Origin of the sequence: Acinetobacter sp. 243_ASPC (genome assembly GCF_001054715.1) — a bacterium.
Taxonomy (GTDB): Bacteria; Pseudomonadota; Gammaproteobacteria; order Pseudomonadales; family Moraxellaceae; genus Acinetobacter; species Acinetobacter soli.
In genome coordinates this window covers 1-57,671 of the sequence record NZ_JVOR01000037.1, presented here as the reverse complement: position 1 = coordinate 57,671, position 57,671 = coordinate 1, and the positions used below count along the sequence as shown (strand labels likewise).

At 42.3% G+C, this 57,671-nt stretch carries 49 protein-coding genes (1 of these 49 running past the window's edge); 19 read left to right on the top strand and 30 right to left on the bottom strand.

Annotation, left to right across the window (positions count from 1 at the left end; translation table 11 throughout):
* From ADA42_RS03715 to ADA42_RS03705, 3 genes are all read right to left on the bottom strand, one after another.
* A protein-coding gene (locus tag ADA42_RS03715; RefSeq protein ID WP_048763637.1) for an urease subunit beta crosses the window boundary here: on the bottom strand, window positions 1-186 show its 5' portion. 129 nt of this gene lie to the left of the window's left edge; only the first 186 of its 315 coding nucleotides appear in the window; it begins with the start codon at window positions 184-186; its stop codon lies beyond the left edge, outside the window.
* A 19-nt stretch (window positions 187-205) separates the two neighbouring features.
* Entirely contained in the window at window positions 206-508 is a 303-nt protein-coding gene (gene ureA, locus ADA42_RS03710) for an urease subunit gamma (protein ID WP_048763636.1), read from the bottom strand.
* Between the two features lie 112 nt (window positions 509-620).
* Window positions 621-1,496: an urease accessory protein UreD gene (locus ADA42_RS03705; RefSeq protein WP_048763635.1), complete on the bottom strand. Its 876-nt coding sequence runs from the start codon at window positions 1,494-1,496 to the stop codon at window positions 621-623.
* A 291-nt stretch (window positions 1,497-1,787) separates the two neighbouring features.
* On the opposite strand from ADA42_RS03705, the gene ADA42_RS03700 reads away from it, so the two are divergent.
* Window positions 1,788-2,114 (top strand): hypothetical protein, encoded by a 327-nt coding sequence (locus ADA42_RS03700; RefSeq protein WP_004936107.1) that lies wholly within the window; start codon window positions 1,788-1,790, stop codon window positions 2,112-2,114.
* A 111-nt stretch (window positions 2,115-2,225) separates the two neighbouring features.
* Window positions 2,226-2,711, top strand: a complete 486-nt coding sequence (locus tag ADA42_RS03695) for a copper resistance protein NlpE (RefSeq protein WP_004936106.1) — start codon at window positions 2,226-2,228, stop codon at window positions 2,709-2,711.
* Between the two features lie 51 nt (window positions 2,712-2,762).
* Here ADA42_RS03695 and ADA42_RS03690 read toward each other — a convergent pair whose 3' ends face one another.
* The gene (locus ADA42_RS03690; RefSeq protein ID WP_004936104.1) at window positions 2,763-4,367 is read right to left on the bottom strand and encodes an isocitrate lyase; all 1,605 of its coding nucleotides are present in this window, start codon (window positions 4,365-4,367) and stop codon (window positions 2,763-2,765) included.
* A gap of 594 nt (window positions 4,368-4,961) precedes the next feature.
* Between ADA42_RS03690 and ADA42_RS03685 the strand changes: the two genes are divergently transcribed.
* Window positions 4,962-5,951, top strand: a complete 990-nt coding sequence (locus ADA42_RS03685) for a LysR family transcriptional regulator (RefSeq protein ID WP_004936102.1) — start codon at window positions 4,962-4,964, stop codon at window positions 5,949-5,951.
* A gap of 121 nt (window positions 5,952-6,072) precedes the next feature.
* Window positions 6,073-7,395 (top strand): hemolysin family protein, encoded by a 1,323-nt coding sequence (locus ADA42_RS03680; RefSeq protein WP_004936099.1) that lies wholly within the window; start codon window positions 6,073-6,075, stop codon window positions 7,393-7,395.
* A gap of 137 nt (window positions 7,396-7,532) precedes the next feature.
* Here the strand turns inward: ADA42_RS03680 and ADA42_RS03675 are convergent, their stop codons facing one another.
* Window positions 7,533-8,033 (bottom strand): hypothetical protein, encoded by a 501-nt coding sequence (locus ADA42_RS03675; protein ID WP_048763633.1) that lies wholly within the window; start codon window positions 8,031-8,033, stop codon window positions 7,533-7,535.
* A 560-nt stretch (window positions 8,034-8,593) separates the two neighbouring features.
* Here ADA42_RS03675 and ADA42_RS03670 point away from each other — a divergent pair.
* Window positions 8,594-9,934: a CitMHS family transporter gene (locus ADA42_RS03670; RefSeq protein WP_004936090.1), complete on the top strand. Its 1,341-nt coding sequence runs from the start codon at window positions 8,594-8,596 to the stop codon at window positions 9,932-9,934.
* A gap of 59 nt (window positions 9,935-9,993) precedes the next feature.
* On the opposite strand, the gene cysN is transcribed toward ADA42_RS03670, so the two are convergent.
* Both cysN and cysD read right to left on the bottom strand, forming a co-directional pair.
* A complete protein-coding gene (gene cysN, locus ADA42_RS03665; RefSeq protein ID WP_048763631.1) occupies window positions 9,994-11,607 on the bottom strand; it encodes a sulfate adenylyltransferase subunit CysN in 1,614 nt (537 codons plus the stop codon).
* 44 nt (window positions 11,608-11,651) lie between these two features.
* Window positions 11,652-12,560: a sulfate adenylyltransferase subunit CysD gene (gene cysD / locus ADA42_RS03660; protein ID WP_004936081.1), complete on the bottom strand. Its 909-nt coding sequence runs from the start codon at window positions 12,558-12,560 to the stop codon at window positions 11,652-11,654.
* Window positions 12,561-13,157: 597 nt separating this feature from the next.
* Here cysD and ADA42_RS03655 point away from each other — a divergent pair.
* Complete coding sequence (locus tag ADA42_RS03655; RefSeq protein WP_048763628.1) at window positions 13,158-13,844, top strand: superoxide dismutase; 687 nt, start codon at window positions 13,158-13,160, stop codon at window positions 13,842-13,844.
* Window positions 13,845-13,901: 57 nt separating this feature from the next.
* Here the strand turns inward: ADA42_RS03655 and lysS are convergent, their stop codons facing one another.
* The gene (gene lysS / locus ADA42_RS03650) at window positions 13,902-15,434 is read right to left on the bottom strand and encodes a lysine--tRNA ligase (RefSeq protein WP_004936075.1); all 1,533 of its coding nucleotides are present in this window, start codon (window positions 15,432-15,434) and stop codon (window positions 13,902-13,904) included.
* 255 nt (window positions 15,435-15,689) lie between these two features.
* Here lysS and ADA42_RS03645 point away from each other — a divergent pair, with 255 nt between their 5' ends.
* The 5 genes from ADA42_RS03645 to oxyR all read left to right on the top strand — a co-directional run bounded on the left by ADA42_RS03645 (window position 15,690) and on the right by oxyR (window position 19,812).
* The gene (locus ADA42_RS03645; protein ID WP_004936072.1) at window positions 15,690-16,202 is read left to right on the top strand and encodes a YqiA/YcfP family alpha/beta fold hydrolase; all 513 of its coding nucleotides are present in this window, start codon (window positions 15,690-15,692) and stop codon (window positions 16,200-16,202) included.
* A 272-nt stretch (window positions 16,203-16,474) separates the two neighbouring features.
* Entirely contained in the window at window positions 16,475-16,639 is a 165-nt protein-coding gene (gene rubA / locus ADA42_RS03640; RefSeq protein WP_004946157.1) for a rubredoxin RubA, read from the top strand.
* A gap of 78 nt (window positions 16,640-16,717) precedes the next feature.
* Window positions 16,718-17,899, top strand: a complete 1,182-nt coding sequence (gene rubB, locus ADA42_RS03635; protein ID WP_025095237.1) for a rubredoxin reductase RubB — start codon at window positions 16,718-16,720, stop codon at window positions 17,897-17,899.
* Window positions 17,900-17,951: 52 nt separating this feature from the next.
* Window positions 17,952-18,890 carry an esterase EstB gene (gene estB, locus ADA42_RS03630; protein ID WP_025095236.1) on the top strand — a complete coding sequence of 313 codons (939 nt, stop codon included), beginning with the start codon at window positions 17,952-17,954 and terminating at the stop codon, window positions 18,888-18,890.
* A 13-nt stretch (window positions 18,891-18,903) separates the two neighbouring features.
* A complete protein-coding gene (gene oxyR, locus ADA42_RS03625; RefSeq protein WP_004936057.1) occupies window positions 18,904-19,812 on the top strand; it encodes a LysR family transcriptional regulator OxyR in 909 nt (302 codons plus the stop codon).
* 62 nt (window positions 19,813-19,874) lie between these two features.
* Here oxyR and ppk1 read toward each other — a convergent pair whose 3' ends face one another.
* Window positions 19,875-21,950, bottom strand: a complete 2,076-nt coding sequence (gene ppk1 / locus ADA42_RS03620) for a polyphosphate kinase 1 (protein ID WP_004936054.1) — start codon at window positions 21,948-21,950, stop codon at window positions 19,875-19,877.
* A 117-nt stretch (window positions 21,951-22,067) separates the two neighbouring features.
* The gene (mtgA, locus tag ADA42_RS03615; protein ID WP_004936051.1) at window positions 22,068-22,742 is read right to left on the bottom strand and encodes a monofunctional biosynthetic peptidoglycan transglycosylase; all 675 of its coding nucleotides are present in this window, start codon (window positions 22,740-22,742) and stop codon (window positions 22,068-22,070) included.
* Window positions 22,743-22,823: 81 nt separating this feature from the next.
* Between mtgA and ADA42_RS03610 the strand changes: the two genes are divergently transcribed.
* Window positions 22,824-23,636, top strand: a complete 813-nt coding sequence (locus ADA42_RS03610; protein ID WP_048763625.1) for a rhomboid family intramembrane serine protease — start codon at window positions 22,824-22,826, stop codon at window positions 23,634-23,636.
* Between the two features lie 14 nt (window positions 23,637-23,650).
* On the opposite strand, the gene ADA42_RS03605 is transcribed toward ADA42_RS03610, so the two are convergent.
* A complete protein-coding gene (locus tag ADA42_RS03605; RefSeq protein ID WP_048763623.1) occupies window positions 23,651-26,128 on the bottom strand; it encodes an ABC transporter permease in 2,478 nt (825 codons plus the stop codon).
* Window positions 26,125-26,829 carry an ABC transporter ATP-binding protein gene (locus ADA42_RS03600; RefSeq protein ID WP_048763622.1) on the bottom strand — a complete coding sequence of 235 codons (705 nt, stop codon included), beginning with the start codon at window positions 26,827-26,829 and terminating at the stop codon, window positions 26,125-26,127. Before ADA42_RS03600 ends, ADA42_RS03605 begins: the two co-directional genes overlap by 4 nt.
* A gap of 48 nt (window positions 26,830-26,877) precedes the next feature.
* On the opposite strand from ADA42_RS03600, the gene ADA42_RS03595 reads away from it, so the two are divergent.
* A complete protein-coding gene (locus ADA42_RS03595) occupies window positions 26,878-27,507 on the top strand; it encodes an arylesterase (protein ID WP_171249911.1) in 630 nt (209 codons plus the stop codon).
* A gap of 38 nt (window positions 27,508-27,545) precedes the next feature.
* Here ADA42_RS03595 and ADA42_RS03590 read toward each other — a convergent pair whose 3' ends face one another.
* Window positions 27,546-28,160 (bottom strand): carbonic anhydrase, encoded by a 615-nt coding sequence (locus ADA42_RS03590; protein ID WP_004946131.1) that lies wholly within the window; start codon window positions 28,158-28,160, stop codon window positions 27,546-27,548.
* 277 nt (window positions 28,161-28,437) lie between these two features.
* Between ADA42_RS03590 and ADA42_RS03585 the strand changes: the two genes are divergently transcribed.
* Window positions 28,438-29,439: a hypothetical protein gene (locus ADA42_RS03585; protein WP_048763618.1), complete on the top strand. Its 1,002-nt coding sequence runs from the start codon at window positions 28,438-28,440 to the stop codon at window positions 29,437-29,439.
* 28 nt (window positions 29,440-29,467) lie between these two features.
* Here ADA42_RS03585 and ADA42_RS03580 read toward each other — a convergent pair whose 3' ends face one another.
* Window positions 29,468-31,657, bottom strand: a complete 2,190-nt coding sequence (locus ADA42_RS03580; RefSeq protein ID WP_048763617.1) for a TonB-dependent siderophore receptor — start codon at window positions 31,655-31,657, stop codon at window positions 29,468-29,470.
* A 166-nt stretch (window positions 31,658-31,823) separates the two neighbouring features.
* Entirely contained in the window at window positions 31,824-32,462 is a 639-nt protein-coding gene (gene nfuA, locus ADA42_RS03575; protein ID WP_004936028.1) for a Fe-S biogenesis protein NfuA, read from the bottom strand.
* Window positions 32,463-32,617: 155 nt separating this feature from the next.
* Here nfuA and ADA42_RS03570 point away from each other — a divergent pair, with 155 nt between their 5' ends.
* Both ADA42_RS03570 and ADA42_RS03565 read left to right on the top strand, forming a co-directional pair.
* Complete coding sequence (locus ADA42_RS03570) at window positions 32,618-33,235, top strand: rhomboid family intramembrane serine protease (protein WP_039910033.1); 618 nt, start codon at window positions 32,618-32,620, stop codon at window positions 33,233-33,235.
* Between the two features lie 231 nt (window positions 33,236-33,466).
* The gene (locus tag ADA42_RS03565; protein ID WP_048763615.1) at window positions 33,467-35,005 is read left to right on the top strand and encodes a hypothetical protein; all 1,539 of its coding nucleotides are present in this window, start codon (window positions 33,467-33,469) and stop codon (window positions 35,003-35,005) included.
* Window positions 35,006-35,036: 31 nt separating this feature from the next.
* Here the strand turns inward: ADA42_RS03565 and ADA42_RS03560 are convergent, their stop codons facing one another.
* A complete protein-coding gene (locus tag ADA42_RS03560) occupies window positions 35,037-36,362 on the bottom strand; it encodes a D-serine ammonia-lyase (RefSeq protein ID WP_048763613.1) in 1,326 nt (441 codons plus the stop codon).
* 122 nt (window positions 36,363-36,484) lie between these two features.
* The gene (locus ADA42_RS03555; protein WP_004936016.1) at window positions 36,485-38,113 is read right to left on the bottom strand and encodes an inorganic phosphate transporter; all 1,629 of its coding nucleotides are present in this window, start codon (window positions 38,111-38,113) and stop codon (window positions 36,485-36,487) included.
* A 444-nt stretch (window positions 38,114-38,557) separates the two neighbouring features.
* On the opposite strand from ADA42_RS03555, the gene metH reads away from it, so the two are divergent.
* Complete coding sequence (metH, locus tag ADA42_RS03550) at window positions 38,558-42,244, top strand: methionine synthase (protein WP_048763612.1); 3,687 nt, start codon at window positions 38,558-38,560, stop codon at window positions 42,242-42,244.
* A 37-nt stretch (window positions 42,245-42,281) separates the two neighbouring features.
* On the opposite strand, the gene ADA42_RS03545 is transcribed toward metH, so the two are convergent.
* Both ADA42_RS03545 and ADA42_RS03540 read right to left on the bottom strand, forming a co-directional pair.
* Window positions 42,282-42,578 (bottom strand): cold shock domain-containing protein, encoded by a 297-nt coding sequence (locus ADA42_RS03545; RefSeq protein WP_004936009.1) that lies wholly within the window; start codon window positions 42,576-42,578, stop codon window positions 42,282-42,284.
* A gap of 161 nt (window positions 42,579-42,739) precedes the next feature.
* Window positions 42,740-44,794, bottom strand: a complete 2,055-nt coding sequence (locus tag ADA42_RS03540; protein WP_048763665.1) for a TonB-dependent siderophore receptor — start codon at window positions 44,792-44,794, stop codon at window positions 42,740-42,742.
* Window positions 44,795-45,129: 335 nt separating this feature from the next.
* Here ADA42_RS03540 and ADA42_RS03535 point away from each other — a divergent pair, with 335 nt between their 5' ends.
* Window positions 45,130-46,278, top strand: coding sequence for an aldose epimerase family protein (locus ADA42_RS03535; protein WP_048763609.1), 1,149 nt, complete (start codon window positions 45,130-45,132; stop codon window positions 46,276-46,278).
* Window positions 46,279-46,338: 60 nt separating this feature from the next.
* On the opposite strand, the gene ADA42_RS03530 is transcribed toward ADA42_RS03535, so the two are convergent.
* Complete coding sequence (locus ADA42_RS03530) at window positions 46,339-47,553, bottom strand: MFS transporter (RefSeq protein WP_048763607.1); 1,215 nt, start codon at window positions 47,551-47,553, stop codon at window positions 46,339-46,341.
* Between the two features lie 103 nt (window positions 47,554-47,656).
* Here ADA42_RS03530 and ADA42_RS03525 point away from each other — a divergent pair, with 103 nt between their 5' ends.
* Window positions 47,657-48,463, top strand: a complete 807-nt coding sequence (locus ADA42_RS03525; protein WP_048763606.1) for an AraC family transcriptional regulator — start codon at window positions 47,657-47,659, stop codon at window positions 48,461-48,463.
* Here ADA42_RS03525 and def read toward each other — a convergent pair.
* The 10 genes from def to ADA42_RS03475 all read right to left on the bottom strand — a co-directional run bounded on the left by def (window position 48,431) and on the right by ADA42_RS03475 (window position 57,364).
* Entirely contained in the window at window positions 48,431-48,922 is a 492-nt protein-coding gene (gene def / locus ADA42_RS03520) for a peptide deformylase (protein ID WP_004935993.1), read from the bottom strand. The genes ADA42_RS03525 and def overlap by 33 nt on opposite strands.
* Window positions 48,922-49,773: a Cof-type HAD-IIB family hydrolase gene (locus ADA42_RS03515; protein ID WP_048763604.1), complete on the bottom strand. Its 852-nt coding sequence runs from the start codon at window positions 49,771-49,773 to the stop codon at window positions 48,922-48,924. Before ADA42_RS03515 ends, def begins: the two co-directional genes overlap by 1 nt.
* A gap of 253 nt (window positions 49,774-50,026) precedes the next feature.
* The gene (locus tag ADA42_RS03510) at window positions 50,027-50,311 is read right to left on the bottom strand and encodes a hypothetical protein (protein WP_004935989.1); all 285 of its coding nucleotides are present in this window, start codon (window positions 50,309-50,311) and stop codon (window positions 50,027-50,029) included.
* Window positions 50,308-50,886 carry a nicotinamide riboside transporter PnuC gene (gene pnuC, locus ADA42_RS03505; RefSeq protein ID WP_048763602.1) on the bottom strand — a complete coding sequence of 193 codons (579 nt, stop codon included), beginning with the start codon at window positions 50,884-50,886 and terminating at the stop codon, window positions 50,308-50,310. Before pnuC ends, ADA42_RS03510 begins: the two co-directional genes overlap by 4 nt.
* Before the next feature lie 64 nt (window positions 50,887-50,950).
* A complete protein-coding gene (locus tag ADA42_RS03500; protein WP_048763601.1) occupies window positions 50,951-52,087 on the bottom strand; it encodes an acyltransferase family protein in 1,137 nt (378 codons plus the stop codon).
* A 173-nt stretch (window positions 52,088-52,260) separates the two neighbouring features.
* Window positions 52,261-52,674: a poly-beta-1,6-N-acetyl-D-glucosamine biosynthesis protein PgaD gene (pgaD, locus tag ADA42_RS03495; protein ID WP_004935979.1), complete on the bottom strand. Its 414-nt coding sequence runs from the start codon at window positions 52,672-52,674 to the stop codon at window positions 52,261-52,263.
* 22 nt (window positions 52,675-52,696) lie between these two features.
* Window positions 52,697-53,965, bottom strand: coding sequence for a poly-beta-1,6-N-acetyl-D-glucosamine synthase (pgaC, locus tag ADA42_RS03490; RefSeq protein WP_004935977.1), 1,269 nt, complete (start codon window positions 53,963-53,965; stop codon window positions 52,697-52,699).
* Between the two features lie 12 nt (window positions 53,966-53,977).
* On the bottom strand, window positions 53,978-56,053 hold the full coding sequence (gene pgaB / locus ADA42_RS03485; protein WP_048763599.1) for a poly-beta-1,6-N-acetyl-D-glucosamine N-deacetylase PgaB: 2,076 nt from the start codon (window positions 56,051-56,053) through the stop codon (window positions 53,978-53,980).
* A 392-nt stretch (window positions 56,054-56,445) separates the two neighbouring features.
* Window positions 56,446-56,781, bottom strand: coding sequence for an FKBP-type peptidyl-prolyl cis-trans isomerase (locus ADA42_RS03480; protein ID WP_004935971.1), 336 nt, complete (start codon window positions 56,779-56,781; stop codon window positions 56,446-56,448).
* A gap of 52 nt (window positions 56,782-56,833) precedes the next feature.
* Complete coding sequence (locus tag ADA42_RS03475; protein WP_004935969.1) at window positions 56,834-57,364, bottom strand: YaeQ family protein; 531 nt, start codon at window positions 57,362-57,364, stop codon at window positions 56,834-56,836.
* Window positions 57,365-57,671: the final 307 nt, after the last annotated feature.

The window sequence follows — 57,671 nt, the reverse complement described above, 5'->3', positions numbered from 1 at the left end:
ATTTAGACGATAGCCTCTGGCTTGTTCACGATCAAACTCAAGTGCATCATTGGCTTCTGCAAAATGAAAATGTGATCCGACCTGAATAGGACGGTCGCCAGTATTGTCAACACTGATTTTGAGCGTTAGTCGGCCGACATTGAGTTCAATAATACTATCGGGAGTGAGCACTTCTCCAGGAATCATGATGTTCTCCTCTGAATGATTAAACAATGGGTTGATGAACCGTCACAAGTTTTGAACCATCTGGAAAAGTCGCCTCGACCTGTACCTCAGCAATCATTTCGGCCACGCCATCCATCACATCATTTTTACTGAGTAAGGTAGTGCCGTAATGCATCAATTCTGCAACGCTCATTCCATCACGCGCACCTTCTAACAGTGCTGCCGAAATAAATGCGACTGCTTCAGGATAATTTAACTTTAAACCACGTGCCTTACGACGCTCAGCGATCAAACCTGCAGTAAAAATCAACATCTTGTCTTTTTCGGTTGGATTCAGTTCCATTTCGATATACCTAGTTTCATTAAGTGTCTTTAAAGCAAAATATGTGCACACATGTGGCATTGAAGCTTTGTTTATTTATCTTTTGATTAACAAACTCACTACTCGCCTACAATTAAGTGCGCCAAATTCGCGGAAATTCTTCATCTAGATTGAGCCAGTAACGACGCAATCGAGCGCGTATGGCAGCAAATGCATCATGACATTGCCGAACATCATCACCTAAATAACGGGCACAGAGCACATCATCGAGTAGCGTCAGTGTCACTGGTGCATCCATACGCATGATCAATTCTCGAATAAGCTCAACATGCTGCTCAAGATCGACTTTAGCGCGATGTGTTTCAGGTGCAACCGCCCACATACTGGCCATTACGGCGTGTCCGTTCATGCCTAAACATGATCGTAACCAGCGATCATTTCCTGTAAAGCGCAGTGTGTCGGCAACCAGTAGTTTCTGATCACGATATAACGTAAATATATTGCGATAAGCACCGTCAGAAAATGTCTCCGCGCGAGCCTGACGCCCAAGAACCAGCATATCCCACCCAATAAAACTGGCGGCTTGATCAAGATGAATGGTGGTTTCCGACTGCGCATTTGCACCATCGTAGAGCATGGCTTCCTGAGGAAGCCATTCTAAAATCGAACGTCCTCGTGCATTTAAATAAATATGTTGCGCAGCTGGTTTACCATTGGTGCGATACCATTTTCCAGCTCCTGGAGTCGTCACAACTGCATGTGCGCCTTCTTCTGTATATATCTGAAAAGTTAAATGATCTCCCCCCGCAATACCTGCCGGTGGATGCACCAATATTGCATGACATACACCCGTTTTTTCAGGCCATAGCATTTTTTGCACCCGAACAGGTCCGTGATGCTTTCTATGCTTCATAATGGTGCGCTCACCATCATCATGAAAGCCTAATTCGAGTTGGGCATACCACAAAGCTTTGGATCTTTGGATGTGAAAGTCCTGTGGCTGATTCATGCTGTTCCTTTATGCGACATGTTCTACTGGTCTGATCAGTTAAGCAATTTTTGCACCAAGAATTGGCAATTTTTTGAAAGTCTTGCTTAAACGTTTATTTTACATACATTTCAATAGCATAATTTTTGGTACTTTTCTTGTGTTATTTTTTTCAATCAAGTGATTGAGATGATTTTGTGATATTGATTAGCCAAAATTTAGTCAATTTTCACAAATAATGACAAGGTTTTAGCGCCACAATACCGATAGAATAGCGGGCTTAACGACCACCCTAACCTAATTGTTCTGATAATGAAAACCCTGACAATATTAATAAGTTGTGCCGCACTCTCTGGTTGTGTAATCGGAAGCTCAAATGAAGTGAAACGTGCTGAAAAATTGCTGCAAAATTTCGAGTGTAAAAATCTCGAAACCACCGAAATTCCGCACAGTTCGATCAACAGCTTTCATCAGCAATCTCTAGCAACCAGTAAAGCCAAGGCCACAAGCTATGTTGAACAATTTAAATCGGGCGATGCAACATTTAAAATGCCACTCGATGAAGCCGTACAACAACAATTACAACGTTATAAAGCAGCCTGTCAGGCATTGGGTGGTATTAATCCTGAGTTGAAATAAACTGATACTTATGAGGGAATGTTCTACCTAATCTTACATTTCAATTATTTAACTGGCTTGATTTTTTTTATAGGCTGGGCATCCATTAAATAAATAATGATTGGGTAAAACATGAAAAAATCGTTATTGGCGCTTGCATTGACCAGTTTGGTTTTAGCCGCTTGTTCAAAATCTGAAAATAAAACAGATGCTGCTACCGCTGAACAGCATAGTCAAGCCGCATCTGAGGTTAAACACGACCAGCATCAAGCCCATGATATGACGCATACTGCTGAAAATTCACTGGATTGGTCGGGTGATTATCAAGGTAAATTGCCGTGTGCCGACTGCGAAGGCATTCAAACTGAGCTTCAGTTAAACGACGACAAAACCTATGTACTTAAAGAAACGTATTTAGGTAAAGGCGATGGTAAACCGTTTGAAACCAAAGGAAGCTTTACATTTGACTCAAAAAATCCATCGATGATTGTATTAGATCAGAAGTCTGAACAGCGTAAATTCTTTATTGGTGAAAATACGGCAACAGCACTTGATCTGGAAGGCAACAAAATTGACGGTAGTTTGGCTGAATATTATGTTTTAAAAAAGAAAAGTTAAATTTGCATCAAAAAACCCTGCGATTGCAGGGTTTTTTCTTTCTTTACTCAATTAGTGAGCAGAGAACTGATTCATTGTATTTTTGCTTGCATCACCAGCTTTAAGTGCTTGCTCACCAGAGAAGATCTCTTTGTGGTCATCACCGATGTCAGAACCTGCCATTGCTTGGTGTTTCACACATGCAATACCGCCACGGATTTCTTTACGCTGAACACCCGCAACATAAGCCAACATACCTTCTTCACCAAAGTAGCCTTTTGCCAACTCATGTGTAGACAATGCAGCAGTGTGGTAAGTCGGTAGTGTAATCAAGTGATGGAATACACCCGCTTCACGTGCAGCATCTGCTTGGAAGGTACGGATTTTTTCGTCTGCATCCGCAGCCAATTCCGTGTTGTCATATTCAGCGCTCATCAACTTAGCACGATCGTAGGCAGAAACGTCTTTGCCTTCAGCAGCCCAACGGTCATAAGATTGCTGACGGAAGTTCAGTGTCCAGTTGAATGATGGACTATTGTTATAGACCAGTTTTGCATTTGGAACCACTTCTTTCACACGATTCACCATGTGTGCAATTTCAGCTACGTTTGGTGTTGGTGTTTCAATCCACAGCATGTCTGCACCATTTTGCAAGCTGGTGACACAGTCAAGTACCACGCGGTCGATTTGTGTGCCTTCGCGGAACTGATACAAGCCAGATGCCAAACGTTTAGGACGATGCAACTTACCATCACGCTTGATTAGGATCTCATCATCACTTGCTTCAGCAATATCGATTTCTTGTGTATCAAGGTAGCTGATGTATTGAGATGCCAAGTCGCCTTTTTCTTTCGACACTGGAATTTTTTGAGTCAAATCCGCGCCTTCAGAGTCAGTACGCGCAACAATCACACCCTCATCGATTCCAAGCTCAATAAATGCAAAACGTACTGCATTGATTTTTGCAAGGAAATCTTCATGTGGAACAGTTACTTTACCTGCTTGGTGACCACACTGTTTTGCGTCAGAAACTTGGTTTTCGATTTGGATCGCACATGCACCCGCTTCGATCATTTTTTTAGTCAAAAGGTAAGTTGCTTCTTCATTACCGAAGCCAGCATCAATGTCGGCAATGATTGGCACAACGTGCGTTTCGAAGTTGTCAATTTGCGCTTCAATTTCTTTGGCTTTGGCTGTATCACCTGCTGCTTCAGCTTTTTGTAATGCACGGAACAAATCGTTCAGTTCTTTAGCATCTGCTTGACGCAAGAAGGTATAGATTTCTTCGATCAATGCAGGAACAGAGGTTTTTTCATGCATAGATTGGTCAGGAAGTGGACCAAATTCAGAACGAAGTGCAGCAACCATCCAGCCTGATAGATAAATATAACGCTTAGATGTCGTGCCAAAATATTTTTTGTTGGCAATCATTTTTTGTTGTGCAATAAAACCATGCCAGCAACCCAAAGACTGAGTATATTTGCTAGTGTCCGCATCGTATTCAGCCATGTCTTGACGCATGATGGACGCTGTATACTTGGCAATGTCTAAACCTGTACGGAAACGGTTTTGAACAATCATACGAGCTGCATCTTCTGCACGGATTGCATTCCACGTGCCACCTAATTTGTCCTTAACGGTACGAACGTGCTCTAAAGCTGATTGATATGTAGTCATGATATTGCCCTATAATCATTTTGGGTTGATCGAAGTTCCAGTTCAAAATCAGATTAAATTATTTGACTAGATTTTGTACTGTTCTTCGCTATGAATACAGCTTAGTAGTTGCAAAAAAATTAATCCAATATTCTAAGCTAATTTTCGGTATTTATTTAAAAAATACATAGATAAAAGTCGTAATATAATTAAAATACCACACGCTAAGCTTTTGTTATTTAATAAATAAAAATAATCATTAAGCTGATTTAAAATGACGCTATCGTGTTAATTTTGATATTAGACTTAAGTCGACTCCGCTATTTTAGATCAAATAAAAACCAAATTATCGATCAAAATTGCCAGTGCGATTGCATTTTTTATCAGATATAATTGCTGCACGTAGTAGATGCAACTGATCAATTTTTGTATTTTACTCATCATCATTATGTACTTGTCATTGAATCTGTACCGCGATGGTTCATGTTTTTATTGATGACTCGAAATTTCTGCTTTTATTCGATATGGTCTTTTTTGTGTTTACGTTGACACAAATCAAATGAACTGTGGCATAATCAAATATAATTTTCTTTTTTTATTCTCGGTATTTTTTTTATGAATCTAGAGCGAGTTGACCTCAATCTATTAATTTATCTTGATGTACTACTTCGCGAAAAGAACGTTACTCGTGCAGCTGAACAATTGGGTGTTACCCAACCTGCCATGAGTAATATTCTACGCCGTTTACGCAATTTATTTAATGATCCGTTGTTAATTCGTTCATCTGAAGGTATGACACCCACCGAGCGCGCGCTCGAACTTCAGCCACGTATTCGCGATGCCTTATCTGATTTGTCGATGATTCTGGAACCGAGAACAGAGTTTCGCCCTTATACAAGCAGTCGCGTGTTTCGTGTCATGACCTCTGACTACGCCGAAGCAACGCTCATCCCGCGCTTGGTCAAAGCATTACGTTCAGAAGCACCGAATGTGGTGTTAGACTTTCTCACACCAAGTGACGTTTCATATCGTGACATGGAGCAAGGTAAAGTCGATCTTGCGATTAACCGTTTCAATGAAATTCCACAAAGTTTTCATCAGGTTCTGGTTTGGCGTGACAGTTTTAGCTGCTTATTAAATGACAAGCACCCTGCTGTTCAGCACTTAAATCTAAAAAGCTATCTCGATGCGCAACATATCTGGGTATCGAAAACCGGTATGGGCGTGGGATTTGGTGTCAACCCAGACAAGCAAGCGGGCTTAGGCTGGATTGATCAGGCACTTGAACGGATTGGACAAAAACGTAAAATTTCAGTGTTTACCCGTCATTATCAGATGCCTGCATTATTGGCGCAAAATGTGGATCTGATTGCGACCCTTCCAACACGAATGGCGCGTTTGCAAGCACAAAATCCGCGTCTTGTGATAAAAGATCCACCGTTTTATATTCCAGAGTTTGAATTAAAAATGGCATGGTGTCCGTTATTACATCATCATCCTGCACACCGCTGGTTACGCCAACTGATTCTTTTTGTTGCTCGACAAATGATCGAAGAAGAAAATCGTGAATTTATCACCAATAACTCACAGTTTTCTCATTACTAATTGAAATTTTTCTTAAATTCTTCTTTTTTCACGCTTATACTAATTTAAAACAGAGGTAGTCTGACTACCTCACTATTTTTTATCTAAGTTTTCGCAAAATAACCAATACAACAGGTGAACTGTGAGTCTCTTTCAAAATGCCATCATCATCATGATGCTGATTGTTGCGGCTGGTTTTTTATCACTCACTGAAATTGCGCTAGCGGGCGCGCGCAAAGTCAAGCTGAAAATCCTGGCCGAATCTGGTGATGAACGCGCCCAAAAGGTGTTGGATTTGCAGGCGCAATCTGCAGATTTCTTTGCCGCATCGCAAATAGGCTTAAATGCTGTTGCGATACTCGGGGGTATTTTAGGTGAGGCCGCATTTCGGCCATTTTTTGTTGAACTGATTGATCGCGTCTACGACGGCCCTTGGACCGAAACCATTGGCTTTAGCTTATCGTTTACCTTTGTTACCTCGTTATTTATTTTATTTGCCGACCTCATGCCAAAGCGCTTGGCCATGATTGCACCTGAAAAAATCGCGGTTAGTGTCATTGAACCTATTCAGATCTTTATTAAAGTCTGCAAGCCCTTGGCGTGGCTGATTAATGCGATCGCGAATATGTTGTTTCGTTTATTTAAGGTCAATACCATTCGTGATGACAACATTACCTTCGATGACATTTCAGCAGTCATGGAAGCTGGTGCGCAGGCTGGTGTATTACAAAAACAAGAGCATCATTTTATTGAGAATGTTTTTGAGCTAGAAGAACGAACGGTTCCTTCGAGCATGACCACACGTGAAAACATTGTGTATTTTACACTCGATGAGACCGATGAAAGCATTCGTCAAAAACTGGCTGAGTATCCGTATTCGAAGTTTTTGGTGTGTAATGCACATATCGATCAGGTGATTGGTTATGTAGATGCCAAAGATATTTTGGTGCGGATTTTGAAAAATCAATCTTTGATTCAACTCAAAGAAAATACCATCCGAACCGTTTTAACCATTCCCGATACACTCACCCTTTCTGAGGTACTTGATCGATTCCGATCGACCAAGGAAAAATTTGCGGTCGTTATCAATGAATACGCTTGGGTTGTTGGTGTCATTACCCTCAGTGATATCATGATTACTGTGATGGGTGATTGGGTCACTCCAATGGATGAAGAGCTACAAATTATTAAGCGCGATAATAATTCTTGGCTTATAGACGGTGGTACACCAATTGAAGATCTTAAACATGCGCTTGAGATCGATGAAATGCCTGACGAAGAAAACTATGAAACACTGGCAGGTTTTATGATGTATCAATTACGCAAAATCCCTCGCCCTGCCGATACAGTTGAATTTTCAGGATTCAAATTTGAGGTGGTCGATGTGGATCACTATAAAATTGACCAGTTGCTGGTCACGCGCATTCTTGAAAAACCAGAAGAGCATATTTTACTCGATCACTAATCTGGTTGCTAAGAAATCAAAAATGCCTCTTAAGTGAGGCATTTTTTATAATTCAAAGCGATCGCTCGTAATCTAGATGAATGTACCTGAATGTTTAATAAAGTAGACACATTTCTCTAGATGTAGCAATTAAGCAATTAAGCAATTAATGCATCGATCAGTGCCTGGTAATGAATCTGAATATCTTCAGCCAAAATTTTATATGCATTATCAAACTGAACCATTGGCCAGCCTTGTTTCCAAAATGGGAAAATATCGTGTAAATCTTTGGTCACAATACTGTCTTCACGCGTAATTGCTTGAGCAATTTGCGCCAAGACTTGTGCTGTTTGTGCACCATCTACGGCCATATAATCGATGCCACGTGCTTTTAAAATACGAATACGATCTTTTTTATACCGAATTTTTTTTGCTTGTGTAGAATTTAGGCCCAGTGCTAACGTTACAGCTTCTACAAATTTTTCTTCAAAGTTTTGATTTAAAGCCACAATTGCCTGTTTGTGTGCCTCTTGTCGCCCTGCCTTGCCCCCGTTACGAATAATCTCTTTCGCTTCGATATCTAGCTCGTCTTTTTTCATCGACTGTAAAATATCTAAAATTTCGATATCGCTTAAAGATTCATGAGACTGTTCTGTCATGGGAGTCCTTGGGAAAAATGAAAGATATATTGTCTCATAAAAGTCACTCTAAAACAGAATAAAACGAAAGGAAAAGCACAGTGTTTATTACGCCACTTTGTATATTCAACGCGCTTTTCAACGTCATATTTCACGTTGAAATATGAAAAATTCATCAATAGATTATGCGGCGTAGTGTATCGTTTTGAAATTTTTATATTTATCTTTGGTCAGAATATATCTTTTAAGCTCTCAAGTGATTTCTCTTAATGATTTTAATCTATATCAGTGTACACGCGAGAAGTTGCAATGTTTTTGTTCAAAAAATGAAATAAGATGGATAAGCAGAATCATTCGAAATAATCAATGTTTTTGATCCTTTTACACAGATTCAGATATAAAACCGCACCAGTTGAGTGCAAAAATAATTTTAAAAATTACAGACTTATATTTTTTTTAAGACTTTAGTCGCATAGACACATTCTGCAATTGTACTTTTAAGAAAAATTAATGAATATACGCAGGTTCTAAAATTTTGAACAATTATATAAGTATTATTTTTTGGGCTAAGGATTGCGCACATGCTTACTTTTTTAGGTATCAGCATGATCATGTGTTTTATGTACTTGATCATGACAAAACGCCTCAGTGCAATGGTTGCACTTATTCTCATTCCTGTTTTGTTCGCACTCATCGGTTGGGGGCTGGGCTTTCATTTTGATAGTTTAAGCCACATTGAAATTACCAAATTAGGCGAAACCATGCTAGATGGTATCAAGAAACTCGCACCCACTGGTGTGATGTTACTTTTTGCCATCATGTATTTTGCATTGATGATCGATTCAGGTTTGTTTGACCCTTCAATCAAGTGGATTCTCAAAAAAGTAAAGGGCGATCCGCTTAAAATCACGCTTGGTACTGTTTTTCTGACCTTGACCGTTTCTCTAGATGGTGATGGATCGACCACCTATATGATTTGTGTTGCGGCCATGATGCCTCTTTATAAACGTATTGGCATGAATCCACTGGTAATGACGTGCTTAATGCTGCTTTGTAGTGGTGTGATGAATCTTACACCATGGGGCGGCCCAACAGCACGTGCTGCCAGTGCCTTGCAAGTCGATGCAAGTGCTGTCTTTATTCCAATGATCCCATCGATGGTCATAGCAGCAGCATGGTTATTTGCATTGGCCTATATGTATGGCAAATATGAACGTAAACGTTTGGGTGTAATTGAAATGGGTGATATCAGTCACGCAGACAATCTGACCATTTCAAAAGACCCAGAAGCACAGCGTCCACATCTTCGCTGGTTTAACGGAATTTTAACGATAGTTTTAATGGCAGCATTGGTCAAAGGCATTTTACCTATGGCTATTCTGTTCATGCTTGGTTTCTGTATTGCGCTTGTGGTCAACTATCCTGATCTTCAAATGCAGAAAAAACGTATCGCGATGCACGCAGATAGCGTATTGGCGGTTGTCGGGGTAATTTTTGCAGCAGGTGTTTTTACCGGTATTTTAACTGGTACAGGCATGGTTGAAGCAATGTCTAAAGGCTTCGTTGCTATTATTCCAGACAGCATGGGGCCTTATATGGCACCGATTACAGCCGTACTCAGTATGCCATTAACCTTCTTTATGTCTAACGATGCCTTCTATTTTGGTGTTCTTCCAATTTTGGCAGAGGCTGCAGGCCACTACGGCATTACGCCAGTTGAAATTGCACGTGCATCAATTGTTGGACAACCAATCCACTTACTTTCTCCGCTGGTTCCGTCTACCTATCTTCTTTGTGGTCTGGCTGCAGTTGAGTTTGCAGATCATCAGAAATTCACTTTGAAATGGGCATTTGTGACTTGCTGTGTACTTTTAGGTAGTGCTTTGGTATTTGGTGTATTTCCACTGGTGAGTCTGGTTTAATTTGATCTGGCTCCATAAAAAAACCTCCTGATCAGGAGGTTTTTTTTATGCGTTTTAAATTACAAACGAACTCGCTCAACCACTTGGTCAACGACTTCATCAAGTGAGGTTGCACTAACATCAGTGTCGATGGCGTCACTGACATTTGTCAATACAATAACACCCGTTTCACGTAACAAGCCAATCTGCTCAGCCGTTAAATCAGGCTTGGCAATTGCCACCACACCTTGTTGAATCAGCAAGCTTTCAAGCGCCTGAGATTGCGAAAGTACAGAAGCATCAATGCCGATCACAGCAGGCTTTTGCCCTAAACGCGCAGCTCGGTCTTCGGCAGTCACTGGTGTACTGTGTGCAGTCCACTCGACCGCTGCTTCGACCATACCCGCACCTACGGTGACGTTACTTAATCGGTCGATAAAAATAAACGAACCGGTATAACGCGAGTCTTGGTAACGATCAAACACTACAGCCGCATCGAACTCGACTGTTACATCGGCAATCCCGTTCAGTTCAAGCTCATCGACCTGAGAGTGCTCAAGAGTATTCACATTCACACGATAATTAATCGCGGTGACTTTTGCAGGAACGGTTTGCGTACCAATTTTTACATTGTATAACTTACCTTTCACCAGTGGATGTTCATTCATCCATACCAGTGACGCGCGCACGCTACGTGAAATAAGTGGCTGTTCGCCTGCGCGAACCAACACATTACCACGTGAAATATCGATTTCATCGTTGAGTGTTAATGTGACCGCCTGACCAGCAAAAGCTCTGTCGAGGTTACCATCAAAGGTCACAATTTCTTTGACACTGGATTTTTTACCCGATGGCAAAGCAACAATTTCATCGCCTACATTAATTTCGCCTAACGCGATAGTACCAGCAAAGCCACGGAAATCGAGGTTTGGACGGTTCACATATTGCACTGGGAAACGGAACTCGTGCTTGTTCGACTCACGCTTGATTTCGACCGATTCAAGAATGCTCATCAAGGTTTGGCCGTTGTACCACGGTGTGCTGGCCGATGGGTTAACCACATTATCGCCGTTTAATGCCGAGATCGGAACAAACTGGATATTTTCAGGACGACGATTGCCAAGCTGATTGACGAAAGCATCGTATTCCACCTGAATTTCATTGAAGCGTGCTTCAGAAAACTCAACCAAATCCATTTTATTGATAGCCACAATAATATTGCGAATCCCCAAAAGGCTTGCAATAAAACTATGACGACGTGTCTGGGTTTGTACACCATAACGCGCATCAATCAAGATAATCGCAAGATCGGCTGTCGATGCACCTGTTGCCATGTTACGTGTATATTGCTCGTGCCCTGGGGTATCTGCAATGATGAACTTACGTTTTTCTGTCGAGAAATAACGGTACGCGACATCAATGGTAATTCCCTGCTCACGCTCGGCCTGCAAACCATCTACAAGCAAAGCCAAATCTGGCGCATCACCGGTGGTTCCCACTTTCTTACTGTCGCGGGTTACTGCTTGTAATTGATCTTCATAGATCAATTTTGAATCGTAAAGCAAACGGCCAATGAGGGTACTTTTACCATCATCGACGTTACCGCAGGTTAAAAAACGCAATAAATCTTTTTGTTCGTGTTGCTTTAAATAAGCCAGAATATCTTGGCTAATAAGATCTGATTGATGAGACATTGCTCAAACTCCACACATTCTGAAATCTAGTTGCTTAGCAACGCTTAGAAATAACCTTCCTGCTTTTTCTTTTCCATCGAGCCGGCTTCATCATGATCGATCATACGACCCTGACGCTCCGAACTGGTGGCCAAAAGCATCTCTTGGATAATCTCAGGCAATGTGTCTGCCTCAGACTCAACCGCGCCTGTAAGCGGGTAACAACCCAGCGTACGGAAACGCACTGATTTCATTTGCGGAACTTCACCTTCTTTCAGACGCATACGTTCATCGTCTACCATAATCAGTGTGCCACTGCGTTCAACCACAGGACGAACTGCCGAGAAATAAAGTGGCACGATGTCGATATTTTCGAGGTAAATATATTGCCAGATGTCTAGCTCAGTCCAGTTCGATAACGGGAACACACGAATACTTTCGCCCTTGTTCACTTTACCGTTGTACAAGTTCCATAGTTCTGGACGCTGATTTTTTGGATCCCAACGATGTTTGCTGTCACGGAACGAATAGACACGCTCTTTAGCACGTGATTTTTCTTCGTCGCGACGCGCACCACCAAAAGCAGCATCGAACTGATATTTGTCCAGCGCTTGCTTTAAGGCTTGGGTTTTCATGATATCGGTATATTTCGAGCTGCCCTGATCGAACGGATTGATTCCCGCTTCACGGCCTTCCTTGTTTTGATGCACGATCAAATCAAAGCCATGTGTTTTGGCCATGTTGTCACGAAACGCGATCATGTCTTTGAATTTCCAGCCAGTATCGACATGCAATAGCGGAAACGGTAATTTTGCAGGGTAAAAAGCTTTGAGCGCCAGATGCAGCATTACCGCAGAGTCTTTACCAATCGAGTAAAGCATTACCGGATTTTCAAATTCGGCAGCAACTTCGCGAATAATATGAATACTTTCAGCTTCAAGCTGCTTGAGATGGGTTAATCTATCTTCAGTCATGAGCACCACCTTTCCAGTCCGATTTATTCATCACGTCGCATAGTAGTTTTTCGCCACTACTTGCGCCACCATATGGAGGAACGAGTGCCATAACAACTCCAGTTTATAAATATCAACAGAACCAACCAGATTGGCTTTATGCTAGATCTGGGAATAGATATTCATTATAGTGATGTAAAAAGCTTTTGCTTTGCATGTTTTTTCATAAACATATCTAAATTCATCATATACAACATGCAATTTTGAGCTTAAACCACTATGCAGATTAAAAAAACCTATTATGCCGTAGCCCTATTCTGCTGCCTACCCGATTTTATTGATAAGCATATCAGCATGAGACATATTTCAGCTTTAAACGAGAAGTTATGACAACAAAAATTATGCTTGAGATCATGGTGATTGGTTTAAAAAATAAAACCCCGAGCTACACAATATTTATGCAGCGTCACACAAAAGATACAGCGCCAGATTTAAATTGATCATAAGCTTAATTTTAGCTGAAATCTTTGCTGTATAAATGTAACCAATAATCATTTCATTTTTCAAACCCGCTAATATGCAAAGTGAAAACAAGATCACTCAAGGATTTCACCGTTCATGAAAAATACATTGAAAACAACACTTTTAGTTATTGCTGGTTCAGTCATGAGTGTTTCTGCTTGGGCAGAATTCAAACAAGCACCTTTGCCATATGCGACCAATGCGCTACAACCTGCTATTGATCAGCAAACCATGGAGCTACATTACGGCAAGCACCATAAAGCGTATGTAGACAACTTAAATGCTCAAATCAAAACCTACCCAGAACTGGATAAAATGGATCCGGTTCAGTTACAAAAGCAGATTTCAAAATACAATACGGCGGTACGTAATAATGGTGGCGGACATTTTAACCACACCTTTTTTTGGGAGAGCCTTGCACCTGCCAATAAAACAGGACAACCTAGTGCAGCTTTAACCAAACAGATCACCCAAGATTTTGGCTCTATGGATGCCTTCAAACAAAAATTCAATGAAGCTGCAACCGGACGTTTTGGATCAGGTTGGGCATGGCTGATTGTGACCCCAGAAGGAAAGCTGGCGATTACATCGACACCAAATCAGGACAATCCATTGATGGATCTGGCCGAAACCAAGGGTCAACCTTTGTTGGGACTTGACGTATGGGAACATGCCTATTACTTGAAATACCAAAACCGACGTGCCGACTATATTAAAGCGTTTTGGTCTGTGGTGAACTGGAACAAAGTGAATGAACGCTATATGCAAGCCATAAAAAAATAAGTTGAAAAAAAAGAGTTTCTACAAAGAAACTCTTTTTTTTGCTACGCAGAAAAACGCTTAGGCATCTTTACGGCGCATATGCGGGAACAATAAGACGTCACGGATACTTGGTGCATTGGCAAACAACATCACCAAACGGTCAATACCGATTCCCTGACCTGCGGTTGGCGGTAAACCATATTCAAGTGCTTCAATAAAGTCTGCATCGTAATGCATCGCTTCATCATCACCCGCGTCTTTTTCTGCAACTTGTGCCAAGAAACGCTCTGCCTGATCAATTGGATCGTTTAACTCAGAGAAACCATTCGCCAGCTCACGCCCCCCGATAAAGAACTCGAAGCGGTCTGTAATATGCGGATTATCATCATTACGACGAGCCAAAGGCGACGTTTCAGCTGGATATTCGGTAATAAAGGTTGGCTGACGCAACTGTGTTTCCACTGTTTCTTCAAACACAATCGTTTGCAATTTACCTAAACCAAAACTTGGCTTCACCTGTTCTTTTAACTCGTCTTTTACAAACTGAGCCAAGAACTCGCGATCCCCAACATTTTCAGCTGTAAATTGTGGATTGTGCTCCAAAATCGCATCAAACATTGAAATCTTTTTAAATGGACCTTTAAAGCTAAACACTTCTTCGCCATACGGCACATCGGTGCTACCCAAAATATCCAGCGCCAGTTTTTCCAGCATGTTTTCGGTTAATTGCATCAGGTCTTTATAGTCTGCATAAGCCTGATAAAACTCGATCATGGTAAATTCAGGATTATGACGCGTCGAAACTCCTTCATTACGGAAGTTACGGTTAATTTCAAACACACGCTCGAATCCACCCACCACCAAACGCTTTAAATACAGCTCTGGTGCAATACGTAAATAAAGCTCCATATCGAGTGCATTGTGATGCGTAACAAAAGGTTGTGCTGAAGCGCCACCCGGAATTACATGCATCATTGGCGTTTCGACTTCCATAAAACGCTCATTGGTTAAGAAGGCACGAATGCCTGCAACCACTTTGGCACGGATTTCAAAGGTCTTACGCGTTTCTTCATTGACAATCAGGTCGAGATAACGCTTGCGATATTTCGCTTCGGTATCGGTCAGACCGTGAAATTTGTCTGGTAACGGACGAAGTGACTTGGTCAATAGCTCAAAACCTTCAAGGTGAACATACAAATCACCTTTACCAGAACGACCAATATAACCTTCAGCTGCAATAATATCGCCAAGATCAAGGTTGCTCTTAATGGTATCTAAGGTTTCTTGCGGCAAGCCTTTGCGGTCGACATAAAGCTGGATACGACCCGTCATGTCTTGAATCACCATGAACGAGCCACGATTAAGCATGACACGACCCGCAACTTTAACGTAGGTCTTTTCGGCGCCTTCAATCTGCGCTTTGTCTAAATCTTTAAACTGTTCTTGCAAGTCAGCCGCATAGTGCTCACGTTTGAAAGTATTTGGCCAGACACTTTTGCCAGATGCCTTGGCATTGTCTTGAATCTGTTTTAACTTGGCATGACGCTGTGCAATTAAATCGTTTTCGGAAATAATAGGTTCGGAAGTCGATTGAACGTTTGGTTGCGTCATCTCTGCCTCGATAAGATAAAAAAATGAAGTCGTATAGCTTAACAGAACTCGTTACAATTTCGTATGTCTTCTTTACGCCCGCATATGAAAAAAGTTATTTTCGCTTACATTTTTGTTGAAAAATCGCGTAAATCTTAGACCAAACGCTAAGATAAATTTGAAACATCACTCGGTAAACTAATGATTATTCGATCAGGTCTGGATAGATCCAATGCCTTGAAATCTCTTTCGTTAGCATGAGTCTATATAATCATAATGATGTTACCGCGTTTAAAAATTTTATTTATGCATGGCCTAGATTCTTCGCGTGAATCGACAAAATTCCATGCCATTCAAAGCGACAATAAGTTCTGTATTACGATTGACTACCGTAACCTGAACTATGAAACTGTTGCGGACTTTTATCAGAACATCGTACTGACCATCAAGCCTGACGTATTGGTCGGACATAATTTGGGCGGCTACTGGGCCTTAAAACTGTCTTCGCAGTTTAAGCTTCCTGCAATTGTGGCCAATCCGAGCATTGCGCCGAGCTTTCGTGAAGATTATCCAGCGCTGGCTCTACAAGAACTCGATAACGACAACCCCAAAATTGCCTATTTAGAGCTTGGAGATGAAACGCTCGACATGTATGAAATTAAAAATTTGCTCGAAGATTATATGTTGGTCGATGCCATTGAAGGCGGACATCATCGTTTAGAACATCCAGCGAAACTCAACACGCTCATTGAACATATTAAAAACGAGTATTTCCAGCCTTTACGCTAAAGAAATAGACAAACGTAACGAATAAAAACCAAACAAATCCGCCTGATAAAAGGTGGAATTGCCCAAATAACATCAGTTTTGTCCTGATCAGCCATTTTACTTTTACTATGAAAGATTAAACTCGTGTATTCACTTTACTTAGATGTCGAACTGCGCAAGAATCTAAGCCAATATGAACACCGGTGATGTTTATATTCAAAGTCATGATTAGATCATATGGAATTGTTTTACTGAAAGGCAGCTGACGCGAACTTATCAGGTTGGAGAATCAAATGAAAAAATATCAATGCATCGTTTGTGGGTGGATTTACGACGAAGCTGAAGGCTGGCCACAAGACGGCATTGCACCAGGAACCAAGTGGGATGACATTCCTGACGACTGGACCTGCCCAGACTGCGGCGTTTCAAAAGCCGATTTTGAAATGATCGAAGTTTGATTATTTATTTTAAAAGACCATGTCCGTTTACATGGTCTTTTTGATTGAATCTGTTTTATTAAGTTTTGGAGAAAGAGAATGCATCCTATCGTCATCATTGGATCAGGCATGGCGGGTTATACCCTTGCTCGTGAGTTTCGCAAGTTAAATCCTGAACAGGCATTGGTCATGATTAGTGCGGATGATGCAGTCAATTACGCCAAACCAACCTTATCGAATGCCTTAGCAGGTAACAAGGCACCTGAGCAAATTCCGTTAGGTGATGCAGCGAAAATGAGTGCTCAGCTTTCGATGAACATTTTGTCCGATACCGTTGTAACAGCCATAGATCCAGATCAACATGAACTGACTTTAGAATACAACGGACAAACACGCCAACAACCCTATTCCAAACTGATCTTAGCCGTAGGTGCCAATCCAATCCGTCTGGCGATTGGTGGTGATGCAAGCGATGATATTCATGTGGTCAATTCATTGATTGATTACCGAGCTTTTCGAGAACGCCTTGCAGAGCGTGATGATAAACGTGTGGTCATTTTAGGTGCAGGACTCATTGGCTGTGAGTTTGCCAATGACTTACAGCATACCGGTCATCACGTTACCGTGATTGATCTTTCTGCACGTCCATTGGGCCGTTTGTTACCTGCACATGTAGCTGAAGCATTTCAGAGTAAGCTTGAAGCGAGCGGTATTCAGTTTGTTCTTTCGACCACCGTCGAGAAAGTTTCAAAAACGAATGACAATCAAGACTATGTGGTAACTCTCGCTAATGGACAAACGTTGCTTGCCGACGTTGTACTTTCCGCAATTGGTTTACAGCCCAATATCGATTTAGCCAAACAGGCTGGAGTGACCACTAGCCGTGGCATCTTGACCAACAGTCTGCTTGAGACCAATCAGACTGATATTTATGCCATTGGAGACTGTGCTGAGGTCAATGGGACGCTCTTGCCTTATGTCATGCCGATTATGCAACAAGCACGCGCACTGGCCAAAACCCTCAACGGCGAGACCACGCAAGTGCATTATCCAGCCATGCCTGTGGCGGTGAAAACACCAGCTGCACCGTTAACCGTTTTACCTGCGCCAGTCGACGTAGACGTGAATTGGGAAACTGAAACCTTTGAAGACGGTATGCTCGCTAAAGCGGTGGATAGCTCAGAAACGTTACGTGGTTTTGTTCTGCTTGGAGCAACTGCTGGTAAACAACGCCTAAGCTTAACCAAATTGGTACCTGACTTAATGCCTGCACAGGCTTAGATTTTTATTATCAGGGCATTCAGGGGAATGTCCTTTCTTTACGGAAATAAACATGAATCGTGCTTTGCAGTTTAGCGCTTCGCCGTATACCGCCTTTATGCATGAAACCAAAGTCAAACTCAGTAACGACTTGGAATTGCATGTTGAGGTGGGTGGTAATCCGGCTCATCCTCCCCTACTCTTAATCATGGGCTTAGGCGCCCAGATGCTATTCTGGCCCGATTTTTTCTGTAAATCCCTTATCGATCAGGGCTTTTACGTGATTCGCTTTGACAACCGAGATATTGGTCTGTCCTCTAAAATTCGCAATAAAGGCAAACGGCTAAACACCCTTAAGCTCATGGGACGTTTTGCACTCGGGCTTGAAAATCAAGGTGCACCTTATACTTTATATGATATGGCTGAAGATGTTGCCCTGCTCATCGAAGCCATGCATCTAGATCGGGTGCACGTGGTCGGCGCATCGATGGGTGGCATGATTGCACAGATTTTATCTGCCAAATATCCTGAGAAAGTTGAAAAGTTGGTCCTGATGTTTACCAGCAATAATCAGCCTCTGTTACCGCCTCCATTTCCAAAACAACTATTTAGTCTAATTGGTAAGCCCAAAAGCACCGATGAAGATGGTATTATTAATCATAGTCTGAGATTATTCGAAATTATTGGATCACCGGGATATGTGAATCAGGTCGAAGCAATACAGACTGCGCGTAAACTGTATCTACGAAGTTATCACCCTGCGGGTGTACTTCAACAGTTTTTAGCAATATTATGTACGGGGTCCTTACTACAACTAGACAAACAGATTACTCAGCCCACCCTTGTGGTACACGGCTCGAAAGATCGGTTGTTACCTCCTAGTCATGGTAAGGCTGTTGCAAAAGCAATTAAAGGCGCTAAGTTTGAATTAATTGATGGAATGGGACACGATATTCCGCCCCATTTTATTCCTCAGCTTAGTCATTTAATTGCGAATCACTTTAGATCATAAGCATTAGGACATTATGGCTGCATTACCCTCCCTAAGACAGCTGTCATATTTAGTAACACTGTCGGAAACATTGCACTTCACTGAAGCAGCACGCCGCTCGTTTGTCACTCAATCGACACTGTCTGGCGGCATCATGGAATTAGAACGCTTGCTTGGTGGCGTACTGGTTGAACGAGATCGTCAAAACGTGCGTTTAACACCTTTAGGGGAACAAGTCGTTGCACGCGCCCGAGTCCTGTTAGCAGATGCTCAAGATCTGATGCGACTGAGCCGTGAAATGAGTGAACCGCTGACTGGTGACCTTCATCTTGGTATTATTCCAACGATTGCACCTTTTATCTTGACGCAACTACTTGAAGAAGTGCATAAGCAACTGCCAAAAATTCAGTTGCATCTGCACGAAGCACAAAGTGAAAAAATTGTTGAACGTCTTGAACACGGCAATTTGGACATGGTGGTGCTGGCACTACCGTTCGATACGCGTGGACTCAAAGTTGTCGATATTGCCAAAGAAAACCTGTTCTTGGTCTGCAACAAACACGATAAGCATGCGTCTTCGGCGCAGTCTCTCGATGACCTCGATTTATCACGTTTGATGCTGCTCGAAGAAGGTCATTGCTTACGTGATCATGCACTCAGTGCTTGTCCGGTTGGTGAACGTAAAAATGACAATCGCTTAAAAGCCAGTTCACTTCCTACACTCGTAGAAATGGTGTCTTCAAATCTTGGCTTTACGTTATTGCCAGAAATTGCAATCAATACGCATATGCTCAAGTTTAACGATGACTTGATGGTGAAAGAAATTGAAAATGCACCAAGTCGTGTTCTTGCATTGATTACACGTAAGAGCACACCGCTTCAAAGCGAATTTGATGTGATTTTAGATATCTTAAAACGTATCACATCGTCATTAAGCGATTAATACACCCAGTTAAAATAAAAAAGGAGCCCGTTTAAGGCTCCTTTTTTTTTATGAGAGATTAATTAAGCAAATAGTGAAATCAGGGTTTGCTGGGCATTATGCAGTTCTTCCCCTTCTTTTGCCTGTACGCGTATCCATGTCCCATCTCCTTGAAGTAACCATGCTTGCTGATTATCTTTGAGGTAATTCACCAGACCTTGCTGATAAATTCGCTTTTTCAGCGCTGGGTCTTCAATCGGGAAACATGCTTCAACACGATTAAATAAATTACGATCCATCCAGTCTGCACTTGAACAGTAAATTCGGGCATCACCATTGTTGCTAAAGTAATACACGCGGGTATGCTCAAGGAAACGGCCTACAATTGAACGCACACGGATATTTTCCGACAGCCCCGGTAAACCTGGACGTAAACAGCAAATCGAACGAATAATTAAATCGATCTGTACGCCTGCTTGTGATGCTTCATACAATTTATTGATCAGCTGCATTTCGGTCAGTGCATTGACCTTGACAATAATCTGCGCCGGCTTACCTGCCTTGGCATTGGCAATTTCATCGTCAATATAATTGAGGAGTTGAGCGTGTAAGGTAAAAGGTGCATGCAACAACTTTTTCAGTTTGGCCATTTTACCCATACCAGTGAGTTCCTGAAAAATGCGATGTACATCTTCACACAACTCTTTGTCTGTGGTCATGAGGCCATAGTCGGTATAAATCCGTGCATTACCAGCATGGTAGTTCCCGGTGCCTAAGTGCACATAACGTACCAGCTTGTTATTTTCACGGCGTACCACCAGAATCATTTTGGCATGGGTTTTATAACCAACAATGCCATATACCACCACTGCACCGGCTTCTTGCAACACATTTGCCACTGCAATATTTGACTCTTCGTCAAAGCGCGCACGCAATTCGATCACTGCCGTTACTTCTTTACCGTTACGCGCTGCTTCAACCAGCACTTGGACAATTTCTGAATCGGGACCACTACGATAAAGGGTTTGCTTAATTGCCAAGACCTGTGGATCACGCGCAGCTTCACGCAATAAATTAATTACAGGTGCAAACGATTCAAACGGATGATGCAGTAAAATGTCCTGTTTTTGCATGGCAGCAAAAACATTCTCAGACTTTTTAAGCACCTTTGGAATAACAGGTGTGTGCGAGTCATAACGCAAATGTGGACGTTTGAAGTTTGATAATAAACGGGCCAAATTGACTGGACCTTCCACCTTATAAAGCTGATCTTCATCCAGATCAAATTCTTCGAGCAGATAGTTATAAATATGTTTTGGACAGTTTTCTGTTACTTCTAAACGTACGGCTCGACCAAAGCGGCGGGAACTCAGCTCACCTTTTAGTGCTTTAGCCAAATCTTCAACATCTTCATTGAGTGCCAAATCTGCATTTCGTGTAACACGGAATTGATAACAGCCCGTTGCGGTCATGCCTGGAAACAGATCAGACACATGTTCATGGATAATAGCAGACAACATCACATGATGTTCTTTACCTCCTGTAAGCTCGTCGGGTAAACGAACTACACGCGGTAGTGAACGCGGCGCCGGTACAACTGCTAAGTCAATTTGACGGCCAAAAGCATCTTTACCTTCGAGCGTAATTACAAAGTTAAGGCTTTTATTGACCAAACGCGGAAATGGATGTGCAGGGTCTAAGCTGATTGGGGTGAGTACTGGCGCAACCTGCTCTTGAAAATATTTTTTCACCCATGCCGATTGTGCAGGGGTAAGTTCGCCACGGCGCAAGAAACAGATATCTTCGTCACGTAGTTTTGGCAATATTTCTTCATTTAAGATACGGTATTGACGCTCAATCGCGGCATGTGCTGTTTGTGAAATTTGCTCGAGTACCTGTTTAGGCGTCAGACCATCGGGGCTTCGGCTTTCGTTACCCAAATCTAGCTGCTCTAAAATACCGGCCACACGAATTTCAAAAAACTCGTCAAGATTACGTGAAAAAATCAGTAAAAAATTCATGCGCTCGAGCAAAGGATGGAGCGGATCAACCGCCTGCTCTAAAACCCGAAGATGAAAATCTAAAATGGATAATTCACGATTAATATATCGATCGTTGTAAGTATATTCTACTGGTGTCGTTGTTATCGCAGTATTCATGCGCCAACCCTATCTACAAAAGCTTCGTGATTGAATTAGTATGCTTCAAAATTATTTCAATTACATAAAAAAACGCACTAAAAGTACGTTTTTTATATTCAATACACATCTCAATTCTTAAGGAATTTGACTGTAGCGCATATATTTTAGTGTAAAGCGCTGTTTAAAACGAAATTTGGCGTCATTTCGATTGTTTTGATAGTACTTTGGATTGGGTAGTAAGGCAGCCAAAAACGCAGCTTGTTCTCGGCTTAAGTTTTTAGCACTGCGGTTAAAGTAATATTGAGATGCCGCCTCTACACCATAAATATGTTCACCAAATTCAACCGAGTTCATATATACTTCTAAAATACGCTGCTTCGACCACATTCGCTCCATCATCCAAGTCGCAATCGCTTCTTGGCCCTTGCGCAAAAAAGAACGCTGATTGAATAAAAATAGATTCTTGGCCAACTGCTGCGAGATAGTCGATCCACCATTGACCACTTCACCTGATTTTTCATTTTTTTCTAAAGCGTACTGAATACCATCCCAGTCAAAACCATGATGCTGCAAAAACTTGCCATCTTCGGCAGCCACTACTGCTCGCTTGAAATTATTACTAATATTGTCATAGTCACGCCAATGGTGTTGAAGCGGTTTAGAGGGCTCTGACCACGATGCAATGCGCATAAACATGCTGGTATTGACAGGCTGCGTGCGCCACCATACTAAACTTGCAAAAATCCAAAGTTGAACCAGAAGTACAACACTGACAAGTGCCAAAATAACACGTACAAAAAAACGTTTCATGTCAGCGCTTTTCTCCAGAGAGTTTGTAGTTTCATGCTAAGCTACTTTATCGCTCTTATTGAATGATTACAAAAGCATAGCATGACTGATCTAAGACCACCTCAGATGAATCGTAAACTTGACCTCTACAGTTGGTGGATTACGGCTGTACTGATCATGATAAACGTGGGTTTATTTGTCTGGCAGATCATGCATGGCGTAGATGCCAGTAACCCGACCACAGCCGATGCCATTTACTGGGGAGCCGATTTTGCGCCGCTCACCTATCTTGAGCAACCGGCTCGTCTGTTTACCAGCATGTTTTTTCATTTTGGCTTGATTCATCTTATGCTGAACATGTGGGCATTGTATGTGTTTGGCAACATTGCCGAACAACTACTCGGACGCGGGTATTATCTGGGCCTGTATATTCTGGCCGGACTGGCCGGGAGTCTGCTCAGTGGTTATATCACCATTCGTGACAGTTATGCACTACTTGAAAACTTTGATCCAAGTTTACTGCCCCATGTGGGAGCCGGTGCCTCTGGCGCGGTGATGGGGCTTGGCGGCGCACTCACAATACTGGCCATATTACCTGCATTGCCGAGGCAACGTTTTATTCTCGACAAAAAAGCGTTATTGATCATTATGGCGATTAACTTGGCCTTTGGTTTCATGGCAACCGGCATCAATAACGCTGCGCATATTGGGGGGATGCTCATGGGCGCATTACTGGCACTGATCTGGTATGTGGGGCAGCGCTTCGCCGTGAGCACAGTGGCAAAACTTGTCGGCTTAGCCACGGGGAGTGTATTGTGCTATTTAGCTTATCAATACTGTCTCAGTTTGTTGGCGCCTATTTTAGAACTGTGGCAACACATTCTGATGCAAATGAAAAGCCAGCTTAATCTATAAGCTGGCCCATTGAATCAAGATTGATTCAGCTCTCTTAGACTTTGCAGTGGCGGAATGTCACATAAATAACTGAGACGATAACGCCCAATCAGGGCACAGACCACCATCATTGTGAGTGGTAAAATCAACCAGATTTCAGGATGCCACTGAACTGCAATGTTCATCTTGTAACTGGCAACTGCACTAATCACTTCTGCAAATAAACATGCCACAATCCCAGACAACAAACCCATTAATCCGACCTCAAGCATCAGCAATTGTTTGAGCTTGGTTTTGGCAATACCAAACGAACGTAACACAGCCACTTCCTGACGCCGCTCATCCATTAAAAGATTCAAACACGCAATTAACACCAATAAGCCCGAAATACCGACCAATACGGCAAGTACAGTAATAATTTGCACCAAAACACCGACCAGTCGTTTGACTTCTTCCAAGATCAAGCTGACATCGATAAAGACGGTATTGCTAAATTGCTGAATAAGCCCCACCAGTTTGGCTTTGTCTTGCGGGGGAACATAAAAACTCCCTAAATAACTGCCTGAATTCTCATCGATGGTCGATGGTGAGAAAATAAAGAAGAAATTCGGACTGAAACTTTCCCACTCCACGGTTCTTAGGTTAATCACTCGGGCAGACAACGGACCTTCAGGCAATTGAAAGGTCAGTTTATCGCCAATTTTAATCCCCAACTCTTCGGCCAGTTTAGCCTCTACCGACACTTGATTGACTTGATTAAAGCGCGTTACCCCTGAAACGATTTTATTATCGTCTGGGAATGTGCGTGATTGAGTTAAATTCAATTCACGGCGCAGTGCATTGTTTTGTTTGACTTGTTCGGGCGTAAAGGCGCGATCGTTTTTAGCCACCAGTCGACCACGGATATTCGGGTATAGCGGTGTGCTTTTCCAACTGTTTTGGGTTAATTGCTGTTGTAGCTGCGGCATGTCGAATGGCGGTAAACCATAGACAAATTGATTAGGCGTCCCTTCAGGCAATTGTTCTTGCCAGCGCTCAAGCAAATCGACCCGTAAGACACTCAGCACCGTAATCAGACTAATTCCTAACGCCAAAGCCGTAATTTGGATTGCACTCTGATGCGGTAAGCGCACATAGGCTGAAAGTCCGTTTTTAAGACCTTTGATGAACTTAAGTACACTCCAGACCACCCCATACAGCAACAAACTTAAGAGTAAAATTGCAGCAAGCATAAGTGCGCTCAGTTGAAGGTTATCACTCAACACCAGACTGAACACAATTAGACTAATGATACCGGCAAGAAACATCAGCGCCAGTGAGCGCTTAGACCGAACTTCCTGACGAATCACCCGAATTGGCGGCGTATTTAAAAGCTCCCACACACTCGGTAAGATAAATCCGAACAAAACCACCACGCTGGTAAAGATGGCCGTTGGTAATGGGCCAATCCAGATATCCCAGACTGAAAAATTCAGTTGTAACTGCGGCATTAACTGGAGCATGAGTTGCAGTAGTCCAAAGCCTAAACCGACACCTATTGCACTGCCCAGTACAATTGAAATGAAGCTTACAATCGCGAGCAGCCCCATATAAGCCCATAAAATCTGTGCCTTGCTGGCACCCAAGCATCGAATCAACGCGATGTGGTCTTGGTTTTGCTGTACATAGCGCTGACTGGTCAGGGCAATGGCAATCCCGCAGAGTAGAATGGTTAAAATATTTGCCAGTTGCAAAAAGGTGTCTAGATTTTCAATCGGTTTGACCAAACGAGTATTACCTTGCGTGGCATCACGTAGGCGCAAGGTGGTTGCACTTTCAGAATCTGCTTGCTGTGCACTGCTGCTGTCCGTTTGTTGCAGATGCTTAAATTCATCTGCAAAGCGTTTGGTCTGATCTGGGCGGCCTGCAAGGAGCAACCGGTATTCGATCCGACTACCCACCTGAATGGCATTGGTTTTTGCGACATCATTCTGATTGATGATCACAGTCGGAGAAAAACCGGAAAAACCCAGCTCCTGATTGGAATCATGCGCAATGACGCCTGCCACACGGAATTGACCATCGGCAATATAAACCGTGTCGTTCAGCTTCACTTTCAGCAATTCCATAGCCCGTGTGCTCAGCCAGATCTCCCCTATTGCTGGCGTTTTTTGTGCAGGCTGAATACGCAGTTCACCTCGTAATGGAAAGGCCGAATCAATTGCTTTTACATTGACCATCACAAAGTTTTGCTCGGTGCGTGCCATTGAACTAAACAGCGTGACACGCGATTGTTTGAGTCCATCTTGTGTCGCACGCTGTGACCACTGGTTTGATAAAGGGTCTTGATCGGAAAGCACCAGATCGGCCGCCAGCATTTGCGCAGCTTGTAGATTGACGGCTTGTTTGACCTGATTGTTACTAAATTTTAAAGCAGTGGTTGCGCTGATCGCCAACGATAAGGCAATGATCAATAAATAAAGCCCGCCCGTTCGTAAACTTTGCAACAATAACGGTTTTAAAAGTGAACTCATACATGCTCCACCTTTGCCAGTTCTTCATTGATACGTCCATCGACCAGATTAAAATGCCGCTGACATTGACTGGCCAGTTTTTGATCGTGCGTCACCAACACCAATGTAGTCCCGAGCTCCTGATTCAGTTTAAACAATAAACGTTCAATCTCTTTTGCGGTTTGGCCATCTAGATTGCCTGTAGGTTCATCGGCAAATACCAGTTTTGGCTCGGCGATGAGTGCGCGTGCAATGGCAACGCGCTGTTGTTCCCCGCCAGAAAGAACTTTAGGTGTTTGCTCAACTTGACGCTCAAGCCCCACGCGTGCAAGCCATTCTCGTGCTTTCATCTCGGCATCTTTAAACTGAAATGATGCCTGTAAGCGTAGCGGTAGCATCACATTTTCAAGTGCGCTCAAATGCGGCAGAAGCTGAAAAGACTGAAAAACAAAGCCAATATGCTCTAATCTTAAAGTCGCACGCTGCTCTTCCGACATCCCATGTACTGCCTGACCACACACCCATAGCTCACCCGAAGAAGGTCTATCTAGGGTTGCCAGCACTCCCAATAAAGTAGATTTTCCAGAGCCAGAACGACCTGTAATTGCTACCTGTTCCCCAGCAAAAATTTCCAAATTGATCTGATCTAAAATCGTTAACTGATTGTTATTAAATTGCACAGATTGTGTCAGGTGATGGGCAGAAATTATTGGTTGTGGCATGATGGTCAGTATCCCCTCTGGTGAAAGCATCGACGACTTACTATGCAACTGTATAACATGTTTTTAAACGGAAAATGGACAAAATGGTTAATTATTGGTTCATTTAGCATCATGCCATTTGCGGTTTCAGCTAAAACGATTTTAGTGGTCGGTGATAGTTTGAGTGCAGGTTATGGCATCAATCCTGAACAGGGCTGGGTTGCACTTTTACAAAAGCGTCTCGATCAGGACGATCCTAAACAGCATAAAGTCATTAACGCCAGTGTGAGTGGAGAAACCACCAGCGGCGCACTCGCACGACTACCCAAATTGCTGCAAACCTACAAACCGCAAGTTATGATTGTTGAGCTTGGTGGCAACGATGCACTTCGCGGCCAACCCCCTCAGTTGATTCGTGCGAATCTTGAAAAACTGGTTCAGCAAGGTCAAGCTGCTCAAGCCAAAGTTGTTTTATTTGGAATGAAAATTCCACCGAATTACGGTAGTGCATACAGTCAGGCATTTGAAAATAATTATAAAGTGGTCAGTCAAAAGTATAAGGTCAAACTTTTGCCATTTTTTCTTGAAGGGGTTGCAGGCAATAAAACGTTAATGCAAAAAGATCAGATTCATCCAAATGCCAAAGCGCAGTCTATTTTACTCAAAACGGCATATCCATACGTAAAAGGCGCCTTATAAGACGCCTTTTGCCCAACCGTCTGCCGACGTATCAGGACTTAGAAATCAAAAAAATTAACTTCACCTGTCTCAAGTGAGTATTCTGCACCCACGACAATCATTTTGCCTTTGGCAATCAAGCTTTCAAGTACAGCAGAACCGTGTCTTAATTGATTGACCGATGCAAATACATTTGAACGAATGGCATGCATACAAAGTTTATTGTGATCGTGTTTTAAATCAGTTTGCAGCAAAATTTCAACTGATGGACGTACACGATTCACAATCGACATCAAGTTGTCAGAAGGTGGATTTTCTGGATTGAGCAAAGTATCTACAGTAGCTTGTATCGCACCGCAATGACTATGACCGAGTACCACAACCACTGCACAATCATATCGTTCAGCAGCAAATTCAACACTACCTACTTGCGATGGTGCAACAACGTTACCTGCCACACGAATCACGAACAAATCACCTAAGCCTTGGTCGAAAACCATTTCAGCCGGTACACGTGAATCTGAACAGCCTAAAATAATCGCAAAAGGGTTTTGGCCTTCTGCCATTTCTGCACGCTCTTGATGGCTCACGAGAGTATGATTGGTGGTTTCACCTTTCATAAATCTCTGATTTCCAGCTTTTAGACGATCCAATGCTTCTTGTGCGGTTAACATTTTGTTCTACCATCCAACTAAAAATTTAGATAAGTTTAATCAGCTCCTTATAGAAAGTCACTGACAAAATCTCAACTCTTACAACAAATTTATATATTGTTATTTTGCAATCAATATAGTTCTAACTAAATGAATTTAAATTACTTTTTATATGGTTGATATTTTAATCTGTGTATTTGAAATAGGTAAATCATTTGCTATATTCCATAAAAAGGGTCATTTCAAATTGTGCGGATATCTTTTAGTATGAAGGTATTCTTTTCAAATTAAGCTGAACATGCAAAAACACCCAGTGATTGAACAATTGATCGACGCACATCTGGCATTTTTACAACAGGAGTTTTCTGCACCCGAGACCATTCAAGCAGAGTTTTCAAGCTTCTATCATTGGTTCAAACAACAGCAGCTTCAGCACATCTGGTCATTTGAACAGATTCAGCAGTTGATTGAAAAACAAATTTTAAATACCCCTGCAACGGCGTTTTTGATTGATCAAATTGCAGAGCATATTCGTTTTGCTCTGATTCACCCGCTTAATGATCAAACGCTGATTCAAGATGTGATTCCAGTGCTCACCATCGATCGTATCGCACAATACATCGCCAGTAAAAGTGACCACCGCAAGGCCTTAATCAAACGGGTCACCAACAATCCCGCGTTTTCGGCTATGGTGAGCCAGTTGATTCAACATGCGATACAAGATTACATGGACAATTCACTCATGGCCAAAAAAGTGCCGGGTGTAGGACGGTTCATGAAAATGGGTAAATCGGTACTTGAATCGGTCACCGATTCAAACCTAGATGCAACTGTCTCAAATTACTTGCACAAGAATATTGCCAAGCTGAGCCAGCTCAGTGAAAGTGTGCTCAATCAGCATTTTAGCGATGATAAGCTCTATCATTTTCAGGCCAATTTATGGCACAAGATCAAACTCCAACCACTGAGTGTTTTACGCCACTATATTGAAGTTGAAGATTTACCCAACACCGTGTCGATGGGGCATGAAATCTGGCAACATCTTCGGCAGACCGATTACTTAAAACAGCAGGTGCATGATGGTATTTACGCGTGGTATGCACGCAATCAGGAACGCACCTTTGATCAATTGCTTCAAGATCTGAACATCCATGAACCGCTGATTGAACATGAGTTAAGTGCGCTCTTAAAACCTATTTTGAGTCAAATGCTCGAAACACAATACTTGGCGACACGAGCACGACATTACTTAGAAAAGTTTTACTACGCAGCTGAAACACAACAACTGTTAAAGCTATAAAAAAAAGCCGCTAATGCGGCTTTTTTTATTAAAATTGATATTTCAAGCTGGCGTAGTACGCTCGTCCTGGCTCGTTATAACTTTGACTCACTGAAAGATCGCGAAGTTTTTCTTCATCAAACACATTACTGACCCCCACACGGCCACTGAACTGATCAGTAAATTTATAGCCCATGTTAATTCCGGCGATGCCATAACTTTTGATACTTTCGGTCACTAAACCAGCTGTATTATCAATATTGGTTTCGACATATTGACGGGGTTTCTGACGACCATATTGCGTATAGACAAAGTTAACATCGGCTTTATCGGTGAGCTTATAATTAAAAATCGAGTTGATGGTGTAATTTGGAATCACCGACAGCGGATTGCCAGTTTCTTTGTTCACCGAATCCATCATATAGGTAAAATTATTGGTCCAGCTGATATCTCCCCAATCTAGCGTCACACTGCCTTCAAGCCCTTGAACCAATGCTTTAGGAATATTGGTCCACTGCAAAACATTGTACGTGGTAGCTCCAATGACAACCTGCTGTGACACTTCGGTTCCTGAAGAAATTTTATCTTTATAGTCGTTACGGAACCAAGCCAAGCTGGCATTGACGTTATCTTTTTGGAATTGAATGCCAATCTCTTTATTGACGGATGTTTCAGGTTTTAAATCGTCATTACCTTGAAGGACACATTGCGTTAACCCAATCGGACAGCCATTCCCTCTAGTTCCAAGCAAGTAACCTTCTGCATTTTGATACAAGTTTGGTGCTTTATAGGCACGGGCAATACCGCCTTTGAGCGTGAAGTAATCACCTAAACGCTGTGTGATATTTAAGCTTGGGCTCCAGTTCGAGCCAGATTTATTGTGATCATCAAAGCGCAAGCCCAAAACAAAGTCGGTACTGTCGGTCAATTTAAGGTTATCTTCTACATATGCCGATGCAATACGTGAATTCATTTTACTGCGATCGCCAGTAGTCAATGAGTTCGCATACTCACCCGTTCCTTGAGTGGTATTTCCTGGGTCTTTAAATCGATCTTCAACCCATTCTGTACCCACAGTTAAATTTTGAGGCATATAGAAGTCGAGTGGAATATTCACCTCACCATTTAAGCGCAGTGTATCTAATGTCGATGTGGTACGATTATCCAAACTGTTGATTCGACCCTCTGATGCACCCGCAGTCCCTTCCACAAAGCGCTTATTTTTGGTTCGATCAAACTGCGCAATAATACGGCTATCGCCCCAGTCCCACTTGCCTTCATGGGTCATCGCATAGCTGTCTTTCCACATGGTATTGGTTTCTTTACCAATCAGTTGCGAGAGAATTTCATTTGAGATCGGATCCACATTACTATTTTGTGAATCACCAGCAAATAAATTGCCCTGACGACTCGAAGCCAAATCCAATAACAGCGTTTGACGATCGGTTGCCTGCCATGCAAATCGAGCGCTCAGATCTTTATTTTCTACCCCTTCACGACCAGCAGCTCGCGTACCGCTTGAGGTAAGTGGATTAATATCCGCTGCATCATTGTCCGTTTTATTGAAGTTCCCATAAATACGATAAGACAGCACATCTTGGATAATCGGGCCGCTTAAATTAACACTCACACGATTGGTTGCACCTTCTTTACTGTTTTCAGGCTGATTGCTGAACAGTTCGACAGAACCATGCGTTTCATTCGTAATTTTTTTGGTTTTAATATTGACCACGCCTCCCATCGCGCCATTGCCATAGCGTGCTGCGGCTGGCCCTCGAATTACTTCAATCGATTCAATTGCATCGGCAGGTACCCAGTTTGAATCACCGCGTGTATCGCGCTCGCCACGCCATCCATAACGCACTGAATTACGTGAAGTGACTGGTTTACCATCAATTAATATCAAGGTATTTTCAGGCCCCATTCCTCGAATATCGATCTGACGGTTATTGCCACGCTGACCCGTTGAACTATTTCCAGTCAGGTTTACCCCGGGCATTTTACGAATATATTCTGATACATCATTGACCACCGGCATACGTTCCAAATCGTCTGCGGTAATCACAGACACACCCAATGATTGCTTGATCTGCTCTTCTGCCGTTAAAACGATTTTCTCAAGTTTGGTTGCATCTGGGTTAGATTGATCATCTTGCTGCGTATCTTCTGCATAAGCCACTGAGAACATACTACTGAGTATGGCTGCGGATAAAACTGTACGAAATAACGGCTTACACATTGACATCCCCTTTGTTACAAATATTAAATCAAGCTTAAATTGCGTGACAATTCTAGCAAAAAGAAATCAAATTACAAACAATATTGATAATAATTCTCAATATTAAAAACTAAAAAACCCCTGAGCCGAAACTCAGGGGTTTTCATTACAGCGAATTCATTAAAAATTATTTGAAGTAAGCGCCTTCTGCTTGGGTGTGGTCTGTTTGATCCACAACGCGCTGAAGCTCAGGAATATGCTGGCGTAAAGTCGTCTCGACACCTTGTTTCAAAGTTACATCAATTGCAGAACAACCTTGGCAGCCACCACCAAATTTAAGTACAGCTGTTAAGCCATGCTCTGCATCGTCTTGTACTTCGACGAGTGCACAGTTACCACCATGACCTGCTAAGCCCGGATTGATCTCAGACTGGAGTACATAGGTAATACGTTCTTCAATCGATGCATCTGGTCCAACACGTGGCACTTTAGAATTTGGCGCACGGAATGTTAACTGGCCACCAAAACGATCTTTGTTGTAATCAATCACAGCATCAAGCAGGTACGGAATAGATGGTCCGTCTACATATGCTGGAAAATCTGGATATTCTTGTTTGTAATCGGTGGCAACCACTTCATCCGGTGCACTATAGGCCATACAGCATTCTGCACGTGGCGTACCCGGGTTTTCAACAAAGATACGAACGCCAATACCCGGAGTATTTTGCTTTTCCAATAAATCCTTTAAATACTCTTGTGCAGTCGGTGTAATTAAAAGATTTGGAATTTCATCTGCAACGGCAGTGTTGGTGTTCTCAGTCGACATATCAATCATCCTCAAGCTGAAGTGCTTATCTTAACTGAAGATGCGGGGGATTTAAAAAAAATCAACCAAATTTGTCGGATTTGTTTTACTTTTGGTATTTATTCATGCTCAAAAAATGGCATGATGGACATCAAATAAAACTTTTTTCTTATCTTATGCTGCATTTACCGTTTAATCATACGATTACCCTGATCATCATTACCGTGATCGTTTCACTGTTGGCTTTTTCCAACCAAAATGTCATGAATCGTCTGATTTTTTGGCCACCCGCTATGCAACGCGGTCAGATTGATCGTTTCATCACCCATGGTTTTGTGCATGCCGATGGCACGCATTTGCTTTTTAATATGATTACGCTGTTCTTTTTTGGCAGCATTATCGAAAGCTTCTACAGACAGTATTTCTTTGATTTAGGCTTTGTGTTGTTTTATTTGGGCGGATTAATTATTGCTATTTTGCCCAGCTATCTCAAACATAAAAACGATACGCATTGGGCCAGTTTAGGTGCATCAGGGGCTGTCTCAGCGGTATTGTTTGCCTATATTTTGTTTGAACCGTGGAAACTGATTTTTGTCTTTTTCATCCCGGTTCCAGCGATTATCTTTGCCATATTGTATGTCGCATATAGCATTTGGTCTGGCAAACGTGGCAATACCAACATCAATCACAGTGCACATCTTTGGGGAGCAGCCTATGGTGTGGTCATGACGATTATATTAGAACCACGCCTGATTCAGCACTTTTTAAACAAACTCACCCAACTGCCTTTTTAAACGCAATGTACTGATAAATGGGTTTAACGCATTATCGCCTCACTATGAGGCGATAATGTAATAAAGCCAAGCGTTTTACAAAGCACGCATAAAGTCCAACTGACTTCACATGATCAAAATTAAATTTAACGATTCATTTCAAATTTGGTAGTTATTGCCACTCTTTGCAGGTATATACGGTAGATAATGGCAAAATGCTATTGATTAAAAATACATCGTGAGACTTTCTGCATGTCCAATTCACTAGACGGATTACAATTTCCCCTGCTCGAAACCACGCAAAAGCCGAGTACATCTCATACAGGCAAAGCGATCATTTCAGAAGCATTATCGATTGTCGATAACAAGCTCTCTCAGCAGGCGCTCAACGAAAAACAATGGCGCAAGCAGTATCCGGTGTATTTTAGAGCGTTGGTCGAGCATGGCATTCGTACCCGACATCAGAGCGTGAACATTGCCCAGCAAGGTTTACACAAAGCGCACCACAGCTTTGTATTTTACCGCGATGGCATTAAATACCTGCTCAAAGATGTCATGAATGTGGCAAACGTGTCTCCACTTCATAGCGTGACCATCAAAGGTGAAAGTCAGGATGATCCTGAATGGTACGTACCTTATGGCGGTAAAAAGCTGACGGGACAAGCTTTACTTACTCAGATTCAAGACTGGGAAACGCGCGGCATTATTGAACCAAGCCATGCAAAAGCGTTAAGACTGGCCAGCAGCCACCCTGAATGGTTTGATTTATCTGACCGTACCATGGTGCTGTTTGGCGCAGCCTCAGAAGCTGGCCCGCTCACTTGGTTGTCAAAATGGCGAGCCAATATCGTGGCCGTCGATCTGCCCAATCCAAAAGTATGGGAAAAAATTCTGAATACCGTGCGTAAAGGCAATGCCAAGCTGATAGCACCTTGTGTAGAAAATCTGGATGCTGGCGTATCCTCTGCTGATTTAAAACATAAACTTGGCGCAAATCTACTTACCCAGTTACCCGAAGTGGTTACGTGGTTAAATCAATTTAAATCTTCACTCGATTTGGCTGCGATTGCCTATCTAGACGGCGAAAAACATGTGCGGGTATCTATGGCCATGGACACGATCATGAGCCTAGTGAGTGAACACAAACCAGATAGCTCACTTATGTTTATGTGTACGCCAACCGACATTTATGCTGTTCCTAAAGAAGTGGTCGAAGCAGCACATCAAAAAGCAGAGCAACGCTCAAACTTACAAAAAGTCTTGACGGCAGGTATTAAGACTCTGACCTTGAAACACTTTTTTCAATCGAGTGAACAAGCACTGATTCGCTCAGATAATGATAAACACTACGGTGTGGCAGACTGTCTAGTGCTCGAGCAAGGCCCAAATTATGCGCTGGCAAAACGTATTCAACAGTGGCGTGCTATTTTGGCTCACCAAAATGGTCAACGCGTGAGCATCAATATTGCACCCTCAACTACCACACACTCTGTCACCAAAAATCCAATCCTCAAAGCTGCGTTTAATGGTGCTTCATTGTTTGATGTTGAAGCCTTTGCACCTGAAACCACCAATGCCATTATGGCTGCGCTTTGGGTACACGATTTACGCAATGATGAATGTGCAGCGAATCCGCACACTTCCATTGATCATCCACTAGAGCTGATGATGGAAGGCGCTAACCATGGGGGTTTGTGGCGTGTTGCATATCTGGCACGTACTGCGCTACCTTTTGCGGCGCTTTATGGCTTTGCCTCGGATAAACTGCCTCTGCACTGGCTCAAAAAATAAAAAAAAGCCTGTCAAACTGACAGGCTTTTTCTTAGCCATGCATACTCAGGTACTTGGCCATTTCATCGGAAGGGACCATGCCACCGCCAGTGGCCCAGATGAGATGCGTGGCATTTTTCAACTGCGAGTCACTTAACTGTCGTACTCGCTGATAATCCTGATTTTGAAGTACATGCCCAATTCCGAGTAAGCCTGCTATCGCTGAAGGCTCAAGCTGAATATTCTCAGTTTGATTGAGCAGTTGAATAAACTGAAATAATTGTGCATCCGAGACCGTCACATAGGCATCGATCAGATCTTGCATGGCGCGACCGACAAAGCCAGAGGCGCGCCCTACCGCCAGTCCGTCTGCCGCAGTATGATTATCTAGGCCAATATCTTGTACTGAAATCTGGTCATGTAATCCGGTATAGACACCCAAAAGCATACACGGAGAATGCGTCGGTTCTGCAAAAATACAATGCACATGCTCACCAAAAGCATGCTTTAAACCAAAACTGACGCCTCCTGGGCCACCGCCTACGCCGCAAGGCAAATAAACAAATAATGGATGCGCCGCATCGACCTTGATTTGATGATCGTTGAGTTGCTGTTTTAAACGTAAGCCTGCAACAGCGTAGCCCAGAAACAGGGTTTTCGAATTTTCATCATCTATAAAAAAACATAAAGGATCGTTTTCGGCGGCTTTTCGGCCTTGTTCGACCGCCACGCCGTAATCACTCGCATATTCCACCACATTGACACCCAGCGAACGTAATTTGTCTTTTTTCCACTGCCGAGCATCGGCTGACATATGTACGCTCACACGAAAGCCAAGTTTGGCACTCATGATGCCTATCGATAAACCTAAATTTCCTGTAGATCCTACAGCAATTTGATGCTGCGCAAAAAACTGACGAAAAGGTGCTGAATCAAAGATTGTATAGTCATCATCTGGCTGAAGTAATCCTGCCTCAAGCGCTAACTTTTCAGCATGTGCCAATACCTCATATATCCCACCTCGTGCTTTAATCGAACCTGAAATGGGTAAGTGACTGTCTTTTTTTAACCACCATTGCCCTGTGGTAGGTAAATTGAGCGTAGCACAGGCATGTTTTTGCATGTTAGGGATAGACGCCATCTCAGATTCAATCCGCCCATGTGAAGCTTCTAGCTCAGTAAACACTTTAGCCAAATAAGGTGCGAAGCGTGTTAGACGCTGTTCGGCATCTTCAATATCGGCACGGCGAAGACCAACCCCATTTAGACCGTGCTCACAATCCTTACTTTCAGGTGGATACCAAAAGATTTCTTGATAGTGTTTTAATGCATTGATTAACTGATCATGTTGTAACGCAGATGCAAGAGATGACGTCATGACGGCAAAACCCTGTAAAGCTTATTGATTATCTGCTTTAAACTTATACGTGTTTGAGCGGAAAATAGAAATATTGCGACATAAAAAAAGGCCACCCATGTGACCTTTTCTAGAATAACAGTTTAACCAACAAACTGTAAGAACACCCAGTATAAACCACCGGATAAACAGATTGTTGCTGGCAAGGTAAAGATCCATGCCGAAATAATGGTTTTTACTGTTGCAAAGTTCAAACCAGATTTGTTCGCCACCATGGTCCCTGCAACTGCACTGTTCAAGACGTGTGTGGTCGAAACTGGCATACCTAGACCATCTGCTGCTGCAATGGTGCTCATGGCAACGAGTTCAGCAGACATGCCTTGACCATAGGTCATGTGGTTTTTACCAATACGCTCACCCACAGTCACCACAATACGCTTCCAGCCTACCATCGTGCCCAAGCCAAGTGCCAAGGCAACCGCAACCTTCACCCAGTTAGGAATATACTGTAAAAAGCCATCAAGGTTGCTACGATATTCTTTTAAGGTATCTTGTTGCTGAGGGGTCATTGCAGGAAGTGCTTCAGCTTTTTCCAAACGTTTAAACGTTGTGGTGCTCAAGTACATATCATTACGAATTTCGCTGACTGCCTGCTCTGGAATATCTTTTAAGTCGCCATACTGTCCTACGCGCTCACCCAAGTGATCTGTAATGCTGGCCAATGCCGGTAAAACCTCAGGGGTTTGCTCTTTGGTCTGGATAAACTTGGTCAGTACAACACGCGCCTTTTCATCTTGCATTTCATTTTGGTTGGCATGCAAGACAATTGCCGTTTCACCTGAAAGTTGCTCAAACGATTTAAGATACTGTGCATCTAAGTTTTTATTGAGCGAGTACGCCAAAGGAACCAAGCCAATCAGGATCAGCATAATCAAGCCCATACCTTTCTGACCATCATTTGATCCGTGTGCAAAACTTACACCTGTACAGGTAAAGATCAAAATTGCACGAATCAATGGTGGTGGTGGCTTGTTGCCTTCTGGTGGCTGAAACAATTCAAGCTGACGGCGGAATACTTTTTTCACCAGCAAAAATAAGATCGCAGCAAATGCAAAACCGATTAAAGGAGAAAAGAGTAACGCTTTACCGACCTTGATCACCTGATCCATATCGATACCGCTGGTACCCGTCGATGCATTTAAAATGTGGTTCATGATGCCCACACCTAAAATCGAACCAATCAAGGTATGCGAACTTGATGCTGGGATACCCAAAAACCATGTACCTAAGTTCCAGATAATCGCTGCGATTAGGAGCGCGAACACCATGGCAAATCCGGCACCACTGCTGACATTCATAATCAGTTCAACAGGAAGTAATGCAATAATACCGTAGGCAACTGCACCGCTGGCCACCATCACGCCGAGAAAGTTACAAAAGCCCGCCCACATCACTGCAACAGGTGCAGGTAAGGCGTTGGTGTAAATGACCGTCGCCACAGCATTGGCTGTGTCATGGAAACCATTTACAAATTCAAATCCCAAGGCAATAAACAATGCCGTTGAAAGGAGAATAATAGAATACAAATTTAAAGGTGGAACATGCGCTAAATCAGCATTGACCTGAAATCCAATATAAATCAGAGTCGCAACGATGACCGTAAGAAACACCGGCATAAAGAACTTCGGTGTCGGTACGTGTACATTCGTCGATTTCGCATGTGAAGGTTCCACAGGCTTTGAATCCGAAACAGGGGGAAGATTTGAATTCATGCAGACGGTTCAAGGGGATCAATAAAATCCCCTTATTCTTAAATTAAATTATGACAATTATATGACAAACGACGCCCTAATGAAGTCAATTTTTGCTCAATTAACTCCATTTTTCGCCTAAATTGCGCTATTTTTTTAACGCAAAATAAAATTATGTTTTTATATTTCAAAAACTTAATAGTTTTAATAAGTTTATGACAGGCTTATAATTTAATTTGTCATAATTGCCGAAAAAAATGACACTTAACTTAAATGAAGCGCTAAGCTGCTGCCTGTTTAAGCATTTTGAAAGTTAATTATTTCACTTTGATGAAATTTTCAGCGCTTAAAGTAAAAAATGACTCATCGCATTTTTTTGATCGCATCAGTTCTTGATGAAAATGACATCAAATACCATGGCTTCTGTTACAATAATGCGCATTTTTAAATCGTTAGGGGTTCTCCATGTCGACGCTAGCCACCCTCAAAGAGCTGCTTGCCAAGCGCATTCTCATTATTGATGGTGCGATGGGTACCATGATTCAGCGCCATAAGCTTGAAGAAGCAGATTATCGTGGTGAGCGTTTTGCAGACTGGGCACATGACCTCAAGGGCAATAACGATCTGCTGGTGTTAACTCAGCCTCAAATTATACAAGGTATTCATGAAGCGTATCTTGAAGCGGGTGCCGATATTATCGAAACCAATAGCTTTAATGGTACTCGCGTGTCGATGTCGGATTACCATATGGAGGAATTGGTTCCCGAGATTAACCGCGAAGCAGCACGTTTGGCAAAAGCCGCGTGTGAGAAATACAGTACCCCAGATAAACCGCGCTTTGTTGCAGGGGTATTGGGTCCGACATCACGTACCTGTTCCATTTCTCCCGATGTCAACAATCCTGCATTTCGTAACGTCACCTTCGATGAACTTAAAAACAACTATATTGAAGCCACACATGCCTTGATTGAAGGTGGCTCGGATATCATTCTCATCGAGACCGTTTTCGATACCTTAAACTGTAAAGCGGCAATTTTTGCGGTTAAGGAAGTCTTTAAGCAGATCGGTCGTGAACTGCCCCTCATGATCTCGGGCACCATTACCGATGCATCAGGGCGTACTCTCACTGGTCAGACGGCTGAGGCATTTTGGAACTCTGTACGCCACGGCGATTTACTTTCGATTGGCTTTAACTGTGCACTCGGTGCAGATGCCATGCGTCCGCATGTTAAAACCATTTCCGATGTCGCCGATACTTTTGTTTCAGCGCACCCAAATGCCGGATTGCCGAATGCATTTGGTGAATACGATGAAACGCCAGAACAAACAGCGGCTTTCTTAAAAGAGTTTGCCGAAAGCGGTTTGATTAATATTACCGGTGGTTGCTGTGGTACAACGCCAGATCACATCCGTGCGATCTACAACGCGGTAAAAGATATTCAGCCACGTTCAGTGCCTGAAACAGTTCCTGCTTGTCGTTTAAGTGGTTTAGAGCCATTTAATATCTATGACGATTCATTGTTTGTGAATGTCGGTGAACGTACCAATGTCACGGGTTCGAAAAAGTTTTTGCGTTTAATCCGTGAAGAACAATTTGCCGAGGCATTGGAAGTTGCACAGCAACAAGTTGAAGCAGGCGCTCAAATCATCGACATCAATATGGACGAAGGCATGCTCGACTCTCAAAATGCCATGGTGCATTTTTTGAATCTGGTGGCCTCTGAGCCTGAAATCTCTCGTGTGCCCATCATGATTGACTCATCGAAGTGGGAAATTATTGAAGCGGGCTTAAAATGTGTTCAGGGTAAGCCTGTCGTCAACTCCATTTCGCTTAAAGAAGGCTATGATGAGTTTGTCGAAAAAGCGCGTCTGTGCCGTCAATATGGCGCGGCTGTCATTGTGATGGCGTTTGACGAAGTCGGTCAGGCCGATACCGCTGAACGTAAGCGCGAAATCTGTAAACGCTCCTATGATATTTTGGTGAATGAAGTCGGCTACCCGGCTGAAGATATCATTTTTGATCCAAACGTGTTTGCTGTCGCAACCGGTATTGAAGAACACAATAATTATGCGGTTGACTTTATTGAAGCAACTGGCTGGATCAAACAGAATTTACCTCATGCCATGATTTCTGGCGGCGTATCTAACGTCTCCTTTTCTTTTCGTGGCAATGAACCCGTCCGTGAAGCCATTCACTCGGTATTTTTATACCATGCCATCAAGCAAGGCATGACCATGGGGATTGTCAATGCGGGTCAAATGGCCATTTATGACGACATTCCAAAAGAATTAAAAGACGCTGTTGAAGATGTAATCCTGAATCAAAACCAAGGTGAATCAGGCCAAAATGCCACTGAAAAATTGCTTGAAGTGGCTGAGAAATTTCGCAGCCAAGGCGGTAAGGTCAAAGAAGCCGAAAATTTGGAATGGCGAAATCAACCGGTCGAAAAACGTCTGGAATATGCCTTGGTCAAAGGCATTACTACCTTTATTGATCAAGATACCGAAGAAGCACGCCTGAAGTCTAAACGCCCGCTGGATGTCATTGAAGGCCCGCTGATGGATGGTATGAACGTGGTGGGTGATCTGTTTGGTTCTGGAAAAATGTTTTTGCCGCAGGTGGTTAAATCGGCCCGTGTAATGAAGCAGGCGGTGGCATGGCTGAATCCGTACATCGAAGCGGAAAAAGCAGAGGGACAAACCAAAGGCAAAGTACTCATGGCCACGGTAAAAGGTGATGTTCATGATATTGGCAAGAATATTGTGGGCGTGGTGTTGGGTTGTAATGGTTACGATATTGTCGATTTGGGCGTGATGGTGCCCGCCGAGAAAATTTTGCAAACTGCGATCGATGAAAAGTGTGACATTATTGGCCTGTCTGGACTGATTACGCCGAGCCTAGATGAGATGGTGTTTGTAGCCAAAGAAATGCAGCGTAAAGGCTTTAGCATTCCCCTTCTCATTGGTGGAGCAACCACTTCAAAAGCGCATACCGCAGTCAAAATTGAACCACAGTATCAAAATGACGCCGTGATTTATGTCGCAGACGCCTCACGTGCTGTGGGTGTCGCCACCACCCTGCTTTCTAAAGAAATGCGCGGTGCATTTATTGAAGAACAACGTGCCGAATACGCCAAAATTCGTGAGCGTCTCGCCAACAAGCAGCCAAAAGCCGCCAAGCTTAGCTATTTAGAAGCAATAAAAAATGGCTTTAACATTGACTGGAATGCCTACGTACCACCTAAACCAAATCTGCTTGGCGAAAAGGTCATTAGCCATTATCCGCTTGAAAAACTGGTGCCATATTTCGATTGGACTCCGTTTTTTATCTCGTGGAGCTTGACCGGAAAATTTCCAAAAATTCTAACTGATGATGTGGTGGGAGAAGCCGCGACTGATTTATATAATCAAGCTCAGGCGATGCTTGAAGATATTATTGAAAATAAGCGCTTTGATGCCCGAGCTGTATTTGCGTTATACCCTGCCAAACGAACGGGAGATGACACGGTTTCTGTTTACGATATGCAAGGTAACGCCACACATCGCTTTGAGCATTTGCGTCAGCAGTCCGATAAAGTGACAGGTAAACCAAACTTGTCACTTGCAGATTTTATTAGCCCAGCCGAGCAACATACCGATTACCTAGGTGGATTTACCGTCTCGATTTTTGGTGCAGAAGAACTCGCAAATGAATATAAAGCCAAAGGAGATGACTATTCTGCAATTCTGGTTCAGTCCTTGGGAGATCGTTTTGCCGAAGCATTTGCCGAACATTTGCACGAACGGATTCGTAAAGAATATTGGGGCTATCAGCCAGATGAAAATCTCGACAACGATGCCTTAATTAAGGAAAAGTATGTCGGAATTCGACCTGCACCCGGTTACCCTGCGTGCCCAGAGCATTCGGAAAAAGCAGTGTTGTTTGACTGGTTAGGTTCAACAGATAAGATTGGAACCTATCTGACGAGCAGTTTTGCCATGTGGCCACCTTCAAGTGTCAGCGGCTTTTATTATAGCTTGCCGCAATCTGAATACTTTAATGTCGGTAAGATTTCTCAGGATCAGCTTGAAGACTACGCCAAACGTAAAGACTGGACACTGGATGAAGCGAAACGTTGGTTAGCACCAAATCTAGATGATTCGATTAACTAAAGTAAAAAATCCCTCTTCAACGAGGGATTTTTTTAAATCATTTATTTTTAAAATTTGAGAGTAAAGCCGACGTAATCGTCGTGTTATTTTCCACTGCACGTGATTTTTTGGCTTTTGCAGACTGATCGACCACACGCTGAATTTTAACTGCTTTAAACTTACCGTTATTTTCAACCACCATAAATTTCACACGTTCATTGCGCTTAGGCTCACCGTCTTCAAGTGGAAAGTCTGAAATATGAAAAAAGACATCTTGCTCTAGGCCGCCAATAAAACCATAGCCTTTAGTGGCGTCGTATTGCTTGATTTTGCCCTGATAAACTTCAGATTTCATAAATTATGCCCGTAGCGTTACTCAATCCCCCATTATACCTCAAACTTGAATCAGCGCGACAATCAAGCACGAGCGTTCTTTGCAGATATACTGATTACTCTACATGGATTAAAAAAAAGCGCAGCCTGAATGCTGCGCCTGATGACAAATGCGGGATTGAGTTAAAACTGATAATTTAACCCGACCTGCAACAAACGTGTTTGACCTGGATATACATAAGCATTAAAGGCACTATCATCATATTTTTTATCGAAAATATTTTTCACGCTTGCATTTAAGCGCAGTGCTTTTGATACGTTGTAGTAAGCGATTAAATCTGTCACAGCATATGCTTTCATATTATAAGTTGTGTTAGATGTCTGACCTTTACGATCTGAAATAAAGCGTTGATTAATTCCAAGCCCTAAACCATTCAAGATGCCTGAATCAAAGTCGTAAACAGTCAATAGATTCAGCGTATTCTTAGGAATATTCGCCAGACGCGTTCCTTTCAATAAAATATTGTCTTTCACCACTTCAGTATCTGAATAAGTATAATTGGCAATCGCTTTCCATTGTGGTGTGATATGACCACTCAGATTGAGCTCAAAACCTTGACTTTGTACCTCGCCCGCTGCCACTGATTTATTGATATTCACTGGATCTGGTGTCAGCACATTTTTCTTTTTAACAAAGAAAATAGCACTATCGAATGCTAAGCGATCATCTAATAATTGTAACTTCGAACCAATTTCATAAGACATACCTTTCTCTGGATCAAAACCTTGTCCGAAACGGTCTGAACCAGTATTCGGTTTGAATGACTGACTGATATTGCCATATACATTCCATTGATCTGTCAATGAATATACCAATCCGATACGTGGTACCAGTGCATTAAAATCTTTGGACCACTGGCTTTGATTTAAGTGATTTGTATATTCATGTTGATAATGCTCGTATCTCATACCAATCAATGTTTTGAGTCTGTCATTCAAATCAATCTGATCTTGTACAAAATAGGCAAGGCTACGTAATTTCTCGCGATCATCAAGTGCTGGGCTGTCTAAAGCAGGCAACGATGCGCCATAAATTGGATTTGTAATATCAAGATCAAAATTATTGCCCGATGAACGGATGATATAAGATTTATAGTCGTACTGTTCAGCCTCAACGCCAGTGACCAGCGTATGCTGCATGTTAAATAAATTAAATTTTCCTTGCACATTTGCCTGAATATTTTTATCAATCCAGTCTAATCTTCTCCAGTTATAGTTACGCTTGATCACCTGACCATCGGTATTTGCTTTGAGCCCGCTGGCTTCAACCGCATAGCCATATAACTCACCATTTAGATATTGTCCGCCTACATTTAGCGTCCAGTCATCATTGAGTTGATGCTCCAGTCTGAGTTGTAACATATCATTATTGTTGTAAAGTAAATTACGTTGCTTGCCAGATTCCCACCAATATTCTTTGGAATCAAAATACGTGGTTTGCTGATTTGGATATCGGGTAAAGCCACGATCTAGCGGATGACGGTTACGTAATATGTCGGCTTCAAATGTGAGCTTGGTATAGTCAGATGGTGTCCACTGAAGTACTGGTGCAATACTAAAACGCTTGGATTTTACATGATCACGATACGTCTCACCGTTTTCACCTGCAATATTTAAACGATAGGTCAGCGTCTTATCTGTATTCATTGCGCCAGTCGTATCAAGTGTAGCCTGATACAAACCTTCACTGTCTAAACCCGCACCTAGAATTGTTGTGTGTTCTGTATTAGGTGTTTTACTCGTTATATTAAATGTTCCCCCGGGGTCAGTTCGTCCATACAAACTGGATGCAGGACCTCTGAGCACATCAATTCGCTCTACGTTATATGGGTTAGGCGCGTTTGGATAGCCGCGATTAATTGGAAAACCATTACGAAAATATTCACCACTGGTAAAACCGCGTACGGTGTAGGTGGTCAGTCCTTGTCCTCCAAAATTATTGCCACGCCCTACGCCGACCACATCAAGCGCCTCTGTGAGTCGTGATGGCGCCAAATCTTTTAATATAGCAGCACTAATGACACTGACCGACTGAGGTGTATCCTTGAGTGGAGTATCGGTTCGAGTTGCAGAATCAGATGTTTTTACATGATATGCATGTGCTTGATCACTTTGTGACTGCAACATAATGACAGGCAATTGATTAATTTGATCTTGAGCATGGGTATAACTATACATGCCGACAGATAGGAGACAAAGATACTGAAAACTGACTTTAAACAAGAGGATTCTTCCTTGAAATAAGAACCGATTATATTAATAATACAAAAATTAACAATAACCATTATCAATTATTTATTCAAAAATTCGGCAAAGATGGGAGTTATCATTACATTCATGACAAAAGAATAGGAAATCACAAATAATGGGAATGCTAGAATCGCGTTTCAACATATGTTGATCAGTTTTTATATTGATACAGGATTGATCCAATAAGAATATCTTACAAAACCCGTGGCTATTATTGACACCTAAAATTGATTTAAAAAATATATCTAAAAGAGGAACATCGAGTGATTTTAAAAAAATTAGCTTATTTGAATCTGTTCAGTGTGTTGTTTGCGTCAACGACCTTTGCAGCCACATTAACACAGCAGCCCTATGGTACGACAAAAGATAGACAAGCTGTCCAATTATATACCATGCAGAATGATCGAGGTACATCGGTATCGTTTATCAGCTTTGGTGGCGTCATTACTCACATCATGACACCCGATGCTCAAGGCAAAAAAGACAATATTGTATTAGGGTTTGATAACTTACATGGTTATGAAGTGGTTGATACTGAACAAGGCATTCACTTTGGTTCGTTAATTGGACGTTATGCCAACCGTATTGGGCATGGTTCGTTTACCTTAGACGGCAAAACGTATCATTTAGAAAAGAACAATGGTCCCAATACTCTACATAGTGCAGGCTTAGGCTACGATAAACGTGTATGGCAGGTGCAACCGCTTATTTCTAAAGGCAAAGAAGTCAAAGCTTCGTTAAAACTGACCAGTCCAGATGGAGATCAGGGATTTCCGGGGAAACTTGATGTAGAAGTTATTTATAGTTTGTCGGATGACAACGCCTTTACAATTGAATATAAAGCGAAAACAGATAAACCGACCGTGATTAACTTAACCAATCACAGTTATTTTAATCTGTCGGGCGCGCAAAATAGTCCTTATGGTGTGATGAATCATATCGTACAACTCAATGCTGATCGCATTTTGCAAACCGACAAAAACTCTTTACCCACTGGCGAGATTAAAAGTGTAGCAGGTACTCCTTTCGATTTCAGACAACCCAAAGCCATTGTGAAAGATATTCGACAAAATAACCAGCAATTGGCGTTTGGTTATGGCTATGATCAAACATGGATCATCAATTCAGGTCAAGATAAGTTACAACGTGCAGCATTTGTCTTCGACCCTCAATCTAAACGGACTTTAGAAATTCTAACGACCGAACCCAGTATTCAGATGTACACTGCCAATCATTTGTTAGGTCAAATTGCAGGCGCGAACGGCGTCCTGTACCGACAAGGAGATGCTGTTGCACTCGAAACACAGCATTATCCGGATAGTCCGAATCAAGCACATTTTCCTTCGACGCGTCTAGATCCGCATCAAAGCTTTCAAAGCAAAACCGTCTTTAAATTTGGTGTGCAAAATTAAGCTTTTATCGTGGCACCCTTTGTTGTTCAAAACAATAAAGGGTGCTCAGCAAATCAAGTCTTATCTGGTTTTAGGCAAGAAAAATGCTGCTAGCCCCAATAGCGGCATAAATGAGCACAGTTTAAATACCCATTCAATTCCGTTTATATCGGCTAAATACCCTAGCCCTGCGGCTGCAATTCCGCTCACACCAAACATCAAACCAAACATTAATCCTGAAATCATGCCTACACGCCCCGGAACTGCCTCTTGTGCATAGACCACCATGGCGGCAAAAGCAGATGAGAGTATGAGCCCTGCAAGAATTGAAAGTACAGTAGTCCAGAATAAATCGGCATAAGGCATGATCAATGCAAAAGGTGCCATCCCCACAAAAGACACCCAAATGACAGCATTACGGCCAATTTTGTCTCCAATCGGACCGCCGGCGAAAGTTCCCACTGCTACAGCAGCCAGAAAAGCAAACAAATGGAGCTGCGCAGTTGGTAAACTGATTTGAAATTTATGAATAAGATAAAAAGTAAAATAATTACTAATACTGGCAATATACGTAAACTTGGCAAACATCAGTACGCACACCGTACCAATCGCCATAAAAAGCTGACGCCCATGTAATTTGTGAAGAGTGCTATTGGTTTTGGTCGCCACTTTAGATTTGGCATGCTCGATAGACCAGCGGCTCACCCGAGATAAAATACAAATCGACAAAATACTTAAAGCCACTAACCATGCCAGTGCATGCTGACCAAAAGGCACAATAATTAAAGCTGCCAAAACTGGCCCGATTGCCGTTCCTGAATTTCCGCCCACCTGAAAAGTCGATTGTGCTGTACCAAATCGGCCACCCGATGCAAGACGTGCCACACGCGATGCTTCAGGATGAAAAGTTGCAGAGCCCACGCCAATCAATGCAGCAGCAAGTAGTAACACCATAAAATTTGGTGAAAATGCCAACATTAATACACCACTTAAGGTCACACCGGCTCCGATCGGGAGTAAGTAGGGTTTAGGATGTTTATCGGTGTACAGTCCAACCCAAGGTTGCAGCAACGAACCCGTAATTTGATAAACAAACGAAATCAGCCCAACTTGTGCAAAACTCAGGGCAAAATTGGCCTTGAGCATTGGATAAATTGCAGGTAAAACAGCTTGAATTAAATCGTTGAGCAAATGGGCAATCGCCACGGCACCCACAATGTGAATGATCATTTTTTGTGGTTGTATCGGTGCGGTATTTAAATTGGGTGTGTCTTTCAACTGTACAGAAGACGTCATCCTTAAAAACTCCAAAAACAGAAGCAGAACAACTATTGTAATTTGTCATTTAGACGTTTATCTTCCAATAATTGTTGTCTAAGTGACATCTTAAACATTAAGTATGAAATCTAATAAACTGGTGATTGGCTTATATGCCGAGCGCTCTTATAAAGAAGTGTCGTATCCGCACATGCACTTACGTGCGCAGCTCCTGTATGCTTCACACGGCACCATTCAGGTATTGTGTAACGATCAGGTGTGGATCGTACCGCCCAAATGCGCTGTGTGGATTCCAGCACGTGTAGAACACAGTATGGTTTGTTTGAGTCAGGTTAAACTCAATACCGCTCTCATTGATGCACAAGCTGCGGCAGTGATGGGGAATTCATGTTTTTTAATCCGAGTCAGCGATTTGCTCCACGAATTATTGATTCGGTTAAATCTGTTGGAAGCTGAATCTGTAGCCAACCAAACTCATGCAGAAGCTTTATTAAATGCACTGGAAATTTTGATATTTGATGAGATTCAAACCGCAAACTCGCTCCCTATTCAAATTCCATGGCCCAAAGACAAACGTTTAAGCCGTATATGTGAGCTGATGATGCAATCTCCCCAGCATACGAAAGATTTAAACACTTGGGCAGACGAAATGGGAACCAGCTCGCGCACACTTATGCGTCTATTCAAAAAACAAACAGGGTTATCATATCGTGGCTGGATACAGCAAATGCATATTGCACTGGCATTGAGTAAAATCGCAGATGGTCAATCTATGTCAAGTATTGCCGAAGCGCTGGGTTATAGTAGCCCGAGTGCATTTAGTGCCATGTTTAAACGCCATTTGGGTATTACCCCACAACAATTCAAAAGTTATGAAATGATGGAAGATCAGAATTTAATCACTGCTCGTAACACGATCGACAAATAAAATTCCATCTAGATGATCAATCTCATGCTGAACGATGCGCGCAATAAAACCTGTATACGTCGCCTCTATAAGCTGGCCTTGTAAAGTAAAATAACGAAGTTGAATCTGCTCTGCACGGGCAACTTGTGCACGTTGATCGGGTACGCTTAAGCAGCCCTCTTCACCCAGACAAAGGTGTTCAGATTGTGCATAAATCTCAGGGTTGATCATGACCACGGGCTGCATTTCGGGTGCATCGGGATAGCGCGGATTTGGGCGAGAAGCCACAATAATGACGCGCTTCGACACATAAACCTGAGGTGCAGCAATGCCGACGCCGTTTCTGGCCAGCATAGTCGCTTGCAGTGCTTCTGCCAAATGCAGTAGCCATGAAGAATTAAACTCAGACTCTGCAACTGCTGCTGCTTTGAGTTTAAGTATCGCTTCTCCCCGCTGCGCTACTGGCAAAATTGGCTGCATTAAGACATCGCCTCGGGTTCATAAAAAAGATCTTCAGAAAACCCTTTCGATTGCAGCACCAGATCAATAACATCAAGCACGCCTTCTTCTTCGTTGCTTCGAGCATGAAATTTGGCTACTTTTTTTAGCGCAGGAATTGCATTTTGCATGGCAAAGCCGTACCCCGCTTTTTGAACCATCTCGATGTCGTTGTTGTTATCGCCAATGGTCAGCATGGCATCATCAGCAATGCCCCATTTTTTTTGCAAAAATGATAGGCCAAATGCTTTGTGCTTGTTTGGGATAATCAAGTCAATAAATCCAAAACCGCTTGAGACTGCTTTGGTCAGCTGATTTTGCACATAATCTTGCTGGTTTAAATACTGCTCCATGGTCTCAAAATCGTGCTCAACAGTGGTCAGCGTGACTTTACCAATTGGCTCCTTAACATCGAGGAGACTATCGACCTGCTGAATACTTTTGAAGTAGATACTTAATTTATCCAGTATTTTTTGCGATACATCCGAGCGAACATACGCGCAAGATTTAGCACATAAAATCACGCTACTGCCGTACTCAGATTCTAAATCACGCACCATGCGCTCTAAAGTGTCAGGTGCGTATGCACTATAATGAATTTCTTGATTTTGATCGGTCACATACACGCCATTTTCTGCAACAAAAGCGATTTCATGTGCGATTTCGGGAAAGTAAGCTTGAAGGGTATAGAGCGGGTTGCCACTGGCAGCAACGAACTTGATTCCGCGTTGTTTGAGCTGCGCGTATTGCTTTAAAAAGCGCGCTTTGTTGTATTTCTTCTCTGAATTTAAAAACGTTCCATCCATATCGACTGCGATAAGTTTGACTGGCATTTATACCTCATGGTTGAGTGTGATGTTTATTTGTTGTTTCGCTATTATCTTAACAGTACATCACAGTTTTATGAAATCAATCACAAATTTATTTGGTATAAATTTGTTTGCAGATTATTTAACCGATTGAAGTAGTTTCTGGCGTGAAATTTAGCAACTCCGCGTATTCACAAGCTTTTTGCTATTTTTTGTACCCACAGAAGTTATATTTTTATTACATTAAATATGAATAAAATGCTCTGCCAATTATCTTCTAGATCAAATCTTTTTTTAGATAATCTACATGATAGCGATCGTGATCAATGCTGATATTGATCTTTTTCTGCTTATATTCAATGACAGCATAAAAACACTCAGCGCCATCATCTAAGCCTGTCGCTGAAAAAGTAGTCCCCTGCGGGAAATCGTTGAGCCACACAGCCTTATAAAAATCTGCAACCGAATCAAAATCCAAATAATACCCAGGATTTTTAATGATTTTTTCGGCCATGTGTTCAAATTGCTGCATCTTGTATGCTTCTAAATCCAAAATTGTCATGCAGATCTGGCCACATCTTGTTTACTTTTTACGCGCTCCCATTGCCACCAACCAAAAGCAGCGAGTCCCACAAAAGCAGCATAAAGCACCGCAGTAAGAAACAGCGCTTTATAAATAAACATCCCCACATAAACAATATCAACCACCACCCACAACATCCAGGTGGCAATATGTTTACGGCTGGTCCAGTAGGTGGCCAGCAAACTAAATGCAGCCAACTGAGCGTCTAACATCGGCACTGCAGCATCGGTAAAATGTTTTAATATTAGACCAAAACTTAAGCCAGCTACTGCTGCTATCAACATTTGAAATAATGCTGTTTGCGGCGCAAGTGGTTCGATGCGAATATCGTGATCGGTCTGCTTACCTTTAAGCCAATAGTAGAAGCCATAAAAATTGACCACCACAAAGAACACTTGAAGAATCGTTTCACCATACAGCTTATAGGTATAAAACAAATAACCATAAAGCAAAAATGCAATAAAGTTGAACCACCAGCACCACATGTTACGTAAAACAGTCAGTGTCACGCCAATCACACTGATCAAGACAGCAACAATTTCAAGAGTAGACATTATCGTCACCCACACCCATAAAGAAAAAAACAGCCACTAACTTGCACATTCGAATGGCTTGTCGTTAAGCGCCTGCCCAATATTGCGCTAGTTTATTACTGATAAAAATTGCAAAACGATCTACCACGCGACTGTATATATCAGAGCAAATCAGTATCGCAACTAAAAAAACCAAAGACGCCACCATGAATGCACTGTCGTAATTAAAACCATGTTGCACACAGTAATTAAAGACAGGTAAACAAACGATATAGAGTAACATCAGATGTAACAGATATACCGAAAATGATAATTTGCCTAAATAAACAAAGACTGGCCGATCCAGCATACGAGACAATAGCGGACTCATTAAAATGCTGTACACAATCAGACTGCCTGAAATAAAATTACAGTAATCGTAGGTTTTATCGCCTAAAAATTGATAAATTCCCTGATAAGCCAAGCTGGAGTTATGCGCCCCGGCAAGGTACAACCCTAAAGCCAGAAGTAGCCATGCCCATGCATTTGAAGCAATACGGCGCCCATAGAAAAAAATAAGCGACCCTAAAAGAAAGCTGATTAATCCCAAGTACAAATCCATATTTTTAAACAGTGCAAAGCTCAGAGGAAACATCAGTACAAGGGTCAAAAACAACCCTGAGCTATATTGTTTAAGGTACAACAAGGCAAACAAAACCACAGACCCAATCAACTCAACTTGCATGGTCCAAAGTACCCAATTGACACTTGATTCAGCAAATAAAAACGAACCGATCGTGCCTTCGTATATAGCCTGCCCAAAACTTGAGTTTTGCTGAGCCAGTACTTGTAGCCAGTACTGTACTTGCGAGCTATCAATATCACTAAAATACAGCGCAGCCCAGAGTAAAATACATGAAATGAGTGCCGGAATGGCCAGTCGTGGATAACGCTTGATGAGCATTGATTTAATTTTTTGCTTCGGTACGCGGCTATTGCCAATCACATAAGATAAGATAAATCCGCTCAGCACGAAAAAAACATAAACCGCCGCAGTTCCCGAATACCAAAACGTAAACGGTGAATGATGAATCCAATAGACCAGCGCATTTGTGGCCTGATCATGGTCGTCAAAATGATGTAAATACGGATAAAAACTCAAGCTTAAGTGCGAAAATACCACGGCCAGACAGGCTAAACCGCGAATACTTTCCACAGCATTTAATTTGCTTGAGTGTTGCATAAGGTGGGTCTCTTTTCCGATTCGTCTGTCAGCACAATGCCGCATTGATGAACGTTAGCGATACTGTTGCACACATGCTGGATGATTTTGATATGCCAAGAACATGAATGCCAGCTCACGGGGGTAAACTGGCATAATGATATGAATAATTCTACTGAACAGCTCGGCTCAGATCACTCGATATGTGTGATCCGTCCAGTTTCATCATGATGAATCACCGCTACTTTTTGAGCTCTACCTTGCTGAATTTCATGCTGGGTCAACTCAAAATAACGCGCATAATCGTCAATTTCTTTCTGTTTGGTCTTTTTTACACTTTTTGCTGGAATAAAATTACTCCACAGTAACAGCGCTATACAGCATACAATCAATGATGTAATGCCGTGCTCAACCCCAACACTCATTGCACTAAAGACACGGTGCACCAAATGAGTTTTTTGTAACTCGACCAACAACCAAACCAACAAAAACGGACGCCACAACAACAACCAACCTGCCCACATCATGGCAGTCGTAGTCGTTGAAACATAACGTTTATGCCAAGGCAGTTGGCGACGCAAATCGATAATCAAATTATTTGATTTCATGAACATCTACTCAGCAATATGCTTAATCTTGTATACGAATACCACGGTCAGGGCTAACCCATCGCGCACGTTTTTCACTTCCACGACGCAGGACTTTTGGAAAGGCCACAATTGTAGCGGTAATGGTAATCAACCAAAATACAAACGGGTACCAAATCATCCAGTAATAATTTCTGCCTAAGTTTGGCTCATAGCGACTGTCCATCCATTTGCTCAGCGCAAATTGAATCAGACAGGTTGCCCCAAGCAAAATTCCACTTCCATACGGCAAGAATGGAGAGCTGATTCCTGATAGCTGACCTAGCGGGAACACAAAATGCACCACCCACAAGATCGCCAACAGCAACATCAAGTATGACCAGACCAATGTCAGGCAAAGCTCAAACATCAGCGGCCATAAAAAATTGAGTTTAGGTTTAAAGAATACATCCAGATTTTTAAGCAAAACCTGTGCACCGCCCATGGCCCAGCGTAAACGCTGCTTCCAAAGCCCGGTAAAGGTTTCTGGCATTAAAATCCACACCAGTGCATTCGGTTCAAAACGTATATCCCAACCTGCACGCTGCAATTTCCAAGTGATATCGATGTCTTCGGTCAACATGTTGGGTGACCAGTAATTCACTTCATGTACCGCAGATTTACGAAACGCCGTGATCACGCCAGATACCGTAAATAAGCGCCCGAAGCTACGCTGCGCACGTTTGATCATGCCCACAATCGAAGAAAACTCTCCCACCTGAATACGGCCAAGCAAGGTCGAGCGTGTTCGAATACGTGGATTTCCCGTGACTGCGGCTACGGTTGGGTCTTGCTGGAAATGACGCACCATCCAGCTTGCCGCGTGTGAGTCCAGTAAGGCATCACCGTCGATTCCAATTAGAATTTCGGCTTCCGTCAGCAAGCTACCCGCTTGTAAGGCCATAGCCTTGCCTTGGTTTTGCGCCAAATGAACTACACGCAGTTTTTCATGTTGTTCAGCCAGACGATTCAGTACCTCGGCAGTATTGTCCGAGCTACCATCATTAATGGCAATTACCTCAAAATTTGGATAATCTAGTCCAAGTGCATGGGTAATGGTTTCCTCAGCATTATCGCCCTCGTTAAAACAAGGGACAAGCACAGCCACCATTGGATACGATTCCAATGCTTTTGGCTGTTGATATGGAGGATCTTTGCGCTCTTTCCAATAAAATATGAGCGCACCCATCATCCATAAATAGGACATAAACAGCGGATAATAGAATACAAAATTCAGCGCTGTCTGCCACAAATGATGTAAAGTCGTTGACATGGTCAATTCCTGTTACGGGACTAACTTGGACGGTTTAGTCGCAAATACGTCGTGCATGGTTTTGGTGTCAGGATGATCTTTAAACGGATCATCTGGATAATACCCCACGTGCATGGCACCCTGCTGGTAAAGCGAGCGAATGGTATCTGCCATTTCCTGTGAAGGAACAGGCTTGTTGGTTCGCCAGTTGGTTGCTTGTAATTCAAACACCGTTTTCTTGATACCATTTGGGTACTGTTTGACACGTTTTACAATGTCTTGATAAAACTTGGTCGGATCTTCAGCCTGCTCCATATAAGGCATGGCCATAATCGCAGTAAAATCGTAACGCTTGAGTGACTGCTCCAACGACTGTGAATACCAGTTTTCGGCATAAGGAGACAGAGCAACTTGCGCATACAAGTTACGGGCAGTCATCAAGAAAGGTTGATAGTAACGAACGTCTGAAACAAGTTTCATCGCAAAATTATCGATGGTTTTGATTTTAAAATCAGTCCATTTCGATAATAGCGCATCGTTGTTGCGGATCTTTTCAAGATCAGTCGGCAAACCCGCTTTGGCATAGGCCTTTAACGCGTCTGGACTGGCATCTTCGTAATCCGATAGCGTTGTGTCGTCGTGGAACAGTATACCATCAAACGTAGATGACTTGGCTAAATCTGTGTAAATGCCTTCAATCACTTTACGCGCTTCAGGCGAATACGGACTTAAACGGATATAACCCATGTTTAAATGATCGGAGCTTTTTGGCTGCTGAGTAACCACCAGCTTTTTGGAAACCGGATTCGATTTTGGCAATTCCCACGCCATTAATGGCATCCACGCATAGACACGATTCACACTGGTGCGTGTCGAAATTTGCCAAGCGACGCGGTTGAACAAATCAGCTCGCATTGGAAGATAGCGGTTTGGAAAGTACACCATGTCGGCAGAGCCATTGGCATCTGGGTCTGAAAAGGCCTGTAAGTAAACCGTATTAACTCCCATTTCTCGAATTCGATCGAGCAAATGACCTAAGTTACGCTCAACTTGTTCTGGATTTTTATCATAAATATAGTCCAGATCGACATGCATGATTTTTTGCGGACGATTGTTATCGGTCAAATTCATTTGACGGTTAATAATGTCTTGTGCCAGATCGTCTGTACTTTCACCTTTCATCACTAAAATTCGGTTTAAATGCCCGAGCGATTTGGTCACATGATCTGGACCATCATCTAGAGTAATGGTAATTGGCATGCCCAGTTTTTTGGCAATACGCACCGTTTCCAGATTATAACGTCCATACGGCCAGACCATTACACGTGGCGCACGAATACCATTCTCTTTAAACGTTTCAATATTTTTCTTTAAATCATTGGTGATACGTTTTTCATAAGCACTGTCTGATTCATACGTTTTGGTTTTAGGATCGTAAATACGAGTAGTTGCCGCAGGTTCCGAGTTGCCTTGTGGATTACCCATCACCCCATGGTGCAAGTCAAAGCTATGGCTGCCAATTTCGACAATGCCACTGTCTTGCATTTCCTTAATTTCAGCCCAAGTTAATAACTTGTTTCGCGCAAGCTTGTCGTCACCAAACTGTACCATTTGATTTGGCTTGACGTTCAGCCATTTACCTACAACGGCAAGTACGGCTGGAATTTTACGTGCCTTTAAAATCGGGTACGCATAGTCATAAAATGATTGATAGCCATCATCGATGGTCAGTAAAACCGGTTTTGGCGGTAATTTTAATTTGCCTTCATTGGCTTTAATTAATTGATCAACACTAATAAAGTGATAACCATTTTTGATCAGCCAATCCAAATGCATTTCAAAGCGCTGTGGTGTTACGGCGTAATCTGGAATAATCGCTTCTTTAGAGGTAATTTCATGATAACCAATGATGGTCAGCGTAGACACATCAATTTTAGGTGCTTCTTCAGCTTCTTCACCAGTATGCGGATTGGTCACAAGCGGAATCTCCTTCACCACAGGATTTTCAGTGTTTGAAGCTAGATTCTCAGCATGTGCAATTGCGACTGTCGTACTTAAGACAATGGATACACTGAATGCGAGTTGTTTCAGAAGAAAGCGAGTAAGCATATATACCATCTTTTCAAAAAAATATTTTCTGAATACCTTTTACAATCAATTTAAAGCATTTAAAAATACTTTTATTTGATGATTAACTAAAGCGATCAGACGATTAGATAGTTTACGTTATACCGCAACAAACTGAAAAAATTCTTAAAAATTTTGGAAGTTAATTAAATATTTATGATGAACATATTCGACTAATTCACTATGGTTATTTAAATTTAGCCGCTTGACATTTTAATAAAAGATTAATTTTAAATTAATAAAACAGAAACATAGTAAATTTATAATAACAAAATATCATATTATAAGAATTTTACATATTATTATAATCGAATATTAAAATCATATTAATTCAATAAACAAATAAAAAGCCCGAAACGGGCTTTTTTTCTTCTCTAGTCTCGTGTTTTGACATCAAATAGTTCAATTTCAAAAATCAAATTGGAGTTAGCAGGAATGATGTTACCCATTTTGCGCTCACCATAAGCTAAATGTGCAGGCACGTTCAGCTTGCGCTTACCGCCAACTTTCATGCCGATAATCCCTTGATCCCATCCCTTGATCACACGACCAGTACCAATGACACATTCAAAGTAATTACCACGATCAATCGATGAATCAAACTTGGTACCATCTTCAAGCCAACCCGTGTAATGGGTCGTAATCAAAGCACCTTTCACAGCCTCTTTGCCTTCGCCCACTTTTAAATCAATAATTTCTAATTCGTTCATTTCGATACCTATTTATACTTTAAACCATCTTTCAGACAGCAGCCTTGGTGCATTATTGCAATTTTGTCCACGAAATCTCAACCTGTTCATGGTCGTTCAGTAAAGTCCATTCACCATCCATGACATTGAGTTGCAGTTGCATGGTGCGTTCACATAAGTTTTGAATTTGGGCCGTTGTTTCGGGTGCCAATTGCCAAACCTCGACATTACTCAATGTTTTCACTTTACTGTTACGTTTCCACCACTCGTCGACCTGCTGACCATAAGTCACGACCGCAACCCGCTTACAACGCGCACTGGCTTTTTTTAACTTATCTTCAGAGGGCTGCCCCAATTCGATCCACTGTTCAAGTTGCCCAGTCAAATCTTTTTGCCATAGCGCCGGTTCGTCAGTTTCAAATAGATCTTTGGTAAATTGCAACTGTTCATCTGCAAAACGAGCAAAAGCTAAAATACGCACCATCAAACGCTCAATCGTCTCAGACGGATGCATAGCCAAGGTGAGTTGATAGTCTGCATAATGGTGGCTATCCATATCTGCAATATTTAAATCTGCTTTATAAATAGTAGCTTTAAGCGCCATAAAAAACCGTCCTCCAGAATGGCGCCTAGCATACTCGATTTTTGATGACTGACCTATATATAGGCTGATATTTCTATCCTGCCCTTACGCTACTCAACTTCAAAAAGGATCAGCACCCAAAAAAATTTCAGGCAAATGTCAAAGTTGGCGAGTTTCTTGCACTGGTCTGACCAGTCTTATTGGATTGATGAACAGAAAATGTGGCAAAAACTGAAGTCTAACTTGTTCCTGCAAGTCATCATCGCGCTGGTGTTAGGTATTTTAATTGGTGTCAGCTTTCATGATTTTTCTTTAAATTTAAAGCCCT

Excerpts from the sequence above, each read along its gene's own strand:
- ureA (WP_048763636.1), bottom strand. The coding sequence starts at position 508 with ATGGAACTGAATCCAACCGAAAAAGACAAGATGTTGATTTTTACTGCA.
- ADA42_RS03705 (WP_048763635.1), bottom strand. The coding sequence starts at position 1,496 with ATGAATCAGCCACAGGACTTTCACATCCAAAGATCCAAAGCTTTGTGG.
- ADA42_RS03700 (WP_004936107.1), top strand. The coding sequence starts at position 1,788 with ATGAAAACCCTGACAATATTAATAAGTTGTGCCGCACTCTCTGGTTGT.
- ADA42_RS03695 (WP_004936106.1), top strand. The coding sequence starts at position 2,226 with ATGAAAAAATCGTTATTGGCGCTTGCATTGACCAGTTTGGTTTTAGCC.
- ADA42_RS03690 (WP_004936104.1), bottom strand. The coding sequence starts at position 4,367 with ATGACTACATATCAATCAGCTTTAGAGCACGTTCGTACCGTTAAGGAC.
- ADA42_RS03685 (WP_004936102.1), top strand. The coding sequence starts at position 4,962 with ATGAATCTAGAGCGAGTTGACCTCAATCTATTAATTTATCTTGATGTA.
- ADA42_RS03675 (WP_048763633.1), bottom strand. The coding sequence starts at position 8,033 with ATGACAGAACAGTCTCATGAATCTTTAAGCGATATCGAAATTTTAGAT.
- ADA42_RS03670 (WP_004936090.1), top strand. The coding sequence starts at position 8,594 with ATGCTTACTTTTTTAGGTATCAGCATGATCATGTGTTTTATGTACTTG.
- cysN (WP_048763631.1), bottom strand. The coding sequence starts at position 11,607 with ATGTCTCATCAATCAGATCTTATTAGCCAAGATATTCTGGCTTATTTA.
- cysD (WP_004936081.1), bottom strand. The coding sequence starts at position 12,560 with ATGACTGAAGATAGATTAACCCATCTCAAGCAGCTTGAAGCTGAAAGT.
- ADA42_RS03655 (WP_048763628.1), top strand. The coding sequence starts at position 13,158 with ATGAAAAATACATTGAAAACAACACTTTTAGTTATTGCTGGTTCAGTC.
- lysS (WP_004936075.1), bottom strand. The coding sequence starts at position 15,434 with ATGACGCAACCAAACGTTCAATCGACTTCCGAACCTATTATTTCCGAA.
- ADA42_RS03645 (WP_004936072.1), top strand. The coding sequence starts at position 15,690 with ATGATGTTACCGCGTTTAAAAATTTTATTTATGCATGGCCTAGATTCT.
- rubA (WP_004946157.1), top strand. The coding sequence starts at position 16,475 with ATGAAAAAATATCAATGCATCGTTTGTGGGTGGATTTACGACGAAGCT.
- rubB (WP_025095237.1), top strand. The coding sequence starts at position 16,718 with ATGCATCCTATCGTCATCATTGGATCAGGCATGGCGGGTTATACCCTT.
- estB (WP_025095236.1), top strand. The coding sequence starts at position 17,952 with ATGAATCGTGCTTTGCAGTTTAGCGCTTCGCCGTATACCGCCTTTATG.
- oxyR (WP_004936057.1), top strand. The coding sequence starts at position 18,904 with ATGGCTGCATTACCCTCCCTAAGACAGCTGTCATATTTAGTAACACTG.
- ppk1 (WP_004936054.1), bottom strand. The coding sequence starts at position 21,950 with ATGAATACTGCGATAACAACGACACCAGTAGAATATACTTACAACGAT.
- mtgA (WP_004936051.1), bottom strand. The coding sequence starts at position 22,742 with ATGAAACGTTTTTTTGTACGTGTTATTTTGGCACTTGTCAGTGTTGTA.
- ADA42_RS03610 (WP_048763625.1), top strand. The coding sequence starts at position 22,824 with ATGACTGATCTAAGACCACCTCAGATGAATCGTAAACTTGACCTCTAC.
- ADA42_RS03605 (WP_048763623.1), bottom strand. The coding sequence starts at position 26,128 with ATGAGTTCACTTTTAAAACCGTTATTGTTGCAAAGTTTACGAACGGGC.
- ADA42_RS03600 (WP_048763622.1), bottom strand. The coding sequence starts at position 26,829 with ATGCCACAACCAATAATTTCTGCCCATCACCTGACACAATCTGTGCAA.
- ADA42_RS03590 (WP_004946131.1), bottom strand. The coding sequence starts at position 28,160 with ATGTTAACCGCACAAGAAGCATTGGATCGTCTAAAAGCTGGAAATCAG.
- ADA42_RS03585 (WP_048763618.1), top strand. The coding sequence starts at position 28,438 with ATGCAAAAACACCCAGTGATTGAACAATTGATCGACGCACATCTGGCA.
- ADA42_RS03580 (WP_048763617.1), bottom strand. The coding sequence starts at position 31,657 with ATGTGTAAGCCGTTATTTCGTACAGTTTTATCCGCAGCCATACTCAGT.
- nfuA (WP_004936028.1), bottom strand. The coding sequence starts at position 32,462 with ATGTCGACTGAGAACACCAACACTGCCGTTGCAGATGAAATTCCAAAT.
- ADA42_RS03570 (WP_039910033.1), top strand. The coding sequence starts at position 32,618 with ATGCTGCATTTACCGTTTAATCATACGATTACCCTGATCATCATTACC.
- ADA42_RS03565 (WP_048763615.1), top strand. The coding sequence starts at position 33,467 with ATGTCCAATTCACTAGACGGATTACAATTTCCCCTGCTCGAAACCACG.
- ADA42_RS03560 (WP_048763613.1), bottom strand. The coding sequence starts at position 36,362 with ATGACGTCATCTCTTGCATCTGCGTTACAACATGATCAGTTAATCAAT.
- ADA42_RS03555 (WP_004936016.1), bottom strand. The coding sequence starts at position 38,113 with ATGAATTCAAATCTTCCCCCTGTTTCGGATTCAAAGCCTGTGGAACCT.
- metH (WP_048763612.1), top strand. The coding sequence starts at position 38,558 with ATGTCGACGCTAGCCACCCTCAAAGAGCTGCTTGCCAAGCGCATTCTC.
- ADA42_RS03545 (WP_004936009.1), bottom strand. The coding sequence starts at position 42,578 with ATGAAATCTGAAGTTTATCAGGGCAAAATCAAGCAATACGACGCCACT.
- ADA42_RS03540 (WP_048763665.1), bottom strand. The coding sequence starts at position 44,794 with ATGTATAGTTATACCCATGCTCAAGATCAAATTAATCAATTGCCTGTC.
- ADA42_RS03530 (WP_048763607.1), bottom strand. The coding sequence starts at position 47,553 with ATGACGTCTTCTGTACAGTTGAAAGACACACCCAATTTAAATACCGCA.
- ADA42_RS03525 (WP_048763606.1), top strand. The coding sequence starts at position 47,657 with ATGAAATCTAATAAACTGGTGATTGGCTTATATGCCGAGCGCTCTTAT.
- def (WP_004935993.1), bottom strand. The coding sequence starts at position 48,922 with ATGCAGCCAATTTTGCCAGTAGCGCAGCGGGGAGAAGCGATACTTAAA.
- ADA42_RS03515 (WP_048763604.1), bottom strand. The coding sequence starts at position 49,773 with ATGCCAGTCAAACTTATCGCAGTCGATATGGATGGAACGTTTTTAAAT.
- ADA42_RS03510 (WP_004935989.1), bottom strand. The coding sequence starts at position 50,311 with ATGACAATTTTGGATTTAGAAGCATACAAGATGCAGCAATTTGAACAC.
- pnuC (WP_048763602.1), bottom strand. The coding sequence starts at position 50,886 with ATGTCTACTCTTGAAATTGTTGCTGTCTTGATCAGTGTGATTGGCGTG.
- ADA42_RS03500 (WP_048763601.1), bottom strand. The coding sequence starts at position 52,087 with ATGCAACACTCAAGCAAATTAAATGCTGTGGAAAGTATTCGCGGTTTA.
- pgaD (WP_004935979.1), bottom strand. The coding sequence starts at position 52,674 with ATGAAATCAAATAATTTGATTATCGATTTGCGTCGCCAACTGCCTTGG.
- pgaC (WP_004935977.1), bottom strand. The coding sequence starts at position 53,965 with ATGTCAACGACTTTACATCATTTGTGGCAGACAGCGCTGAATTTTGTA.
- pgaB (WP_048763599.1), bottom strand. The coding sequence starts at position 56,053 with ATGCTTACTCGCTTTCTTCTGAAACAACTCGCATTCAGTGTATCCATT.
- ADA42_RS03480 (WP_004935971.1), bottom strand. The coding sequence starts at position 56,781 with ATGAACGAATTAGAAATTATTGATTTAAAAGTGGGCGAAGGCAAAGAG.
- ADA42_RS03475 (WP_004935969.1), bottom strand. The coding sequence starts at position 57,364 with ATGGCGCTTAAAGCTACTATTTATAAAGCAGATTTAAATATTGCAGAT.